The organism is Christiangramia sp. (genome assembly GCF_029937855.1).
GTDB lineage: Bacteria > Bacteroidota > Bacteroidia > Flavobacteriales > Flavobacteriaceae > Christiangramia.
The window spans coordinates 23462-77942 of sequence record NZ_JAPYPC010000019.1; the positions used below are offsets into that span (position 1 = coordinate 23462).

Here is a 54481-nt window from a genome sequence, read left to right on the forward strand (position 1 = left end):
TGAGAAGTGAGAAGTGAGAAGTGAGAAGTGAGAAGTGAGAAGTGAGAAGTGAGAAAAATAAAAAGTTCCCAATTCAGAAAAAAATACTTTTGGCTCTTTATAGAATAATTTCGAACAGTTTGTGGTAATTAAGTAAGTGAAAATATTCTCCACTGCCTACTGCCAACTGAGAACCGCCAACTGAAACTCCCTCGTCATTTCGAAGAAGCAAAACGAATGAAATAATATTTTTTTAACGAATTACCAACGTCTACCATCTATTGTTAATAATAGTGTTGAAATTAATAAGAGATCTCTCCCTTTGGTCGAGATGACCTCAAAGCTGAGTGTCATTTTGAAGAAAAAAAGCAACTGAGAAATCTCCTGCCCTCCTTCACCAACCGCTGCTTCCTGCTAACAGTTTATTTATAATTGACAACTGCCAACTAAATCACTGTCCCCTAAAGAAAATAACCGTACTCAGGGTTTTTAACATAATATTCAGATCAAGAAAAATCCCCCGATGTTTTATATAATAGAGATCGTACTGAAGTTTTTCCAGACTGTCATCATAACAATCACCATAATTAGCCATTACCTGGGCCCAACCGGTTAGGCCAGGTTTTACAATATGCCGTGTTTCATAAAAGGGTATAAGTTTAGAAAGTTCTTTAACAAAAACAGGTCTTTCCGGTCTGGGTCCAATTAAACTCATCTCTCCTTTGAATACGTTATAAAACTGCGGAATTTCGTCTATTCGGGAACGTCTAAGAAATCTTCCAAATTTCGTAACCCTATAATCGTTCTTTTGAGCATATTGTGGGCCAAGAATTTCGGCATCTTTTGTCATTGTTCTTAGTTTTATAATACTGAAGACCTTACCATGCTTTCCTACCCTGTCCTGTTTATAAAACAACTTTCCCCGATTTCCGAAGATATTACCAATGATTATAAAAGGACTTATTACTATTCCAAAAAATATTCCTAACAGAGAAATTAGAATATCAAAAAATCGGAAAATGAATTTATAGAACTTATTCTGATTGCTTCGGCTAAATGGAAAATACCTGTAAAAATCCTTATCTACATTCTGTACGGGAATTCTTCGGGTCACCTCCTCATACACTTGTGTATAATCTCTAATTGGGAAACCTTGTTTCAAAAGTTCACTAAGCTCATTATACAAAGAAAACATTAAACCTTTCTGATAGGCGCTGGCCACGACCACTTCATTAATATGATTTTCTTTTATTGCTTTTTGTAAATCCCTAACTTCAAAACGAAGAAGGTCTTCTCTCTTAAAATCTGCCCTAAATCTTTGATCTGTATTGATGTAACCAACCACAAAATAATTAGGATCTGAAGTCTGAAGTGATTCCGCAATAAGTTTGATGTCAAAGGAATCCCCAACCACTAAAACCCTTTTATAAAATCTTGGAGATGAAATAAGGCTGATATACAGACTACGCCAAACCAGTAAAGCTCCGGCTACCGATAAATAGAAAAATAGAATTTGCAATCGGTTTTCAGGAAGACTTGGCGTGAGAAATGGGGTAAGCATATAAAAAAGTACGGTTAAACTGGTAGTTAACAGTACATTTTTCAGCACACTATCGAATCTATCAGCCTTTTGAAGATCATAGAGTTCAAAGACACTGGCGAAAAAATTCAAATACACCAGAAATAATAGGGTCCAACTCCAATTATCTGAATCGATATGAAAGTAATCGAATTTAAAAATGATACCTACAACCGCCAGGCTTAGTAGAACCACCATCATATCAATAAGTCGTAAAAGGACTTTACGCTCTGAGATTTCAAAATGAAAAAGGGGCTTCTGAGGCATGACCGCTTAAGTTTCTGCTCGGGTTAAATATATAATTTTTAACCTAGCAATTCTAGCCATTTATATTTAACCTTATTCCAGTCAAATTTGTCAGCTTCTTTTCTGGCATAAAGACTTATAGTTTCGGCAAGCTGGGGATCTTTTAAAAGTCTGTCAATTTCAGAAAACATTTGGTTTGCATTATTTGATCCTACCAAAATCCCATTTTCTCCATCTGAAATTAGATAAGGGATTCCACCAACATTCGTTGAAACTACGGGCAAGCCAAGCGCCATTGCTTCAATCACACTTACGGGAGTATTATCAATGGAGGTTGTATTTAGAAAAATATCATAATTTTTAGACAATTCAATCCATTCCCTTTTTGCAAGCTTTCCCTTAAAAATTACCGGAAGTTTTTTTCTCTCGACCAATACCTCGAGTTTTTTTAGGCTTCCATCTTTTTCGGGACCCACCATACATAATTCGGCATTGGGATAAATTTGCAGCAATTTTTCGAGCACCAAAATTGCCATTTCGGGATTATAGACTTTATGAAATGCACGCACCCATAATAATTTAGGAATTAACTCCTTCCTTTTTTTAAAATTATATCTCGAAAGTTCTATGGAATTTGGAATGATCTTAATATGCTGAAAATGAAAATCTACCAGCTTATCTTTTAAAAAGGCTGATGGAACCACATTTAACCTTGAATCCCTGAAAATTTGAAGAATCCTTTCCGAAGAATTCTTAAACTTTGCATCCAGATTTCCTCCGTGAAGAATAAAAATATAAGGTACCGAGAAAGCCCTGCATAACCAACCACAGAGAACCGCATACCAGAAGTTTCTCGTGCTATAAGTATCTATTAAAACTAAATCTTTACGGTTGGAATTTTTGATGGTAGCCCAAAGCATGTGAAACAACCTTAAAGCTTTTATTTTTGCAGAAGATACGGTCTTAAAAACGAATGGTTCATCACTTAATAATTTGGGCAAAGTATCTATACTCGTTGGGGTCGCGCCATGCTTTTCAAGTTTATTTCCTATATAAAGAATATGCTTCATTAATTGAGAACTCTATTCCATTTTTCTTTAACCAGATCCCAGTCAAATTGATCAGCTTTAGCTTTCGCATTGAGACAGATCTTTTCTCCTTTTTCCGGGTTTTTCATTATGCGTATGATCTCTTCTGCCATAGCTTTTTCATCTTCTTCCGGAACCAGTATCCCGTCATGCCTATTCCTGATCAAAGCAGGCATCCCTCCTACATCTGTGCTCACAATCGCCAGTCCCAGACTCATGGCTTCTATTACACTTATAGGAGTATTATCTACAGAAGTGGTATTGATAAAAAAATCATAATTTGCCGAGAGTGCTGCCCAGTGTTTCTTTTTGAGCTTTCCGGTAAATCTGACATCCAGATCATATTTTTTCGCAAACTTCTTAGAGGAAGCCATTGTACCATCCTTCTCGGGACCAACCATACACAAACTGGCATTTGGATAACTTTGTTGCAAAATCTGAAGCACTTTTAAAGCCATTAAGGGATTATAACGCTTCTGAAAGCGTCTTACCCATAATAACTTCGGACGGAATTCGGTTCTTTTCCTAAAAGGGTATTTATCCGTTCTTATGGCATTGGGTATGATTTGGGTATTTTTAAAACCATGCTCCTGAAAGATATCATATAAGAATTTGGATGGTGCTATATTTACCCTGGAATTACCAAATAAAGTCTGACTAAGTTTTTTAGAGTTCTCCAACCTCTCAGGGAGATTTCCTCCATGTAGGATAGGTATATACTCCAGACCAAAAAGCTCGCAGGTTTTTCCCACCAGGTAAGCGTAATAAAAGTTCATAGCCCCATAAGTATCGATCAGGACGATATCGGTAGTGCTTTTGTGCTTAGCGATAAGCCCCAACATTTCCGCCAGTCTTAAGGCCTTATTGTTTCTGGTAGAAGCTGTTTTTACCTTATAGCCTTCTTTCCGTAACATTTTACTGAAAAAAGAAATATAGGTAACAGTAAAACTATTCACCTGCAAGTCGTTTCCTATGTACAGGATTCTTTTTTTCATCTACTATATATAATAAAGCAAGTCCATATACAAATGCTGGCAAGGCAATACGCATGGCAGAATGGTTAATGGTCATAAACCAGAAAGCAACAAAAGCCAGAAAATAGTAATTATTCTTGAATTTAAACCAAAATGTAATTGGTACAAATATAAGAATACAAAGAGCAAAAACACCTAAAATTCCATGTTCAGCTAACAATCGGCTTAGTTCATTATGACTGGCAATTCCAATCCCCAACTGTTCTTCTCTATACTCCTTTCCTTTCCCCACACCTATCCCTGTAATTGGATGATGATAAAATGCGGATAATTCTGTTTCTATAAGTTCTACTCTTCCGGTAGTAATATCATCTTCCATCTGCCCCATGGCATTTCTGTTAGTATACCTATTACCAATTAATCCTCCTGTTTCTAAAGAACTAAAAATCCAAACAGAAATAAATATTACTAGAACCCCTATAATTTTTAAGTTTAACTTTTTTATTGTTTTATCATTCTGTTTAAAATAAAATAAAATTAAAAATGCAATTACACATAAGATAGCTGTGACAATACCACCACGAGAAAAGCTAACCACTCCTCTATAGCCTACCATTATTAACAAAAGAGCATCTATAATATTTATTTTAAAATTTTTAATAGTGAACAAACGGGTGCTTAATAAAAATACTGCCAATCCCATGATAGTGGAAATTTGATTAGGACCAAATCCTCCGGTAGAGGCATAATTCCCCGAAAAACTAATCATTACGTCATCCAGACTTGGAGTATAAAATAGAAGGTACACCGCCTGAGCGATTACAGGCATTAATAGCATTACTAAAACGCGCTGAAAATCTTCCTTTTTAATTTTTTTATAATAACAGTAGAGCGCAGAAACTCCAAGGCAAACAGGACCGGCTAGGTTAAAAGCCACTTGTTTCCTGAATTCAAATTCATAGCTCATCGTAAAAGTAACCATTACCACCCCTGGAAACAGGATTAGTAAATAGATCCAGAAAGGTACTGTCTTGGAACTAGCGCCTTTAAAGAACATTCCAATAATTAAAAATATAATAACCGCATATTTTCCGGTTTCATAAAAAATTACTGCACTGGTCTGCCTAAAAAAAACTTCCCCTCCTGCTATATATGCCGCAGCCATCAAAGCCTCATTACCCCTGTTTTTTCTATCAATAATTATAAAAAGGAAAGAAGCAATGATACCCGCCAGAATAATCTTGGCTAAAGATGGAAATACATAAATCAGAAAACCATATCCCAAATGTAATAGTAACATTTTGAGATAAAATTGGTTATTAACAGTATCATTTCTAATCATAAATTTTTACAAAATTGTAAATAATCTGGTATCACCGACTGAGCTGAAAATTTCTCTAAAACCCTTTCCCGGAATTCTCTTGAATCCTTCTCTGCTCTGTCTGAATCTATCAGATATTCTTTAATAGCAGCCGCCATTCCCTTTACATCTCCCACAGAAACAATACTGGCATTTTCTCCTACTATATTTCTGCAGGCTCCAACATCTGTAGAAACTACAGGTATTCCTGCAATACCATATTCCAAAATAACCATAGGCATTCCCTCAGAGTTTGAACTTAGAACTCCAACCTGCATTTTATTTAAAATCGGACCTGGGTCTAATACCCCCCCATGGTACTTAACATAAGACCTTTTATTAAATTCCCTATTCAATTCGTTTGAATAATCATCTCCAAACTCCTGTCCAATCAAATGAAGGTTAATTTTAATTTCATTCGACACAAGGTCGCATGCATCTAAAAGAAGTTTATGATTCTTAACCGGTTTTAGGTTAGCTATACATATTACATTCAAACCGGTATTATTTTTTATTCTTCTGTCATCCTTTCCTAAAACAAAATTAACAAGACATATAGATTTTCTTGCCTTCAGTTGATCATTAGCCCATTCTTTTAGTTCCTGATTAACTGAAATTATTCCATCGAAAAACCAGGAAAAAAGAATTAAGAGTTTCTTTCTATATAAGGACATTTCCTTACTAGCACCATAATGATTATGCCAAATGAGCTTAAATTTGCTTCCGGTAAGTTTACACAGTACTGCATAGAACCACGAGGTCCCATGCGCATGAACAATATCTATATCGTGGTACTGTAGGAGTTTTTTAAATTTCAATATGCTTTTTTTGTCAAAGACCTTTTCTCTCCTTAAAAAATAATATTTTACCTCCTTATTTAAAAGCTTTATAAAATCACCTTCTTCCCTGGTAGTGATCAAAAATGATTCCTGTCCAAAATCAATTAGAGAATTCGCATAATTAACCGCCATTCGCTCTGCCCCACCTGGATTTAAAGTATCTATCAACTGCAGGATCTTCATAGTAATTTTTTGATTTCAGCTTTGAATTTTTCCAGAGTATAAACCTGGGACCATTGCTGGGCTTTTACTGAAATTCTATTAAGTTTCATCTCATCAGATAGAAGACCTTTAATTTTTTGAACGGCCAAATTGACTTCCGGTTCAATTATAATGCCTCTCTTACCAAACCCTAACATCCAGAAAACACAGGAAACAGAGGTAGCTACAGGAATACAACCAAAGAACATTCCTTCTGCCAGTGCTTTGGGCCAGCCTTCGCTTTTTGATGGTAAAATGGAAAAATGCGAATTTTTATAAGCGTTCATAATCACCTGAGCATTTTGATTTCCATGTAATATAATATTACTTCCCAGACCATGATCTTCAACATATTTACAGATACTTTCTTCCATTTTACCCGATCCATAAATATCCAAAAAAACTTTACATCCATCTTGTAGGAGTTTATGAATTATCTGAACCGCTAATAGCGGCCTTTTACCTTCAGAAAGTGTCCCCACAAAAATAAATTTTAGTGGAAGTGAAAAATCTTTCAAATAATTGTCACGCTTAGATTCTGAATAACTTGCGGTAAAAAAGGGAATTATATTATTAGACTGGCTAGGCCACTCTCCATATACCAGAACATTCGCTTTTTGGGTTAAGAATTCATTCCTTAGAATCCATTTCTGAAATCGATAAGTCCAGGGTTGTTTACTTTTAGGATCCCAATTGCCTGCATACTTGATAGTTTTAGACTTTCCTGGAAAAAGTATCTGAACCAATGCCGCTAATAATCCTATATTACCGGGACATCTAATGTGTATATGATCTGTTTTATGCATTGCCCTGTAAATTTCTAAAACAATAACAGGCATTCGAAAAAAAGAAACTACAGAGGTTTGAAATGAAGTGAAACTAATTGACTTAATAGGCACAAATTCCACATTCTTTCTATCATAGCTGCTATCAATAGCAGCTTTTTTGTTTTTCAAAGGAGCAATAATTGTAACTTCATTTACAAAATCAAACCATATATTCATTTCCCGTATATATGGGGAATAGGAAAAATAAGTGTTTTTTCCCTCAAAATGTTCGGCATGTGTAAATACGGTAAAATGCATTAATTTTATTTAAGTCTCATAAGCATGGTTAAATGCATACATTTAAACATATGCTTATCATTTAGCTTAGATAATTCCCAGTCAGTTAGATGCCACTTTTTGCTAATTCTTTCTTTTTTGTGTTTTTCAAGTGGTAAAAGATTGATCAAAAACAACCATTTTGTTTTACCTAAAATAGCACGCCTATCCAATATTTTAAATTCCTGAGAATATTTATAATATACTTTTTTAGAAAAAGGCCATTCCCACTCCTTATCGGTTTGAAAAGGCCTGTACAATGCTCTTAGGAGCTGAACCGGCTTACTCGTGGTAAGAGGGTCATAACTTATTATTCTCCCCCCAGGTTTTAGTTTTTGCTTCAGCTTACTAATTAATTCCTCGGTATTTCTAAAATGATGCAGTACACCATAAGCATATATAAGATCAAAATCTTTTTCTTTAAAGTCGGGAGAAAGAAAATCCATAGAATATACCTCAACATTAGGTAATTGACTGAAGCGTTTGCCGAGTATCTTTATAGCCTTTTCGCTTAAATCTATACCTACATATTTTTTTGCATTTTTTGCCATATGAAAAGACAAAGAATTTCCCTCATAACAACCCAGGTCTAAGACTTTCATTTCATTTAGATTTCCAAGCCAATCTAAATGCAGATCATATATCTCCTTTTCTAGACCTATATTTTTCCTGAAAGCATTTAAAGTACTATTTCTAAAGTAATACCAAATTTTGGTGACAAAATTTTTTTCTTTTTTGTCATAGAAAGCTTTTTGCTTACTTATCATATCCTTCATTTCTTCCATGCGAATAGCTTTCGGTTAAATTTATCTGAATATAAAGTTATAAAGGTCGTACAGATTATATTTAATGGATGATTTCCAGGTTAGATTTTTTTTGCCGGTTTTTACTTCATCACCATCATAGACCACATAATGCTCGTCATTAATTTTATTCATATTCAGATGGTGCATCCCTCGACCAAACCATTTAATCGAATCAGATTTATATAATTGGTTGGAAAGAACTTTTTCGAATTTCTTCTCCCTTAATTTATATAAGGAAACACCAGTACCATATCCCTCTTTGTTATTCTGAAAAGGTATAAACCATTCACCATTAACTTCAAAAAAGTTTCCCGCTGGTCTAATTTCATTTCCCTTTTTAATTTTGAACGATGCATCTTTATCCCATTTTCCAAATAGTGAATCAGATCTAAAAATTTGCTGGTTCCAGTTTTCATCGATCCCGGTGATAAGATTTATAGTATCCGACATCAGGATCGCAGGATCCTTTAATTTAATATTTTTTATTAAGGTATCAGTAATCTTCCATTCCAGTGGAAAATTAACTGCTTTATATAAAATAACCTGATTAATTGCCGCCGATTCAGGCAGGATATAGTAGTCTTGTTTATATTTAAATATCTGCGGAAAAGATAAATGAAAAGATTCTTCTATTACGTTCCCTTTATAACTATAATTCAACCCATCCGGTGATTGAAACAAAGCAATCTTTGCCGGCCCCTCTTCTTCCTGATGCTCAAAAAAAAGATAATAAATGCCATCCTCATAAAACAGAAAAGGATCAGCGAGAAATCTGGTTGAAGAACTAGTTATTCTGTTAAGGGAATCATGGCTAATTATATTTCTTTCAGAAGGGAATATTTTTTGAAGTGGAGTATCGATCGTTCTGAAACCGATAGACCACCCATTACTCTCTGCTGACACAAATGGATATCTATAGTTAAAAACAACCAGCACCACGAGAAAGAACGCTAGTAAAAATAGAATTGATTTGATCCACTTTCTCATTCTAATATTTATCGTGGTTTATTAAAAATCAAACTTAGCCACCCAGTGAATCTTCCGAGAGAATCATTTAGTGATTTTCCTTTTTCATCCTTATTAAGAATATTGCTGAGTCTTATCAAAATCAATAAGAGGGTAATTGCGTTCCATTTTAAAACATTTTTAAAATCCGGATCGGGATTTTTAATTTTCCACACATAAAAACCATTACGTACTACCATTTTACCATATTTAAAATAATCTGGTCTACCTGCTTCTTCATGTAAATGATATACCTGAGCGCCTGTATTTACATACATCTCTCCTATTCGTGAGGCTCTAAGGCAAAAATCCATATCTTCATATAAGCCGTAACCTTCAAAATATTTTGAAAAACTTATTTTTTCAAATATTTCCTTTTTATAGGATGATACACCTCCCATAAAAAATTCAACAGGATAAATTTCACCTGTAGGTGGTAGAAAACTAATGGATAGACCATGAGAAAATGTCGGCATAAAACCGGGTGGTTCATCTGATAGTAAATTCAGTTTCTTACGGACATGATTTCTAAGTCCTAGTTTTCTTACAAAGCCATCTTTTAAAAATTCATCAAATCTAACCTCCTGGTTATTTTCCATTTTAGACCAATTGGTTTCATTTAATATCGCACCTCCCACGGCAATTGCATTAGGAAAGAGTTTATAAGTATTTATTAGATTATTAAAGTAATACCTGTCCAGAACTATATCATCATCGAGAAAACAAACGATTTCAGAATTGGAGGCCAGTTTACTAATTCCGTAATTTCTTTGCCTGGTCAAGCCTCTATCATTTTCTTCGACTCTATAATAATCAAGATTTCTATACTTTTTTGCCTGAATTAGTTTTTCTGTTTTATCATCTAAAGAAGCATCCACAATTAAAATCTCGTTGGGGTAAAGACTTTGTTCTACTACGGAATCCATTAATCTTTCCAGCGAAGCAGACCTCTGATAAGTGCATACTACCAGGCTGAAATTAAATAATTTAATAAGTTCCATCATTTGAAGATTCAAATTAATTGCGCGAAGCCTTAAGGTAATTTATTGCTTAACTTCTCACTTAAAGCCCATCTGCTTCTCATCATTTGGATATATTCAATTGGGTTCCTTATCTTTTGTTTTTTATAGTATTTTAAAAATAGGCTCACCTTATATCCTCTTATCATCTCAATAGAATAATATTTTTTTACCAGCCACATCATGGTAGGTGAAGGCTTAGGCTCCAATTTGGAATTATCCCATCTTTCTTTAAGAGTATACCGGAACCCACCTCTCTCTGCCTTCAAATGTGTAATCTTCACCTCAGGATGATAAACAATATCACAACCATGCGATCTTAATTGTAATCCAAAATCAATGTCTTCACCAAAGCCAAATTCGAGAGCCTCTGAAAACCTACATTTCAAAGCATAAGAAGATCTTACTATAGAAGTACCTGAACCAAAAGCTGCCCATTGCTTGATCTTTTCAAAAAAAGTATTTTCACCCGGCTGTATACAATTTAAATTGAGGGCACAAATATCCAGGCGATGTAACTCTTCTAAAGACTTTTTTAAAATGTTTTCAAAAAGCCGTATATCATCATCGGCAAAAAACACCCAGTCACCAGTTATTGCTCTCATGGCAAGGTTTCTAGCATTACAGGCTCCTATGGTATGAATAAAATGATGAACTATTTCAAATGGCCATACTTCATTATCTATAAAATCCAATTGCGATTTGGAATTGAGATCTGGGTTTTGTTCAACAATTATCACTTTTGAAGGAAGATGTGTCTGTGCTTTTAGATCAAGTAATACCTTTCTTAAATATTCAGGCCTTCCTATTGTTGGGATTATTACATCTATGGTATCTCCTAAATCCTTGGTTCTTTTCAAAATTACTTTAAAATCTGAAAGATCAATTTCCCTATGAAACCAGGATCTTTTAAAATAACTTTTTATAAATGACCACAGCGGCAATTGTTTCTCATATTTAATATAGCAGAAGAAAAGAACAACTAACCATTCCTTTTTATAATGTTGCGCTACAAAATTAAATAGTTGAGATATTGAGGCCTGGCTCTGGTAAAAATTTTTGGAGTTTGCTTTTACTAAATCAGGTTCGTTATAACAAAAAAGAGAATTCTGCTGACCCAACTTAGCAATAGAATTAATGAGGTAACCAAAATCTTCAATACTCTGAAATATCGACTTAAACTTAAGAGCTGTTTTAGCTTTGATACCCCCAACATCCGTACTCATTCTCCAGGTGGGATATTTTACCCTAAATTCGGGATTTACGAAAGGAAATTGATCTACATAACCAATAGAATCGGGAAGAAAAAATGAGTTCAAAGGATAAGAAGCCATGATAAGATCATGTTTAAAAATATGGTGCAAGTCATCGCTTAGCTCCAAATCTACTTCTACATCTATCCAAATGACTAATTCTTCAGGGAATCTCTCGCAAATTTCCCAAAAACAAAATATTAATTCTGAATTCAGAACCTGAATTTGCTCCCCATCTTTTAAAACAGAGCTTACAGTTTTAGTATTAATATGTTTTAAATAGATCAATTATTCGTGGTTATATTTAAAACTGAATTATAATAATCAATATTTTTATCTGCTATCAAAGCAGATGAAAAATCATTCATAACCTTAATCCTGGCATTCTTTCCCATTTCTTTATATAAGTCGGAATCCTTAAGAAGTTCAATGATCTTTGCAGCATACAGCTGGTGATTCTCAGGTGATACCGTAAAACCGGTCTTTCCATCTATCATTACTTCCTTTGCCCATCCAATATCTGAAGTCACCAATGCTTTTTCCATGGCCATAGCCTCCAGCCAGGTCATAGGCAAAGCCTCTGCAAAACTTGGTAGTACTACCACTTTAGCACTCATAATATGTGATTTAATCTCATCATAAGAAACGGCTCCCAGATATTTCACCTTTGGTTCTGCAATCTCCGTCAGTTTTTCCCGGAAAATCTCCAAAGTCGATCTTTTTTCAAAAATATCAGGTACATCTTTTCCTATCAAAATTAATTCAGCATCTGGAAGAACAGCATTTACCCGGTTAAAAATATATGCCAGTTCTATAACACCTTTTTTTCTAATTAAAGAGCCAAAATATAATATACGATTAGGAGCAGGTTCGTCTACTGAGGGTTCAAATTTTTCAATTCTTATACTATTCGGAATAATTTCAATATGCCGTTTCAGTCCAAGAATATCTTTGGTCTTCCTTGCAGTAAATGCACTAACCGCTACCAGGGAATCAGCAGCTTTTAAAGCTTTATTCTCAAAAAAGCGATTCTTCATTTTTTGTTGCCTTCCATCAAGATCGCAAAAATAAGCATCACTGCCATTCATACGTATTATCAGTGGGCAATCAAGATTCATAAATGCCGTAATCCCCGTCCAGTCTGGGGCCTCAAGTATCTGGATATTTTTGTCGCTAATAAGTTTATTTATAAACCTTTGTATATGTTTTCTATAAAAGAACCAGCCTCCCCAAAAATAGTTTCTCTGTTTTACAAGGTAAAAATGAATTCCGCTTTCTTCAAAATTCGACTCCTCCTTTTGCCCGTATATTATCAAACTCACCTCTTCTCCTTTTCTTATCAGAGCTTCGGCCAGATTCTTAATACTTGTTCCAAGACCTCCTGAGGGATTACAAAGAGAATGTGGATATTCGGGAGTTAGAAAGGCTACATGCATATTATAATAAGCTATCTAATTGATTGACTATATGTTTTGAGGCATTCATTTCAGAATTAGTCTTATTAATTTTAAAAAACCAGTCTTGAGCATTAGCCACAACAGAACGTGGATCCTTCAGTGCGCTTTCTACAATTAAAGAAATATCAGACTTTTTATTTATCCAGTAAACGGAATTTTTATCTGGCATAGACTTAAAATGAGTGTATGAATAAACTTCCCTGATATCTTTTTCCAGGTTTGTTACAGTAGGTAAATAATTTAGATAGGCACAGGGTTTTCCTTTAGCCGCATAGTCGAAGACCATAGAGGAACCTACATTTATCACCATAAAGCTGTACTCTATAATGTTTGTTTGTAAATGAAGATCAGCTTTTGTGGGTATAGCATGATTCCAATAATCACCTCCTCCAACCCACGCAGGATCAATAGCTACTATTAGATGATTATAATCCTGTAATATCTTGTCATAGCGATCTGAAAAGTCTACTGGACATCTTCTAAAAATTATCCCCAGCTTATGTCCTGTCTGATTTAGTTTTTCCACCTCCTCGGCTACATCTCTTAAAAAATACTCATCATGAGGAGAAGTGGTAATGTCATCTCCTGAAAAACACAGGTATTTTTTTTCCTTATCTAATCCATTATTATCAAAAAATTCATCTTTTTTTATAACAACCGATCTGTCATTATGGATTTCGAATTGTGGAGTACCTGTAATTTTAATTCGATTAGGTTTTATATCTGGATAATATTGAAGCAATTCTTTCTTCATATATGCACTCCAGACAAAATAATAATCAGTGTCAAGTACCTTAGTTGCCTTGGGAAGATTATCCCAGGAAAAAATAAAACAGGAAGTAGATATACCAAGATCCTGAGCGGCAGTGATTGGTGATATTGCATTTACAGGCCTTTGATTCGTACAAAATAACACATCTGGATTCTCTCGTTTTAATATTTCTAAACAGGTGTCATAATAGCCGGTTTTTCTTTCAGCATCCTTCATCTTCCGCCTTAATTTCACCAAACCACTTTCTGAATTATATCTCCTTATCAGGATGCTAAGAATAAAGTTCTTCACCTTATTTTTAAAGCCTTTACTAGAGCCTGGAAATTTATACTTTTCATAAACCGGATCATCAAATTTACTTTTAAAAAGGTCCAGTTCTATGCGAATCTTAGCACGTTTTAAAAGATCTGTCCAGGCTGAAGGCTTAGGATCTAATTTCATCTCGCTATACCCCATCCCTTTTAGATCAAAATGGGTCATATTTAAAAAAAGCAATTCCCATCCTGCTTTTTTCGCTTCCTCCGGAAATTTGGTATAAACAAAATTCCTTAAGCCAACGCCATCAGGGATTATCACTAAAAGTTTTTTTGATCTCAATTCAGATTAAGTTTATGGAACTCTTCAAATATAGAAAACTAAGTAGTTTCCTGAATACCCGAAGCTATAAGACTTGTATTTATCCATTGCCAGAGGAAAAAACTATTAGGTTTTGGACCTTTTTGATATAGAGCCCATTCTTTCCGGATTAGATCATGATCAAACCAAGATTGAAAAGCGGAGTCTTCTAAATTGGCTAAATTTTCAGTTACAAAAGTCCTCAGTTCTTCACCTAACCACTCTCTTTGGGGCGTTTGTAAGGCTCTTTTGGGAGCCTCTGAAATTTTATTCGTAACAAATCCTTTTATAATCTCGCGTAATAAATATTTATGAGTTCCTCCACTGATCTTCATGGCATCGGGAAGGGAAAATGCGAGTTCCACCAACCTGTAATCAAGGAAAGGTTCTCTTAGCTCAGTACTAAAAGCCATCGAGATACGATCGTTAAATCTCAATGCCCGCGGGAGTTTGGTATAAAAGAGATCACGGTATTGCAAATTCTGAATTCGGGAGTCGAAAGGTGTCGGATACTCTGGTTTTTTGGCCAGCTTTCTAAAATAGCTGTTTAGGACATTTGGTTTAAAAGAGCTGGAATTTCCGGTACCTTGCACTACAGAACTGTTTTGAGCTGTATAATAATCATATCCTGCCCATTGCTCATCCATTCCCTGACCATCCATCAAAACCTTAATCCCTGATTGATTCGCCTTTTCAAAAATTTTGGAATAGGCTATGGTAGGTATCCCCCCAAAAGGTTCTTCCTGAACATCACTCAATAATTTTGCATATTCGGGTACTTCCTCACGGGTAAGTCTTACCTTTTCAAGGGGATTCCCGGTTTGCCTTATCATTCTTTCTACCCACGGCAGTTCATCATATCTTTCATCACCAGTATAAAATGTAAAAGCTCTTATTCTTTTACTACTGCTGTAATCATTAACCAGTGCAAGTAATAAGGAACTGTCTATACCTCCACTAATATTGAATCCAACCTCGACATCGGCCCGAAACCTTAACCTAATAGAATCAATAAGCAACTCCAGATATTTCTCTTTAATCTCGTCTTCTGAAAGATTATTTGAAATATTTCTGATCTTCTCAGGGAAATCATACCATTTTTCAATGGAGAGATTGGCGTTTTTATATTCAATGAAATGTCCTGCTGGTAATTGATCTATATCCTTATAAAAAGTTTCTGAATAAGATCCGTAAGAACCATAACAAAAATAATTAGCCCATATTTTTTCATTAGGCCCCGCAGGTTTAACCCGGCGGATAGCTTTTATTTCGCTGGCAAAAAGAAATTCATTATTGGAGTAATTATAATAAAAAGGTTTAACCCCGAATCTGTCCCGGGCCGCAAAAAGCTTTTTCTCCTTACTGTCCCAGATGGCGAAAGCAAACATTCCATTCAGTTTTCCCAGGCAACTTTTCCCCCAAAGAATATAGGCAGCCAGTAAAACTTCGGTGTCTGAACTGGTTCTGAATTCATATCTCTGGCCTATTTCAGTCCTTAATTCCTGGTAATTGTAAATCTCCCCATTAAAACTTAGGTGATAACGGCCGCTAGGATCATTAAAAGGCTGATCTGCTTCATGCGAAAGATCAATAATAGAAAGGCGATTGTGCCCTAAAACAGCAAATCCTTTGTCTTCATAAATACCCCTGGCATCTGGACCCCGATGAGCTATGAAGATAAGCATTTTTTCAATATCAGTCTTTTGAATTCTATTTCCTATAATTCCGGCGATACCACACATTAACTTCTTTTTTTCAGAATTTCTTCGGCTTTCTTCCAGTCCTCCATGTTATCAAGGTTCACATAATCCTCATCTGTGGTATCTATAAAGCCAATCTTTTTGCCAAGAATGGAATTAGAATCTAAAATAACCTCAGTCTTTGTAAGATAAATTGCTCCATCCCTGTGGTATGCCTTCGGCAGCTCCTGCCTGCGAGAAATGATTTCCTTCTCTCCGGTAGCAATTTCCAGTTTCCCTTTTTTTTCTTCAAATACCCAATGAGGATTATATTCGTGGGGAACTTCGCGAACGCTTACCAGGGAATCATAGCTTCCTGATTCAAATTTTTTTATTGCATCATCTATAAGGCCTTCTCTCCGGAAAGGAGTTGTGGGCTGCAGAATACAGACAGCATCAAAATGTATATTTTCTTTGATAAAAAAATATAAAGCTTGTTTCAATACTTTAATGGAAGCAGAATCATCTTTGGCAAATTTTGCGGGACGCACAAATGGGACTTGTATCCCTAATTTCTTTCCCACCTCAATAATTTCTTCGGAATCTGAGCTTAGAATACTTCTGTTAAGCAATTTCGATTTCAAAGTGGCTTCGGTGGTATATGCTAAAAGTGGCTTCTCCCCTAAATACTTGATGTTCTTTCCCGGTATTCCCTTACTTCCACCCCTTGCCGGTATGATTCCAAGAATTCTCATTAATAACTAATCGTTTTACTAAAGCTTAGTTCTGTTTTCGCCAGTAGGTTAGCAATTTTATTTCCTGCATCTCCATCTCCGTAAATATTTAATGAAGGATATTTTTCTGAATGAATCGCCGCTCTAATTGCCTTTAATATTTCATCCCTATCATGGGTCACATCCACCACATTATTTCCTCGCAATCTTCGGTTTTGTCGGTTTCCTACATTTATTACTGGAGTCCCCAAATATGAACATTCCCTGATCCCCACGCTGGAATTTCCTATAAGTGCCTTAGAATGCTTCAATAATCTAAGAAAATCGAGTGGATCCATATTCTTAAAGAAATGAATATTTTGAGGTTTTTTCATTTCTCTAAATGTTCTAATTCCATTAGACGTCCCGTCAGAACCTGCATCAACATTCGGCCAGAACCAGAAAACGGGATAATCTAACTTATTTATAGCCTCAAGTGTTTCAGTAATATGCTCTCTGGCCTTTTTATATTCAGTAGTAACCGGGTGCTGCATCACAACTGCATATCCACCTTTCCAATTCAGATTTTCGCCAACTCCTCCATATTTTTTAATTGGATCGAAGGTCAACTGTTCTTCAAAACAAATCTCCTTGACCAGGTCAATTGAAGGACAACCGGTATTAATAACCTTTTCCGGGTCTTCACCTAATTTGATCACTCTTTCCCTGGCATCGTTACTGGATACCAAGTGTAGATCAGCCAGTTTCGTATTGGCATGTCTAACCTTTTCATCTATACTCCCGGTCACCTCTCCTCCCTGAATATGCACCAGGGGGATATTCTGATAGGCCGCGGCAATTGAGGTGGCGATCGTCTCAAACCTGTCGGCTATGGTTACCACTGCATCAGGTTGAAGATTATAGAACACGTTCGTAAGTTCCATTACTCCAATCCCCGTGGTTTTAGCCATAGTAGTAGGATTTTCTCCCTCCAGGACCATAAAGACTTTTGCAACAGCTTTAAAACCGTCTTTTTCAATAAAATCTGCAGCATTTCCATATCTGTCCAGCAAAGCCGAACCGGCTATTACCAGCTGAAGTTCCAATGATGGGTGATCCTTGATGGCAGTAAGTGCTGACTTAATACGACTATAAGACGGTCGGGCAGTTACTACTACACAGATTTTTCTTCGCTTTTTCATCTTAAAAATTTTCTAATTTGGAAATGAAATTTTGAAGTTAATTTCAATTTAAACCATTCTAAAAAATGAGTAAAGTGAGGATTCGTAAAAATCACTTTAATACCTCCCTGGTAATGCTCTTTAGCTCGGTTTGAGTAAGAACTATTCTTCTTGCTGGTTATCAAATGTACAGACTTCGAACTGGGAAAAAGATTCTGACAAATTTCTGTTTGCTCCTTTCTGTCCCCTTCTACCAAAATAATACAATGATCATTTATGAAATGTTTTATGGATTTCAAATTAGATTCTTTACCATCAATTATTATCAAGTCGAATTCTATATCTCCTGGCAAATCCTTAATAGAAGGGAACAATTTTAGAAAGGTATAATCCTTACCGAGGTTTTCAGGTAATTTAGATAGACAAAATTTGTTATTTTCGGTACCGTAAACCTTAGGTCCGTATTCATTTTTATAAGCTTTAATTATAGAGCCAGAAATAGTACCTATGCCAACACCCACTTCTAGAATATTCTCTGGTTTAAATTTATTTATAAAATTTAGAATTTCGCCTAATGCATACTCACTAGCAATGAACTGGCTCCCCTCAGCTCTTGAAAATTTATTGTATTGCTCTTTTATGAAATCCTTTTTATTCATTCAAAATATCTTCCTCCTTTAAAAAATCCCATCTATTAAGAATAGTCTTAAGGTTCTTACCTATTACTTCTCTAAATTTTTTGGCATCTATCCCTCTATCTTTTGGCTTTTTAGCTTCCATATCTTCAAATTTAAGTATATGCCCTTTCCTTAGGTTCTTATTTACTGCCAAAGATTTCTCAAAAATAGATTTTAATTTTTCATATTCCCTATTATCCGATTTATCTACCGGATTCTTTAAGGCTTTTGAAATATTTCTTACTGAGCAAACCAATTCTGTAATCTCATCAATTTCTAAAGAGGAAGTTGCATCAGGTCCAAAACTTTTTCTGCTGAATACGGCATGAAATTCAAGAATTTCAGCGCCAAGAGTTGTAGCAGCTATACAGGTCTCTTTTTTTGCGGAATGATCTGAATAACCTACCTCAACTTTATATCGCTCCCTTAGTTCTGGTATCACATTCAATCCATATTGCTCGGGCTGTGTAGGGTATGCGGTAGTGCATTGCAAGATACTGTAAGGAACCTTCCTTTCCTTTAAGAATTCGACAGTCGAATCCAGTTCAGAATAAGAACTCATCCCTGAGGACAAAATTAGAGGCTTTCCTGTTTTAGCTATTTTTTCTAAAAGCAAAAAATTAGAAACCTCCCCAGAACCAATCTTGTACCTTTTAACTCCAAGTTCTTCAAGGAGATCCACGGCTTTATTACTAAAAGGAGAAGCAAGAAACTCCACTCTTTTCACATCACATCTTAGTTTCAGTATCTTCCATTCTTCAGAGGTAAATTCCATTCGTTTCCAGTAATCGAATCTTGTTTTATCCTGCTCAGAAAACTTGATCCTGAAAGGCTCATAAATGCTACTCTCTGCTTCTGCAATATGTACTTGGAATTTCACAGCGTCCACCCCAGTTTCTGCGAGCGCATCAATATAAGAAAGAGCCATTCCAAGACTTCCCTCATGAGCCTGACCTACTTCAGCGATTATAAACATACATTATACTTTTAAAATAATATTAATTGCCCCAGCCATTAATTCCTCATCTGTGAAATTCCTATAATCCTGGTGCAGCTCTAGCGCTTTAAATTTCCTGTAATATTCTGAATTTTCATCGGGCACCTCATAACTAACATGAACAATCTCTAAATTCAATTTATTAAAGATTTTTAAATATTGAGGCAACCGTAATCTATTATGATAATCAAATCTTGTGTGCTTCTTTTTCCACTCATGTTCTGAATACTTTAAAAAATCCTGAAGCGATAGATTTTTATCTACATATGCCCGGTGGTCTCCTGGAGAAATAAGATGTACGATATGAGCTCCCGGCCTTGATTCGTTTTTAATTTTAAGGTGCATTGACTTAATGGTTTCCGGCTTCATATGCTCCAATACAAAACGTGAAAACACCAGATCACAATTTGTAAGCTTTTGGTCTAAAATATTCGTATTAGGATAATATTTAATATCTTCGGGAAGTGAGTAGGCTGACTCTTTATCCTTATCCTTGCTGATCTCTACTTCATATTCTTTCGAAAAAGCATCATTCAACTTTTCAATATTTTTTTTTTGGTAATGCCTGTTAAGATCGAAAGTTTCTACTTTTTTGGCTCTTCCTATATAACGAAAAAAGTAAGGCATTAGCGGCAACCACCCAGACCCTATTTCTATAACAACCCGATCTTTAATCTCTATTCCATTTTCCCAAGTTATTGTTTGAAAAGTCCTGAAACTGTTATGAGAAGATCTAATTTTAAAATCCAGGTCCTCTTTACTGAATAAATCCTGAACTTTATAATAAACCTGATCCCCCAGCCTATTAGGTAGGATCTCTAAAAACCTGAAAAGAAAACTCTTGAACCTTAATTTTAAAGACATGAACTAAGAAAATTTTACAGTAACCTCTATTTTGCCTTTGTCATTATTGATCTTTACAGCATAGGGCTTGTTTCGATAGAATGAAATAAGATGCAACAATACCTTATCGTTTACCTCTCTTAAAGTATAATATTCCGGAACTTTCTTACCTAAAAATCGTTTGACCTTGAACTTCAGAGTCTTCTCAAAGGGATCTGTAACAAACCTGATCTTTATTATTGTCTTACTAAAACCAGGTAACTGCCCGAATAAGATATCTTCTACCTGTCGTTTCTCATTGGTAACTTCCATAAATAATTCGGCCTCTTCCAGTTTATCAAATTCCTCTTTGCTTAGATTCTCTCCCCAACGCTCATTATTGACCCTGGTTACTCCATTATTCATAGCATATTTAAGATGCTGGTGATTTAGGGGAAGTATTCCTGAAAGCTTAAGTTCGGAAGTTGATCCTGTTCTCTCGCGGTTTTGGTAAGAAGGATGCCATTGATGTAATAATAAGAGTTCTTCATCATAAAATTTAACCCCGTAACCCGCATTTTTCAATCTTATGTGCATATCGGTATCTTCAGCTCCCCAGAAATGATAAAATTCGTCAAACCCATTTAATTCCTTTAACTGAGCAACAGAAAAAAGACTTAAGCCAGTTGCTTCATTCGTACTTAACCTGTAATCTGAATATTCACTAAATGCTTTGGTCTTCCGGCTTTCTGATGAACTTAAATAACCTACCTGAAAATAAGTGGTCTGTCCTGTTTTCGTCAAATTATAAGCCGTTTCCAAAAATTCAGGATGAAAAATAACATCCACATCTGCAACAAAACAAAAGTCCGTTTTTAAATTTTTGATCACCGAATTGAGAGCCCTGCTTTTATTCCAGGGCTGGTATTGAGTGGGATAAAACTGGTAGCTAATAAAAGGGTAATTTTGACACAATTTTTTTATATCTGCTGCAATATCGGGGGTAGATCCATAATCAATAAAAAAAACTTCAAAGTTGTTATTGGTTTGGTTTGAGAGAGAATCGAACGATCTTTTTAACCTTCTTGAATCTCTGTTACGATATGGATATAAGATTGAAAGCATTATGAGTTAAAGATCCTTTTTAATTTTAATTTTTGACGATATAATATATTCTTTATCATGTAAAAATAGATCTCGGAATCCATTTGGTTCATCTCTTTTATTACTCTTATTAACTCTCGGTCCAGCGTCAGCTTTTTCTTTTTTGATAATAACCAACCAATATACTTCTTCTTGTTTTTTCTAAATTTATCAAGGTCGAATACTTTTTCATAAAATTCAAGTTTCCCTAGTAATTCTAATGTTAGCATTGTTCTCTGACATTTATAGCATTCAGAACAGTTTATTTCATCTCTCCCTTCTATATACGGATGAGTGCACACATCAAGATGTTCGTATGTTTGAGGGAATTCGGAAATCAATTCAGTTCTGTCTATTCTCGAATATTTAAGGGCACTCACAAAAACAGAGGTTGATTCAGTAGATAAATTCGGAATGACTAGCATATCTAGATCTGCTATTTCCTTATTATTAAAAGCAAAATGATCGAAACGGGTACCAGAGGAATAGTAATAATTCTTAAATAATTTCTGCAAAAGAAGTGCACAGGAAATCGTTCTAAGGTTATAGGTTTCCTGAAATTTCATTTTTAAAATTTCACTAAGATTAGAATCTACTGTAATAACTTCCCGGTTCACCTTTTCGGCAAACTGAGATACATTATTAAACCTTTCGTTGAAAATTTTTCTGGCCTTATCTCCTCCATTATCACCATGGGAACCTACATTAAAGAAGGTGAAATATTCAATCAGGTATGGGCTTACTTCATTTTTATGCTCAAAATAGGTGGCAAAAGAATCGATTCCGCAGGACAAGCCGGTGCCTGCTGTATTCGCTACATTAAAATCTGAAGTACTTAAGGATGATGGAATAATTTTTATCCTTTTATAATCAGGATTAACTAAACAGAAGGCATCAATCAAATAATGGTTCAAACTATAAAAAAGCCTGGCCGATATAGGAGCATTTAATTTGATATTATGACCTGTCTTCAGACCTAAAAACAATAATCCAACAACAAAGGCATCAAGCTGTTCAACAATTAGATATTCTTCATATTTATTTGAAAAAGAATACCATAATTTTCTCCTATCAGCTTCAATTTCAAAGTCAACGGATAATATAACCTTATCATTTCTTTTTTCTAATTGGGGCTTATCAATGATTATCATATTAACCTATCAGCTGTTTTTCTATAGACCTATACTGTTTTTGCACTTCATATTTAATATAACCCCTTTCTAAAAAGGGTTTAATTCGCTCGGTATTATGTCTAATAGCCTTTTTCATAAACACCGGGTCATTAATTGCTCTTGATATTAATTCTCCAATTTCGTTATAATCTTCAGGGTCATTAATCAAAAATCCATTTTTCTCATGACCAATTAATTCGGAGGTGGCCCCACCCGGATCTGATTGAATAGGAAACGAATTCATGATTATTGCCTCAAGTAGCGTATTAGGCAGACCATCTGAAATGCTATTCCCAATTGAAATTCTTGCATTGCCCATCAGTTTTAAAACTTCTGTCTGAGTAAGGTTATACTTTATTTCAAAATTATCCCACTCCAGCAATCCATTTTTTCTGGCAAATTCAAAAACTTCTTTATTTGCACCATAAATCGTGATCCTGTATTCTTTTAATTCAGATTTAATTTTAATTAAGCCTTCGAGTACCCTATTACACCGGCCCAATTTACCTTGATATCCTTTTATGATTATGCCTTGCTTTTCTTTAAAGCTAGAGATAAACCTATCATATTCCTCTAGATTATATCCACCACCTGTAGGATAAGTGCCTAAATATTTACCTTTAAATCCAAAATCCTTAGCCAATAAATAATCTCGAGAACAATCAGCAAACATATAATCAATTTCGAGTAAAGTTTCTTTTATATTCTTTAAATCCCTATCGAAGTTTTGTCTGTAAAACAAATCATTTCCCCATGCCGAATAGACCCATTTTATTTCTGGGAAATTTCGCATTACTGGCAAAATAGAAAATGTAGCAGACTGTAGGACAAAAGAATGAACAATGTCTGGTTTTATCTCCCTGATTTTTTTTTCCAGAATAGATTTCAGATCCCTATGATTAAATTTATTTAGAAATTTATATAGAACAGGAGCCTTAGATTTTAACAAATACCTTCCCGGATAATTCCATCTATTACGCCATCCTACTGTTTGTTCTATAAAATCTATACTTTTTACATAGGTATTAGAATCAAATACGTCTATCCAATAGATCTCATGATCGCTATCTCTTAATTGTTCTGCCCATCTAAAAAAATGAATAGAAAACATAGATACCATTAGTATTTTCATAGACTAAATTCGAAAATCAAATAAGTACAAGGTCTTTTATCTCCAAAAAGGCCATAGTTCGAGTATTAAAGGCTAAAATAAATTAAAATGTTAGCTTTGGTTAAAATAAGAAAATAAATGATCAACATATATAAAATTGGCCATTTACCCTATACTCCCTTTGATCAGAATTTTTCTAAGGACGATCTTTTATATTTGAATAAAAAAGGAATAAAAATAATTAGCAATAAGAATAAAGCAGATATTTTTGTTGCAGGAAACCACAGAAGTCTCAAAAAGTTTATTTTAAAAAATCCCAAAAGAAAAAATTATCTTATTTGGGCTCAGGAACCCAGGTTTTCTACCACCAGTTCTTCTACTTTTTACCCTTTTTTTGTTTTTCCTAAAGTACTCGTAATGAATACCTATACCGGCGATGTTTTTGTAAACAATGTAACTTATCAGGAAAAGAGATTTCTTAATAAACCTAAACTTGATCTTCTAAATAAAGACTTTGAACTTTCACATAGAAGAGTAGCAGCATTAATGTCTTATTATAATGGAGGAAAAACAAGTAAATTGATAGTCGACGGAAGTAATATAGATCTTATTAAAAAAAGGTCCGATATTGCTCACCACTTATTATCTGAAAATATGGTAGATATTTATGGTCAGGGCTGGCCTAAAGGTATATCTATAGAAGATTCAAGGTTTACTGACAGGCATACTAGAAAGAAGGATATTTTAAAGAACTATAACTTTAATCTCTGCTTTGAAAATACGGTTTATCCTAAATATATCACAGAAAAAATTTGGGAAAGCATTGAAAACTACTGTCTTCCTATCTATTATGGCGGATCAAAAAGCTCGATCTATGAGATTTTCCCCAGGAAAAGTTTTATAGATTATTCAGAAATTGAAAATCCAGAGAAATTACTCGATTTTATTAAAAATATGAGTACTGAAGATTTCATTAGTAGATTAAATAAGTGTATAAATGTTTACAATTCCTTTATAGAAAAACCTGAAAAATTTTGGAAAGAAACTCATAAGAAAATGCTCGATAACATCGTTAAAAAATGTAATTACATAATAAATAGCTGAAATTTATCCTTTGATAAACAACTCAGAATGGAAAGTGGAGCAAATTATAAATTTTTTTGAATGTAATCGTACTTTTCCAAAACCTCTTCTCGAATATATTCCCTTTGAAGTTTATGCTTAACATTTTTCTTATTATAAGCAATGCCATTTCTTAACATTTCAGGATTTTGAATCGCCTTTTTAATTAAAGATTCCAATTCGCTAATAGATTCGGGATTTTGAATTAAAAACCCATTCAGATTATGATGTATAATTTCAGCAGTGGCATCGCCGGGATTAGATTGTATTGGAAATACTTCCATAATTAAAGCTTCTAAAAGCGTATTTGGCATCCCGTCGGAGATACTGTTCCCAATATAAATAAGCGATTCACCCATAAATTTCAAAACATTACCTCTTCCCAGATTTCCATAAACCTCTAAATTTCCCCAGTACTGTAATTCAGAATTTGCAATATATTCGTAAACTGGTTCATTTGCACCAAATATCACGATGTTGAATTTATTTAGATCATCTTTAAGAGGAATTAAAGCTTTTAATATGTTAAGGCACCTCCCAAATTATGTTCATAGCCTTTGATAAGAATAGTTTTTTTTTCATTAAAATCTAGAACCATAGGATTTGTATATGCTAGGTCATACCCACCACCTCCAGGAAAAGTCCCTAGGTAATAACCATTAAAACCTAAATCACTTGCGATTTTATAATCTCGAGAACAATCAGCGAACATATAATCCAAGCGCTTAAGTACTCTCTTGATGTTTTTTAACTTATTTGCTTCATTTTTATAGTAAAAAAGATCATTCCCCCAGGCCGAATAAATCCATTTTAAATCTTTTCGCTTTTCCATAAAATCAATAATGGATGAACAGCCAGAATGCAGCTCAAAGCTTTGTATAACATCAGGTTGAAACTTCTCAACTACTTTATTAAAAACATCAAAAAAATTTCTCTCATTGAACCTATTAATATGACTATTTAAAGAAGGAAAATGCTTCTTTACAGTTTGTCGGCCTGGATAATCCCATTTATATTTCCACTTCACTTTCTGGCCAACAAAATCTATTTTGTGCACATAAGTATTCGAATCGAAAACATCAATCCAATAAATTTCGTGTTTGGTATTTTTTAATTGTAGTATCCAATTAAAAAAATGTTGAGAAAAAATTGACACCACTAAGATTTTCATTTTTTTTCAAGTATTGAATCTAAAATTTCTTTAAGGCGGTTTTCAGATAAATAATAATCTAAATCTGATCTATTTAGTACGCATAAATCATTCTCCTTCCAGTCGGTATATAAGCTTACAATAATATAAAATACTTTCTCTATATTATCAATCTCAGACCAGCAAGGATAATCATCACCCAGTAATCTTCTACATTCACTTTTAGAAGGGCCAAGTAACAATATAGGTCTATTGGCACTTATACAATGTGGAAATTTCCCAGGAAGAAATGGACTAACCTCAGCCTTTGCTTCAAGTATTATATTTACAGAAGCCTGTTTTTGCAATGTATTCACCTGTTCAAAAGCAATATAATCTTCACTTATTTCTATCTCCTTAGTATTTGAAGAAACCTTTTTAAGGTACTCGGAATAGTGATTTTTACCGCCAATAAAGATCAATCGTGCATGAGTTTTAGCTTCAGGATAAATTTTTAGAAATTTTTGAAAACCTTGAATTAAACCCTTCGGATCTCTTCCCCACAACAAATTTCCAGCATGAATTAAATTGAAATTTGATGGCTGAAAGAAGGAAGGATAGTCAATTGGTTTGTTAGTAGATTTATTTAACTGGTGTGGAATAACCACAGCCTTTTCCATATCGAAATGATAATGATCATGCATCCACTCCATTAACAACTTACTTGGAAAAGCAAAATATTTCGCCCGTTGAAACACAGCCTTTACAAATTCTATTTTGGACTTCCAACCGGGCTCGCTATAGGTATATGGCGGAGGGAATACATGCATTGGATAAGGATCATGTATGTATGCCATCCATTTTTCATGAAATTCTGGCATTTTAAGAAGAGCATGATGGGGTCTAAAACTTCCTCCCTGACTAAGGCTAAGAACCAGATCAGCATTATAGTTATCCCTTCTTAATTCCGAAACAATACTATTACGATCATTGAAAAGAGTAAATGAAAAACCGAATTTATTTTCAATATATTTATTTGAATTTAAACCTAAATATTTACGAGTATACCTTTCTATTCTGCTGATCAAAAAGGTTAAGTTTCTTCTGCGCTCTTTGATACTAATGCATTTAATTTTGTCTAATTGAATTTCTTTCCTGGAATAATGATAAACTTTTATGTCATAACCCGCATTATGTAAATTTCGGATCAATGCAACATTAGCCTTAGACCCACTACTATTTTCCACATCTATGGATTCTACAACGATTAAAATTTTGGCCGGTTTTTTATTTTTCATTCATCATAATTAAAAACTCAGCTATTCTTGCAGAGGCATGTCCGTCACCATATGGATTTTCATCAAGTCCCGTCCAGTCATTATTCAATAAATTAAAAACTTTTTCTGTTATTTTATTTTCTGATGCTCCAGTTAAAAATGCAATTCCAGCATCTACACCTTCCATACGTTCTGAAACTTCACGAGTAACAATTATTGGTTTATTAAAACTTGGTGCTTCCTCCTGGATACCGCCAGAATCGGAAATAACCAGATCAGAAATACTCAATAACCATAATAATACTGGATATTCTACAGGATCTATTAAATGAATATCATCCAGTTCTGCGAGATTTTTTAATACTGCATTTTGAACATTTGGGTTCAAATGAACGGGGAAAACTATTTGTATTTTTTGTGTTGAAACTATTTTTTTTAAGGCAATACATATCTCCTGGAAGCCATCACCAAAATTTTCTCTTCTATGACCAGTTACCAGAACAGTCTTTTTATCAGGATCTAATTTTTTCCTGATTTCCTGTGCCACACTATTTTTAGAAATACTATCTAATCTAGACCTTCCAAAATTTAAGGCGTCAACAATAGTATTCCCGGTTAAAACTATTCTATCTTCCGGAACTCCTTCCTTTAATAAATTTTGCTTTGATCTTATGGTAGGAGCAAAATGAAAATCGGCCAATCTACCAATTAACTGGCGATTAGCCTCTTCGGGATAAGGAGCCTGCAAATTATAAGTTCTCAATCCAGCTTCAATATGCCCTATGAGAATACCACTATGAAAAGATGCTATAGAAGCCATTAATGCTGTTGTGGTATCACCCTGAACCAGGGTAACCTGAGGCTTTTCTTTCTGAAGTATTGTATTGAACTCTTTTAAAACTGCAGCGCTAAGAAGATTTAGATTCTGATTTTTAGTCATCAAATCTAGATCATAATCTGGCATAATTTCAAAAAAACTGAGCACGCCATCCAGCATTTCGCGATGCTGGGCTGTTACACATACGACTGGCTTAAGACCATGCTTTGTCAGCTCATGTATCACTGGAGCCATCTTAATTGCCTCTGGACGTGTACCAAAACAAATCAAAATTTTCAAGCGTCGATTATTTTACCTTTTATAACAAAAAGAGGTCTAATTAACGGATAAAAATAGAATCCTGCCCTATACAATTGCTTGCGTGTAAGAGAATAATTAGATTTCTTTAAAATCAGTTTTATCAATCGCGGTGACCTAAAATAAAAACTCATCTGTAAAAAATGTTTTAAAAGATTTTGAGTTATTAAGTCTTTAGTCACTAGATTTTTGAATACTAAAATATAAGCTTCTATATGAGACTGAATCCTTATTTGATTTCCACCCATATATTCTCCCGTATTAGAATTAGCATGCTTACGCCCATACATTAGTGTTTTATTTATTGAGACTCCCTTAAAGTTATCAGATAAGATCCTGGAGTAAAGTTCCCATTCTTCCGCGTACATTAAATCTTCCTTGAATCGCTTATTTTCAAAACACCTTCTATTCCATAAAATCTGGCATGAATTAAAAGGAATTTCATTAAGAACTACTTTTTCGATCTTCTCTACACCTAAATATTCCCGCGTTATGTTTGTATCATTATCGAAGTTGTAAAAAAACTCTCCCTGAAAAGTTTCTCTTTGAAATCTACAAAAATCAAACTTCCCGTTTGATAATTCTGAATGTGAAATTGCTAACAAATCTGGATGAGCGATATCGTCATCATCAAAAAACAAAATAAAATCCCCGGCGGCTTTATCTAAGCCGTAATTCCGGCATCCGGGTAAACCTTTAGTATACTTTTCGGGACGTTGAAGATATTTAAAGCGTGAATCAGTATTAAGAATTGGTTCAATCACCTCAAAAGTGTTATCACTCCCGCCATCATCTATGATTAAACAATCCCAATTTTGAAAATTTTGATTCTGGATAGATTTTAAAGTTTCAAGAATAAAATGAGCCCGGTTATAGGTAGCCATTATAATGCTGACTTCTGGAATATTTATAATCATATCAGGATAAGAATCTTTTTTTCAAATATCTAAAAGGCTTTAATATTAAGTCACCTAAGATATATTCTTTTGAATCTTTCAGTTTTAAAAACTGGTTTCGTTCCTTTCTTAATGTCTTAGTATAGTTTTCTATTAATTTATCATAACTGGCAAGATACAGATGACGATTTTTTTTAAAGATATATTCCCAGATTTCAAATTGAATCTGATTTGCTTCCCTTCGCATTGAAATATTCTTCTGCCTATAATTAAATAATGGTTCTTTAATGACATGTGCATATCCTCCTAACTCTAAAAGACGAATATAAAATTCCCAATCTTCGAAACCCTGCGTCATCTCCTCATCATAACCCTCAATTTTTAAAAATTCATCTTTTCTAAATAATGCGTTTCCAATCGCTGAATTTTGAAATAAAAAATTTCGGAGGCTCCCTCCTACCGGAGTGAAAATATCTATAGTTCCTGCCTGACTAAATCTTCTTGCCTCACAAGTTACAATTTTACAGTCTTCATTTGATCTTATAATATTGATTGCTTTTTCAGCAAAGGAAGAGTCAAAATAATCATCGCTATCCTGTACTATGATATATTTTCCATTAGCTTCTTGAATCCCCTTATTTCTTGCTGCACTTAATCCTTTATTTTCCTGTGTTATTATTAAGTCAATTTTTGATTTAAAACTTTTTATAATTTCCTTAGTTTCAACATCTGAACCGTCATCTACGACAATAACCTCTTTATTTCCATAGGATTGAGAAATGGCAGAATCTATACTTTCTTCAATGAACAAAGGATCATTATAACACGGGATTACTATAGATAGTTTTTCTATCATTAAGAGTTCTTCTACTTATTTTAAATGCGTACCCAGTCTGGAGGTAATAAATCTAATGATTTTTGTTCCTGATCCATATCAGCAAACCATTTTTTTGGAGCTACAACTTTCTTTTCTGGATTTTTGTTAAGCCAGGCTGCCCACCAGCTAAATGAACTATTAGCAATTATATTATGATCACATAAGCTCATTAAATACATATCTTTCCAACTGTTCTCGTATAGATTGCCGGTCACAAATTTTTTTTCATACGGCAAATCTTTAAATTGGTTTTGAACCCATTCAATATCATCTGAAAAAAATACCAGGTTGAAATCTTTTATTGTTGCTGATAAATATTCAACTGCCTTCTTATAATATTCGACAGAGCAATTACCGTGAAAATCCTGGGTTTTTCTATTCTCTACATAATCTCCCCGCCTAATATGAACAGAAACAGAAGTTTTAGTTATAATTCTACTTTTAATTTCTTCATTTCTACTATCTAGTTTTTCAACAGGAAATTCATACAATTGCCTTATTTTACTTTCTGTCCCAGCAAAGTATTTGTAACTCTGAAAATATCCTTTTAAAAATATTGGCGCTTTCATGGTAAGCAGTTCTGGATCGAAGTTAAAGGATTTCTCCTTAAAGACTTTTGGATAATTCAGTCCCAATTTTCTATTTAACCTGTTTTTTAATGAAGGATGTTTAAAAAAAATTTTTTCTTTTTCAGTTGCCAATTTAAATTGCAGGTCAAAAATCCCAACAGAAAAATACCTTGGAAAATTCTTTAAGTTTTGAGATGTTTCTTTATAAAAGTTAGTGTCAATAAATAATTCTGAGTCATTTTTTTCAGCTAAAATTTTTGCGAGTGCAAATTGAAACATTTGATTCCCTATACCTCCCAGAATTTCAATTATTACAGGTTTTTTTTTGCTCATAAATTTAAATTCAATAACTAGGAGAATTTTTATTTAATATACTTCTAATAAGCCTGATTGGCTTTAAGATTACCATCCCTAATCGATTAGATAATGAGTTTTCTATTCTAATTTTTTCCTTTTCGATTTTTTCCATCTGAGAAAAAAGATTCTGGATATTTTCACTATAGTTATTTACGAAAGTATCTTGATGTTTTAAATTAATATAGGTAAGCAAATCATATTTATGAGAAAAATTTGCAAAAGTATTTCTTGATTTCTTCTTCAATCGATAATTAAAAAGAAATTCATCGATCACATAAACCTGCCAGCCTTTTTGGGTAATTGAGATATTAAAATCCCAATCTTCATAACCCTGGACCATTTTTTCATCATATCCCGAAACATCCTCCCATACTTTCTTTCTGAATAAAGAATTAGCCAGCACTCCATTCCTTATCAACATATCTTTTGCCTGCCCTCCCACAGATATAATTTCTCCAGTTATATTATCGTCCTTAATTATATGAGCATGACAGGTTACTAAACCTACTCTCGAATCTTTTTCTAAAATATTTACACTTTTTTCAATAAAGTCTGGTTCAAAATAATCATCGGAGTCCAGAGGAAGAATGAATTTTCCTTTTGCATAAGAAATACCTATATTTCTAGCTGCACTTGTACCTTGATTCTCCTGGGTTATCAATAAGTCTATTTTTTGATCAAGATCCTTAAGAATATTTTTGGTTTCATTATTGGATCCGTCGTCTATGACTATAATCTCCCTATTAGAATAAGTTTGATCTAAAATTGATTGAATAGCCTGCTCAATATATCGTCCATCATTATAACAGGGAATTATTATAGACACCAATCCTTTCATACCATTATCAATTAAAAAAGAGTTTCCCAAGGGACTTAATTTTGGGTGAATTAGAACAGTTGGAAATATAAGTCTTCTTTATTGAGGTAGAAAGTTCGTGGTAAACTTCATCGTTTAATTGCATTAGATTTTTTGCCACTTCCACCATTTCCTCAAAGTCGTTCACAATTAAATCTGTATGTTTTCCTAATCGTTCTTTCATAGCGCCTACATCAACAGATAGAACCGGAACTCCGGCAGCCATTGCTTCCAATCCGGTTAAAGGTCCTGTCTCGAATTTTGATGTAATTAGAAAAAATGAGATATTCTTATAAAATAAATGAGTATTGGATGGAGAAATACTTCTTTTTAGTAATGTTATATTATTCCCTAAGCTATATTCTTCTATTAATTTCTCTAATTCTAGAACATAGTTATTATCCCCTTCTCCCTGAATAATCAAATTAGGATTAAAACCACTTAACGTTAAATTATATATGAGTAGAATTGCTTGTTCTATCCTTTTCTCTCTAGAAAACCTGGATAATAAACCAAAAGTAAAAGACCTGTTTGATTTAGATTGCAATAGACGTTCTTCATTGGCTATTATAATATCCTGTACAACTATATTATTACTATCAAGCATAGTATTGAAAAGATCCTTATGCCTGTAGCTCATAACAATATTCCATTTAATGGCTTTTAAATACTCTTTTTTCATCACCTTAAAATCCTGTTCCTCTATCATTGTATATTTAACCAAACATTTTTTAAGATCAAAATTTCGAAATATTGGGAAATAATATTTTTGAGAGGGTGAGGTAAGAACGTAGACATAGTCAAATCGTTTTAAGAATTGCAGCTTCCAATACATATCCTCAATGAAAGAATACTTTATATTAAAAACTCGCCTTAAAAAGGTGTTGATTTTTTTTATAAGTGGCTTTTTAAAAAAATCAGGATAGGTAATAAATTTTATATTTTGAGCTACAATTAGATCCTGAAAATTCTGTAACTCTGGTTTGTAAGGAGAAAATATCTCAATTTTTTGAAACTGTCCTGAGCCTGCCAGTTCTTGTGCAGTAATAAGCGTTTCTATTTCTGTTCCGCCAACGCTTACTAAAAATGGGGTGGTTATTAATAATTTCATTATCTTATTTCAGACACTTAATCCAAATTTTGGAATATATTTTTCTGCAAGAAAAGATTATCCTAAATAAATTTAAAGCATCATAGGCCATAAGTCTGATTTAAAATTTCTTTAATAATCCCAGTCTTACTAATAAATTTATTTTTCGTGATTTTTTTAGGTTTTCCACTAGAAACTTAAGATCGTTTAATTCTTCAACCTCCTTTAAAAACGCCTTAAAATGATCTTGAATTACTTTTTCTCTTTCCGCAAGAATCAATGATTCATTTTCAGATAAAGCACTTATCCCTTCTGAATTGACAATGCTTAGTTGAAGATCAACTTTTTTACAAGTACAGTTCTCCTTAAACAGTGATATAATCAAAAATTTCCAATCAGATACAATTTTCAAAGTTTCGTCATACTTACCTGCCTTATGAAATAATTCCTTTCTTATAAAAACCGATTGATGACATAAAGTTCCATATAGCAAATCTGAAAATCGTAATTGCTGTGGATATTCTATTAATTTAAGTTGATCCTTTTCCTCTACAAGCACATTAAAATAAATTATCTCTTCATGTGCTAAATGTCCATAACTTTCTTCAAGAATATCATTTGTATTCAAGAGATCACCACTATTTAAGAATAATAAATATCGGCCAGTGGACATTTCAATCCCTTTGTTCATGGCATTATAAATTCCACTATCGGGTTCACTAACCCAACGATCTATCTTCTCATTATGACTTTCAATTAGCTTTTTACTCCCATCTGAAGAGGCACCATCAATAACTATAAATTCAAATTCCTGCCAGGTTTGTTCAAAAACACTTTTCAACGTTCTCTCCAAACCTTTTACATCATTGAGGTTTACCGTAATAATAGATATTAATGGTCTGCCAGGCATCTAACTTAGAAATTTTTCGCGATACACTTTCTTTATCCCCTCTTGCAGTTTAATCCTGTATTTCCAGCCCAGATCTTCTATTAAAGAAACATCGAGTAATTTTCTTGGAGTGCCATCAGGTTTATCTATGTTCCAAACAAGCTTCCCCTCAAAACCGGTGATCTCTTTAACAAGTTCAGCAAGCTCTTTAATGGAGATATCTTTGCCTGTACCTACATTAACACTAATATTACCTTCAAAAGTTAACATTAAATGATAGCAGGCTTCCGCCAGATCGTCTACATGTAGAAACTCCCTTCTGGGATTTCCACTACCCCACAGTTCGACAGTTTCTAATTTGCCCGTTGAATCCATTTTTTGTTTAGCCTCATGAAATTTACGCAATAAGGCAGGAAGCACATGAGATTCTTGTAGATCGTAGTTATCGTTAGGACCATACAAATTGGTAGGCATAACCGAAATAAACTTGCAGCCATACTGCCGGTTATAGTTTTCACACATTTTAACCCCTGCTATTTTAGCAATCGCGTAAGGCTCGTTAGTAGGTTCCAGCTTCCCACTAAGCAGATATTCCTCCTTTATTGGCTGTGGAGCTAATTTTGGATAGATACAGGAAGAAGCTAGGAATAAAAGTTTTTTTACTCCATGAACATAACTCTGATGGATCACATTATTTTGTATCATCAGGTTTTCGTAAAGAAATTGTGCCCGGTAAGTATTATTAGCTTCTATCCCTCCCACTTTGGCTGCAGCCAGGAAAACATATTCAGGTTTTTCCTGTTCAAAGAAAGAGACAACCTCTTTCTGATCGATCAGATCCAGCTCCTTTGAAGTCTTTAAAACCAGATTGGTAAAACCTTCTGCTTCCAGCTTTCTAACCAATGCTGAGCCCACCATTCCGCGATGTCCCGCAACATATATTTTCGAATCTTTATTCAAACTATTCGTTTTCTGTTCAATTCTTTCTCTTCACTCCTCACCCTTCACTCTTCACTCTTCACCCTTATTTTTAACTCCCCCTTTGGGGGCTAGGGGGCCTATTCGTTATAATCCAGCGTCTCATGACCTCCATCCCTTAAGTACTTTTCTTTTTGAAAGAGTTTCAAATCAGACTTTATCATTTCTCTTACTAGGTCCTCCAAGCTATATACAGGTGACCAGCCCAGTTTTTCCCTGCATTTAGATGCATCCCCAATTAACAGGTCCACTTCGGTTGGTCGGTGATAATCCGGGTCTATTTTAAGCACACAATTTCCTTCCGCAAGCTGAAATTCAGGATTGGAGCATGAGGTCACTTTTGCAATTTCCTCAATTCCCTGTCCTTCAAACTTAAGTTCAATTCCAAGTTCAGAAAATGCCATCTTTACGAAATCTCTTACCGAAGTAGTTACTCCTGTGGCAATCACGTAATCATCTGGCTCTTCCTGTTGCAGCATTAACCACATGGCTCTTATATAGTCCCTAGCATGACCCCAATCCCGGCGGGCATCAAGATTCCCTAAATACAGGGTGTCCTGCATCCCTAAAGCAATTCGGGCCGCTGCTCGCGTGATCTTTCTGGTAACAAATGTTTCTCCTCTTAATGGAGACTCATGATTGAATAAAATTCCGTTACAGGCATACATATTATAAGCCTCCCTGTAATTAACTGTCATCCAATAAGCATATAGTTTTGCGACACCATAGGGACTACGGGGATAAAATGGAGTTTTTTCATTTTGAGGCACCTCCTGTACTTTTCCGAAAAGCTCTGAGGTGGAGGCCTGGTAGATTTTGGTTTTCTGAGTTAGTCCAAGTAAGCGTACGGCCTCAAGTATTCGCAAGGTTCCAAGCCCATCAACATTTCCGGTATACTCGGGGGTTTCGAAGCTTACTTTTACATGGGACATCGCTCCAAGGTTATAGATCTCGTCAGGTTGTACTTCCTGAATGATACGGGTAAGATTCATAGAATCACTTAGATCACCATAATGAAGTTTAAATCTAATATTTTTTTCGTGAGGATCCTGATAGAGATGGTCAACTCTATCCGTATTAAAAGAGGAACTCCTTCTTTTAATACCATGAACTTCATATCCTTTGTCCAGTAGAAATTCTGCCAGGTATGCTCCATCCTGACCTGTAATTCCGGTTATCAGTGCTTTTTTAATTTTACGAATATCATTCATATTTAAACCTTTGATAAAGTTTCATATACTTTATTAATTTTTAACCCTGCATTATTAAATCTTAATTTTTCTGCCTGAATTTTTATTCTACTTAAATTTAATTCCCTGTATTGATCATCACTCCAGATTAGGTTTATTTTTTGAGCCATGTCCTCCACATCCTGCGGGTCAAAAGTGAACCTATCATCCTCGATAGTTTCAGGTAACGAAGTTACATTAGAACAAATCACTGGCACGTTTAATAAAATACTTTCCATAAGCGGAAAGCTTCCGGCTTCATATAAAGTTGGAACAATAACGGCACGACAAGTCTTATATAATTTCAATAACTCTTCATCTGAAACTATACCCAAAAATCTTACCTGGTTCGAAAGATTATTTTTCTCAATCACAGGTAAAATGTCATTATGGAAATGATCAGTTAAATTACCTGTGCAGATTAGTTGGATTTCAGGAGCATTCAGATATTTCAGAGCTTCTATTAATTTTAAATGATTTTTATGCTCCCATGATGATGCGGGGTATAAAATAAAGTTCGTGGGAAGCTCGTACTTCTCATTAAGTTTAACTAGGTCGATATTTTCTATTTTTTCAAACCACAATTTTTGCATGTCTAGCAATATTGTATGCACCTTTTCTTCATGCTTATTAAAATATTTAATAATATCCTTTTTTACATGATTATAACTTACTATTACGGCATCTGCCTCGTCAATCGATTTTTTGTAATTGACGGCACGCTGGGCTCTTTGTGCCGAAGTAAAAAATTCAGGAAAATGTAGTTCCTGAACATCGTGTAAGGTGGTAATACTTTTTACACCATCCTTTTTTATATTGACCTGATAAGGGCTATGAATAATATCAATATTCAAATTTTTAACCAGCCAATCATACATGTCTTCTCTATAAAACCTCTTTTTTATTTTAACTCGCTTATACAGTTTATTTAAAAAGGTATGAAAAAAGGTCTCTGCGCGGACGTATAAAAGATTGGGTGGTTTTGGATGATGAAAATTAGGGTATTTATCAATTATTTCAATAATGGCTGGATCGGGATTATGGCAAAAAATGAAAAAATCATGAGATAAATTACTATCTGCTAGGATTTTTATCAAAGCGATAGAATATTGATAAACCCCCCCATATGCTTTATTTATTTGTGGAATGTTTATTAATATATTACTCATTTATTGTTTTCGGTTTGTTATGAATTTTTTGAACGGGGTTGCCAACATATATCCCTGGTTCTTCTATAGAGTTTATTACAACAGAATTAGAACCAACGGTAACTCCATCACAAATAGAAATCTGATCATTTATAACTGCTCCAGCTCCTATAAAACAACCATTCCCAATCTTTACCCTACCGCATATGATAGAGCCTACAGAAATATGATTATGGGAGCCAATTTGTACTTCATGTTCCAGAATGGCTCCTGTATTTATTATATTATTATCCCCTATTTCTGCATTAGCATTTATCAGTACATTTCCAAATATTAAATTGGATGCACCTATTATTGAAGAACTTTCAAGAAAACACCGGGAGTGAAATATATTACCGGAATAGATCTGTTTCGAAAAATTATTAAATAATTCCTTTCTTATCATATTATCTCCAACAGCAAGAACTACCTTATAACTACCAATATAATCTTGAATCTTACCAACCAGTTTTACTGAATTTATTACCTCATTCTCCTCTTCTTTATAAGAATCATCATAAATCCCGTCCACTTCAAAACCCTGATCTTTCAAAAGAGCTATTACAGATCTACTATGCCCTCCGGAACCAATAACAGAAAATTTATTATCCATTTTTTAAATTTTGATAAGAAAACATATAACCTACTATCTCTTGAATATCTGTCTTTTTAAGACCTGGATAGCTAGGAAGATTTATCCCTCTTCGAGCCAAGGCTTCAGCTGCCTTATGCTTCTCATATTTTTGTGCATAAATCGGCATAGTATGTACAGGATAAAACATGGGTCGGGTTTCAATTCCGTTATTTAGTAAGTATTCTTTCAATTCACGCCTGTCAACATCCATCGGCAGCAAAATTGTACACATCCAGTAAGAGTGAACAACATTTTTGGTTTCAATATGAAATTCAAAATTACTTTCTTTGAATTCCTCTCGGTACCATTTAGCAATTTCTATTTTTTTCTCAATTATAGAGTTTATACGTTCTAACTGGGCAAGGCCAATGGCGGCACATATATTCGTCATCCGGTAATTATAACCAATAGCATCATGCCAGTATTCTCTATATTTTGCAAGCCCCTGACCTTTTAAATGAATGATTCGCTCATAAAGAGTTTCATCATTTGTCGTTACCATACCTCCTTCTCCGGTGGTAATGGTTTTATTTCCGTAAAAGCTGAACGTAGCAACATCACCAAAGACCCCAACGTGCTTCCCATCATATTGTGAACCTATGGCCTCTGCGCAATCTTCTACCAGAAATAGACCATGCTTTTCGCATATTTCAACCAGACTTTTCATTTCACATGGATGGCCATATAAATGAACACAAATAATTGCTTTAGTTTTTGAAGTGATTTTCTCCTTAACGTCCTCAGGATCTATTTGCCAGGTGCTTTCCAGAGAATCAACAAAAACAGGTTTGGCGCCGGTGTAGGTTATAGCATTTACTGAAGCTACGTAAGTAAGCGTAGGCACAATTACTTCATCCCCCTCTCCTATACCCAATGCTTCAAGAGCCAGATGTAAGGCTACTGTGCCATTGCAAACACCAGCTGCATGATTAGAACCTATATATTTTGCGAAATCCTTTTCAAATTTATCAATAAACTTACCTTTACCCGAGATCCATGTAGAATCTAAACATTCATTCACATATTTCTTTTCATTACCATTTAAGCTGGGCTGGTAAACTGGATATTTTAATTCTCCCATTATATTTTTTCTATTTGGTTAGTATCTGTATTATAAATGGGCATATCCTTTATCACCTCAATTCTGTCTCCTTCTCTTTTATAATTTAAATTCCCGTTTTCATCCCTGGACTCCCGAAATTTCGATTCTACATAACCAGTTTCAGAATTCAAAATTTTCAAATCTTTACAATAGCCTTTTTTTACAAAATATGCATTGTTCCCGGCACTATTGCAACCAATAAAACTATATCCCTTTTTTTCAGCCAAATCACATAATGCCTTTAGAGAAGCTCCAGCATATAAACCACTATAATGAGCTTTAAATCTATAAAAATCATCTGAATAAGGTATAGTTATGGCTCTTTTGCTTCCAAATATGCTATTATACTCAACAATCATTATAATGGGATCTACAACTTCTAAAGCTTTCCAGATCCAGTAATCATTCCCATCAATATCGATATGTAATAATCCAACCTCACCTTCAATGCCTTCTTCATTTATTAATTCATTAATATTCTCAGCCGTTATAAACGCGCTTTTCGCTCTTAAATCATATTTCCAGAATATTTCGTCTTTCTTTATTTTCAAGATATTTTCTGGACTCCCATCCAGAACGAGACCAGACCAGTTATCATTAACTAACAAAAATCTGGTATTAGCTTCCTGATAATCTTCTACTCCAAATTCTATAAATGATTTATTTGCAATTGAAAGATGATTGATAAGATACTGAATGATTCCATCATCTCCCCATTGAGAAAAAACCTTAAACTCAGCATCGCTTAAGTTTTCTATCTTTCTTTCTTTTAATTGTGAAGACCAAATTTTACCATTCTGGATTAATATCTTATTATTTAAGTTCCCATTATTAGCTAAACCTAGAGTAATATCCCTTAAACTCTGAGATATATATTTCCGGATCTCTCTTTTTATTTTTTCAATCATTACTCTTAAAGTAGATTTAGAACATGAAGTGTGTAATTTATTCTAATTAATAATCCATAAATTTTGCACCAACAGTTATTCTTTAAATTGAAAGTAATTACTTTACCATTACTCTTCAAATAAATAGTCTCTCAAATTTATTCTGTTTTTATCCCATTTTGATTAAGCTATTTATAAAAATATAGATATGTTCTATTGATACCATTATTTGAGTCCAACTCGCTTTTTTTACAATTTAAAAATTTATTTTCCATGAATTTTTGAATTGATTCAATAGAATAATCTTTTGGGGTCTTTTTATTCCATGTCTTTACATGTATATCTGAGGGATCAACAAATTCCAAAATAATACCATCCATGGCATATTTCTTACAAGTCTCACAAAATAAATAAACCGGAACTTCCTGAGATAAACAAATATGATGAATTAAGCCCAACGCTAGAACAATGTTAGATTTAAAACGATAAAATGAATCCCGCCAAAATAAACCAGGACCTAAACTAGGAGTAGGAAACTTTAAATCCATAAAAGCAGGAGTTATCTTATTATTTGAATCATTCACAAGAGCTAAATGATTCACAATTTCCTCCTCGTAATCAAAAGCCATTACAGAGGCACCTAAGTATGAAGCCATTTCTGCATAATATCCTTTATTTGAAGCTAAATCAAGAACTTTTTCAGGTTTCTGCTCAGATAGAATATTATAAACAAATTTTTGCTTTATAGTCTCTGGATTTTTAAAGTCCAAATTATGCGTATCATAATAATTAGACCAATATTCCGGTTCTTTTGAAATAGGTTTATGCTTTTCAACCCAATCAATTAACTTAGTTAATAATTTCTGAGGTTCATCCTGATATTTAACCAGAGACGTGAAATTTCTAAAGATTATTTTTTTTATATACTTAGACTTAAAAATTTTCAACCCAAAGCCATTAGTATGTTCCTTCCTGTATTCTTTTGAAAAAGGATAAGTCTTTTTTGAATAACTTGCTAACCAAATTGGCACTATAAAGTAGCTGTAGAATTCTTCAAACCAATCCTTGGAAATAGAATTGGACTTCTTAATAGATGTAAAATCATAGAAAACAGGTGATTCCCCATCAAAACTAACATTCCAGGGATGGGCATCATGTAATAAAAAACCATTCTCAGAAAGATTCAAATTTAACCTTAAAATCATAGAAGCCGCTCTCCAGAACATTTCATTAGAATATTCGCAGGGATGTAATATAAAAGGGATTTTTTTATGTTGTAAAATCAATTCCCCATCGTTCTCTTTTTGTATTTCAGTGTATACTAACCCACTAGAGAACCAACCTTCTACATAATCAGAATTTAAAATTTCTTTATATTCTCTTATTTTGGTGTCATTTTCGACAATGCGTAAAACAGTATCTTCCGTAATACATACTCTTCCTGCCCGATCATATAAATATGGTAAGTCTTTTAATTTCGACACGTCATCTATCATAAATCACTTTAATTACATGGGTTTCAAACTCCAATTATGTTTATATAAAATTTTTGCGAGATTTATATTATCTAAAGTTCTACTACCACCTAGATAGTTATCATTAACGACATTGAACATTATTTTATCGGCAATATAATCTTCCATTTCACCATTATTAAATAAAGCAATGTTAACGGAATACTTACCCGGCATGATATTTAAATGGTCCTCCATAATACATGATATCTCACCTTTTATATGATCGGAATCTATAGTTAAATTTGCGTTTGCATCACTATCAAATCTTAATATACCTTCTTCTCTCTCATTATAAACTCCTACGATCACTCTCAATTTGTTGGTTGCTATATTATTATCAACGATAAAATTAAAATGAAACCCAATTTTTTCTCCCAGCTTAAAAACTCTCGTTTCAGTAAGTGGATTCCCCAATAGTACCTTAGTAAATCTTAAATTCCCCAATCCAGATCTTTCCTTAATTTTGGATAAATCAGAAATAGATTCTTTACTGGTAGAAAGATATTTTGAAATAGTTTCTTCTGTGGTACCGGTATAAGTTATTAAACCATGTTCTAATAAAATACATCTATTACAAAGACTCTGGATACTTCCCATATTATGACTCACAAATAACACCGTTCTGCCTTCACCGGTAGAAAGGTCCTGCATTTTCCCAATAGCTTTTTTCTGAAACTCGGCATCACCTACGGCAAGCACCTCATCCACGACCAGTATCTCTGGTTCCAGGTGTGCAGCAACGGCAAATCCCAGCCTTACAGTCATCCCGCTACTATATCGTTTAACCGGCGTATCTATATACTTTTCACAACCGGAGAAAGCGATGATCTCTTCCAGTTTATTTTTTATCTCCATCCTGGTCATTCCCAAAACGGCTCCATTCATAAATATATTCTCTCTACCGGTAAGCTCAGGATGAAATCCTGTTCCTATCTCCAAAAGTGAAGCAATACGGCCTTTGGTTCTTATAGTTCCCATAGTGGGTGAGGTGACCCTGGAAAGGAGTTTAAGCAGGGTTGATTTACCGGCGCCATTTTTACCAATGATTCCCAGTACTTCTCCCTGTTTTACTTCAAAATTAATATCTCGTAATGCCCATACATAATCTTCATTCGCCAGGCTGTTGCGTTCATTAACCGCTCCTACCTTTAAAAAAGGATCTTCTTTTCCTCGTATACCATACCACCATCTCTTTAGATCATCCCCCAGTGTACCAGTACCAACGGTACCAAGGCGGTATTGCTTGGAAATGTTTTCAGCTTTTAAAATTATACTCATTGCAAAGGTTCTTTATAGACTATAAGCTGGCTCCTGGTAAGATAAGTATTTATTAGCAGGGGAATATTCTGTTCGGCTTTAAAAGCCCATCTACGGTATCTAATATTATGTTTACCCCTTGGAATAAGTCTGTTGAATCTCTCAAGAGTACCTACAGGTTTTATCTTAACAAATTTAAAGAATGCTGTACCCACATTTTTAAAGTGTAAAGAACTAAAACTTCTATCGGGATGAGGATCATTCTCTTTCCATTCTGTAAACTTCTTCCTGTTCAATTTTGAAGGTCTTCCCTTTACAGGGATCATCCACCTAATTTCATCCAGAATCCTACTATTTACCGCCGGTTCAAAAAAGCGTGCTTCTCCCTCAGGTTTTAATAGACGCGCAGTTTCTCTTAAAAATTCTTTTTCCTCTGGTAGAGTTAAATGATGTAAAAATGCTTTTCCCACTACAAAATCAAACTTTCCGGCTTCAAGGTTATTTTTGAGAAAATCGCCTTTCACAAATTTTATGGGATACTTAAATTCCCAGGCCTGGTTTAATTTTTTGATGATCTCCCCACTAGCCTCGGCAATATCATTGGCATAAACTTCTGCACCCAGTCCCGCCATCATTGCGGCATTTACACAATCTCCACATCCCATTTCCATTACTTTCTTATCCTCAAGTCTATCCTTAAAGCCATCCTGATAAAGAGCATGCCAGCTGGTTTCTGTAGCACAGGCACCATCAAGGAAACTATCCAAATCTTTTAACCAGATCAAAATATTCCTAATAGAATAATCGGCATATAATTTATTATAATGCTGCCGGTTCTTTTCCTTATTATCTCTTGAAACCTTATCCATTAGCTGTTAATATTACTATTCCTGAACGGGCAATTATTAATAAGGCCGTTTCTTAGTTCTTTAATCCGGTCTGGATCTGGCAAAACCTGATCTTTCTTAAAACAATCTAATAAATCGTCTATCTTCATTCCATCCCGATATCTTTGAATTTTATAATTGTAAATATCTACCGACTTAAAATAATCCTTGTATTTAATGTTGTCTCCAAAAACTTTATCGGAGAACTGCATCCATATAGCCGGGATTCCATAAGTATGTGGTACGATAACCCCATGCAGGGAAGAGGAGATGATCTTTTCACAGGCCAGGATCTCATCTGTAGTTTTTTCAATGTCCAGCGTCATCATATCTATTATCTTAACTCTCTCCACGTTTTGATATTCGGCTGAGATCTTTTTAAAATCTACGTAATGAGGAATAATCCCCAATTCATATTTCTTTTCAATTTTGGGTGCATAGAAATCGGGCAATAAAACTGCCGGATCTCCATATACCTCGGGGCAGTCTAATCCCTGTTCTATTAAATATTTTCTGGTTTCTGGTCCTCTAACCGCATAAAACTTTGAATTTGCAATTTTAAGCTTTCGGTCTACAATACCACTACCCCATACTATACTATCGCTGGTAGCCTGAGCTAGAATACTTCCTGCAGCAAGATAATGTGTTTTGTTTAGGTTATACCAGGCCTGCTTTTTAGGATGTACCCATTTTGCTTCTTTTCCCGCAACTTTTTCAACAATATATTTAGAAAGAAGATCACCGTAATTTTCCTTCTTCTTTCCCATCAGTCGGATCTCACTCCACCAGAAAAGAGGTATTTTTTTAGTTCCGGGCATTCTGTTGTCGGTTATCGGTTGTCGGTTATCGGTTGTCGGTTGTCGGTTGTCGGTTGTCTAAAAGTAAATTACAGAACATACTTCTGACGCTTCACTCTTCACTCTTCACTCTTAAACAGTATCAATAAAATTCTTCTCCGTCCTGTTAAAAATAATTAAACCGAAAAGAAATAGAACTATAGAAATTACAAGTGTATAAAAGAACCCTGACCAGGTAAAAATACCGGTATCAAGGATCATATACCTAAAGCCTTCAATGATCTGGGTTAAGGGATTATATTTAACCACCCAGTCCCAGTCCGGCATTTTCTCCGAAACTTCACTAAGCGGATAGGGTACTGCTGAAAAATAGACCAGTAAAGAAGTGGCAAATCCCACCAAAACATTTAAGTCCCTATACTTAGTTGTAAAGGCAGAAATGATCATTCCCAACCCCAGTCCTAAAAGAGCCATCATCAAAACATATACAGGAAATAATAGCAGGTTTGAATTTGGGCTTATCTCTTTTCCGCTCCATATCACATATAAATAAACAATGATAAGTACTCCAATTTGTATCCCAAATTTAAAAAGATTGGTGATCACATTAGATAATGGCATGATAACCCTTGGAAAATAGACCTTCCCAAAAATACCGGCATTTGCCCGAAAGGTATCAGAGGTTCCTGTGAAACACTGGCTAAAATAATTCCAGGCCGTAATACCTGCCAGGTTAAAAAGAAATGGTGGCACATTCCCTGTGGGAATATTAGCGATATTATTAAAAACAAGGGTAAAGGTGATCGCTGTAAACATAGGTTGAATAAAATACCATAAAGGTCCCAGTATTGTTTGCTTATAAACCGTTACTATATTTCGCTTTACAAAAAGAATCAGTAAATCCCTGTATCTCCATATCTCCCTGAAATTAAGGTCAATCAGTTTACGCTTAGGGGTGATTTCGTATAGCCAGTTATCTGAATTCGCTTCGCTCATTCTTTCTAGTGAATCGTGATTAGTGATTAGTGATTAGATTTTTTATTAATATAATTTCTAAAACCTATACTCAATTTGCGAACTTCTGTTATTTGCTTAAAAATGGATTCTGCAGTAGAAATAAATTTAAGGCGTAAAGCAATTTCCACTTGAGTTTCAACTTCTGCAAGTGAACCTAAAGCTACATTCAGAAAATACAATAATTCTTTATCACTATTACGACCAGCTCCTTCTGCGATATTGGACGATACAGATACCGAAGCACGTCTTATTTGATTTGTTAATCCATAAATCTCAGAAGCTGGAAATTCAGCAGAAATCTTGTAGATAGTTTCAACCAAATCAATACTCTTCTTCCAAACATCCAGGTCTTTATGATTCATTCTTTTCTTAATTAATTCTCTTCACGCTTCACTCCTCACACCTCACTATTCACTATTCACTATTCGAAGTTCCTCATAAACTTTTTCCAGGACGCTTTTAACTGGGAAAGTTTTGTTGGTGCTGCTCCGTAATAACCTTTAGCATAACGATTATAACCGTAGCCATAACCATAGCCATAGCCATAACCATAGCCATAGCCATATTTGGCGCTATGGACAAAGTGATTCAATACAAAACTTATATTCTTTATCTCTCCCTTGTCGTATTTTTGGTTGATGGTCTCCAGCATCCCTCTTTTGGTATAATCCTGTCTAATCATATATAAAGTCGCATCTGCATGCTTGACCAGGTTAAGAGCATCGGCAACCATTCCTATGGGCGGCGTATCCAGAATTATATAATCATAATCTTGTTTAAGATCTTCAATTAATTTATCCATTTTCTCTGTTAAGAGTAATTCAGAAGGATTTGGAGGTACAGGACCTGAAGTAATTACATCCAAATAGGGAATTTTACTTTGCTGAATAATCTCATCAGGTGAAGCCTGATCAATTAGATAGTTTACAATTCCAAGGTCATTGTTTAATTCGAAGTCATCAAATATCTTTGGTTTTCTAAGGTCTACTCCAACCAGCACCGTCTTCTTTTCACTTAAAGCAAATACCGTGGCCAGGTTCATAGCACAAAACGTTTTTCCTTCACCCGATACTGAAGAGGTGATCATTACCGTTTTAGATCCCTTAACTCCCTGCCGTTTATACATGAATTGTAAACTCGATCTGAGCCCCCGGAAACTCTCTGCTATCGAGGATTTTGGCGATTGGAAAACAGCCAGATTTCCGTCCATCTTATTTTTCCCAATTAATCCTAATATTGGTATAGGGGACAATCTGGAAATTTCCTGGGCATTATGAACATTGGTATTTAGAAACACTAATAGGAAAACGAAAGTCAAAGGTATTAATCCTCCAACCATAACGGCCATTACATAATTTAACTGTGTATCTGGCCCAATTCTGCCTCCCCCGGTATCTTTCGCTTTATCTATCACTAAAACATCGCTTACATTGGCTGCTTTAATTAATCCAGCTTCACTACGTTTTTCCAGGAACATATTATAGGTACGCTCATTAATAGCATACTTTCTTTGAATTTTTAATAAATCCTGTTCTTCCTGTGGCAACTTTTTTACTTCCTCTTCAAATCTCCTAATCTGCCCATTAATATCATTTAATTCTGATCTTATTAAGCCTTTAGAAGAATTGATATTTTCTAAAAGAATAGATTTAACCGTATTAATTTGGCGATCTATATCATCAAATACCGGTGAATTTTCCTTTAAGGTATATTGATAATTACTTCTCTCTTCAGCCAGCTGGATAATTTTACTTACTCCGGAAGAAATACTACTTTCAGAAATACCTGCTACAGAAGGAGCTGGCACATTAGAATAATCATCTCTGGTTTGCAGATACTCTTCTAAATTATTGTAATATGCTAATTGTCGTCTTATAGTTTCCTTACGTGCATCCAGGTTTGACAATTTTCCGGTTAACTCTGAACTTTCAGCGGAAATATCTAAAATGGTATTGCTATTTCGAAAAGAATTAAGCTCGTCCTGAACTTCCTTTAATTGTTCAGCCTGAACAGCCAGGCTACTATCAATGAATCTAATAGTTTTTGTCGCAAAAAGATTTTTGCGCTCCAGCATATTCTTACTAAGTACGGCAACTGAACCATTAAGATAATCTACAAGCCTTGCTTTATTTAAGCCCACTTGGCTAAGATTTAACACCGAGGACCCATTAGACTGAGGTTGAATATTAACCCCGCGATATCTACCTACAGCACCATCGAAATTTAAAAAGCTTACATAAAATACTTTTCCGGGCTGCAGAGAATTTTCAGTTCGTTCAATATACCCGGAGAAAAACGGAAGCCTAATATGTTCCCCTATTTTAAAGTTTCTATCAAATTCCCTGGCTTCAACTGTTCGGTTATCAGTTTCCTGTGTCCTATAATTAGTCCTGGCAAGGTTAGCGGGTATCTTCGCTTTAAGATTATAGCTTAGATCATCCAGCATCCTTATTTCAAGGCCAACATTATTAGCCTGAAAGGCTGCAGAATCGGCGATTATTTTAAAAGGTGTTTTTCCATAGGAGTCCACTCGCTGATATTCCCCATCTTCTAAATAGTTAATATAAAATTGTAATTCTTCAACAACTGCCTCGTTATGAGACCTGGATCTTAGGATCGTCATTGCAGTATTTACCTTGTCTGAAGTCCCACCCCAGTTAAAAGTTAGACTCGTATTTGATGTGAAAAATGGATTTTGATCATCTTTAATAGAAATAGTATTACCCAATTGATAAACCGGTAGTTTTCTAACATTGTTATAATAGGCTACCGCTAAACTAATTCCTACGGAAAGCAAGATTAGCTTCCAGTAACTGATTACTTTTAGAATAAAACCCTTAAAATCAAAGGTGGATCCTACATCTGATATGTGATCATCTTCATGCGCCATTACCTGGTAGTTAAGAAATAAATTGAAGTTGCCAGCGTCACCAGACTTACTACGGTTCTAAATACCTCTATCCCTGTAGTTCCCAGTCCCAATGCTTTTCTAGGCAAAGGATTTACCACGATCATATCGTTTGGCTGAATATAATAATAAGGACTACTCAGGGCATCAATATCTGTAACATCAATAGTATGGACCTCCTCTCCCTGCGGATATTGCCTGATGATCTGAACATTTTCCCGGTCTCCATAATCTGTGATCCCTCCAGCATTGGCAATAGCTTCCATTATAGTTACATGATCTTTATAAACAACCTGACTACCCTGACTTATTTCCCCTAAAGTTGTGTATCGAATCCCGGCAAGTTTGACGGTCACGAATATATTTGCTTCTTCTTTAAAGTACTCTTCCAGTAACTTTTTTTCGATTTTTTCCCTAACCTCCTTTTCGGTGTGCCCCAACACATTGATCTCTCCCATCGTAGGCACCCGAATATTCCCGTGATCATCCACGGTAAAGCCATCAAAATAAACTGCTTCTTCGGTAGTGGCATTTGGATTTTCACTGCCAATCGGATTAAACATCCCTACAATATCCTGATCAAGTGCTTTAACTCTGATGCTTAATAAATCACCTGTTTGAATACGGTAAGGTTTGCGCAATCGCTGAACCTGAATGATGCTGTCCACCTCTTCTTCATATTCCTGAAGGTAGGACATCTGCTTGGTAGATACGCATGAGGTTAAGGCTAGTATTACAGCGAATAAAAACAAAAAGGATTTAAATCGCATAGAGGGCTTCACATTGTTTTAACAAATATAGTTTTTACCAACAAATATCAAAACTTTAGGATGGAATTAAGTTGTTGACTATTATCTAAAACAAGTTTATCTAGATTTCATAAATCGTAATTCAATTTTATATTGTCATTTCGAACGCAGCGAAGCGAAGTGAGAAATCTTGTCGTCATGCTGAACTTGATTCAATAAAAATCTGAATAAATCTTTAATGATAATTGATAAAGGCTCATTGGGTTTGCTCATACTTCGACAGGCTCAGTATGGCAAATAATAAATTTGTCATTTGGAAGAAACGCAGCGAAGTGAGAAATCTCATCCTCATTTCTTAATTACTAAATAGGTAAACCTCACAAAAGATCTAATTTACACCATTTGAAAACAGACTTTAATAAAAACCTTTAATTCCATTGAATAAGAGACTCTTCGTTTCACTCAGAGTGACAATTAACAGCAAATCCAAACCCAGAACCTAAACGCATGACAGACAACTGAGAACTGAGAACACATAACCCAGAACTGCAAATTGATCATTGTTTATTGATTATTGCTCATTGATTAATCTTACTTCGTATTTTTGCGATCAATCTACAGACTACTGTCTATAGTCTAAAGTCTTAAAAACACATGAACTACCTCTCAGTAGAAAATATAGCGAAATCCTACGGCGAACGCGGGCTTTTTGAAAATATAAGCTTCGGAATAAACAAAGACCAGAAAGTTGGTTTTGTCGCTAAAAATGGAACCGGGAAGACCAGCCTTTTAAATATCCTGGCAGGAACCGATTCCCCCGATGAAGGGCAGGTGATCTACCGTAATGATATTCGCGTGGCTTTTCTTTCCCAGGAACCGGATTTAGATCCTGAACTTACTATAGAACAAAGTATTTTTACCAGTGAAAATCCTACGCTTAAGGTTGTTGAACAATACGAAAAGGCTTTATTAAATCCTGAAGATGGAGATACACTTCAAAAGGCTATGGATTCCATGGAAGCAAATAATGCCTGGGATTTTGAAACTGAATTCAAGCAAATCCTTTTTAAACTAAACCTGGAAGATTTGCAGGCAGTGGTGAAGAATCTTTCCGGAGGACAAAAGAAAAGACTGGCCCTGGCCAGAATGCTCCTTAAAAAACCGGATTTTATAATCCTGGATGAGCCTACCAACCACCTGGATCTGGATATGATCGAATGGCTGGAGGAATACTTCAAAAAACAGGATTTCACCATCTTTATGGTGACTCACGACAGATACTTTCTGGAACGGGTTTGTAATGAGATCATCGAACTTGAGGATGGGAAACTTTATACGTACAAGGGAAATTACTCCTATTACCTGGATAAAAAAGAGGAAAGACACCAGCTGGAAGCGACCAATACAGATAAAGCCCAGCAATTATATAAAAAAGAACTGGACTGGATGCGACGCCAACCCAAAGCGCGTACGACAAAATCCAAGTCCCGTATCGAAGATTTTCACGAGATCAAGCATCGAGCGAGTCAGCGCCGGCAGGACCATAAAGTCCAGCTGGAATTGAATATGGAACGGTTGGGAAGTAAGATCGTGGAAATTCACAATATTTCTAAAGAGCTAGGCGGAAAACAGTTAATGAAAAACTTCAGTTATACTTTTCAAAAAGGGGAACGACTTGGTATTATTGGTAAGAACGGAACAGGAAAGTCCACTTTTCTGAATATGCTTACCGGGAATATGAAACCGGACACCGGTAAAATAGTGATCGGAGAAACGGTAAAATTTGGATACTATACACAAAAGGGCATTAAAATTAAACCCGGACAAAAAGTTGTTGAAGTTATTAAAGAGTTCGGTGATTATATTCCGCTAAAAAAAGGCAGACAGATTTCTGCCGAACAGCTTCTCGAACGATTCCTTTTCAGCAGAAAGAAGCAATACGATTTTGTGGAAAAGCTCAGTGGTGGTGAAAAAAAACGGCTTTACCTGTGTACGGTTTTAATTCAGAATCCAAACTTCCTTATTCTGGATGAGCCCACCAACGATCTTGACGTACTTACCCTGAACGTACTGGAAAACTTCCTAATGGACTTCCCCGGTTGTATCATCGTGGTATCCCACGACAGGTATTTTATGGATAAAATTACCGATCACCTTTTCGTTTTCGAAGGAAATGCTGAAGTTACCGACTTCCCCGGTAATTATACCGATTATAGAGAATATGAGGCTTCTAAACCTAAGACAGAAAAGTCATCTTCAGAAAATTCTGAATCCAAAAAAGAACAGAAAGAATACAAATCCAGCAGTTCTGGTCCTTCCCTAAGTTATAACGAAAAGAAGGAATATAGTAAGCTGGAAAAAGAAATTGCAAAACTGGAAAAAAAGAAAGAAGAGATTCAGCAAAAATTTTTAGAAGAATTGGATGGTGATGAGATTGCTGAAAATTCAATGAAACTGAAAGAAATTGAGAATGAAATTGAATCTAAAACTGAACGTTGGTTTGAGTTGATGGAAAAACTTGAGAATTAGTAGGCAGTTTTCAGTTTCAGTTGGTAGTATTTTGGAATAAAAAATTAGAACTCCGTCATTTGTTCGAATGTCGCGTAGCAAAATGAGAAATCTCTGATAAGATAAATTTTTAATTTAAAGAGATCTCTCCTTTCGGTCGAGATGACATTCTTCTTTTCGAATTAGAATTGTCATTTCGAATGTAGCGTAGCGTAATGAGAAATCTCTTTCTGAATACAGAATTTAAATGAAGTTGATAAAAAAATTATTAAATAAGAGAAACATCTAGTCGGCCTAGCACTATCTAAGGCTTGATCCCTGAATTCATTACTAAAAAATGCTTTTTAAAATTAAATCCTACCTAAACTTCCTCTTAAGAAGCCAAAACCAACACGGGCTCCACTCCCCTTTTGTTTATGACCTGGTGACTAATTGTTTTTACGATAAAAGTAACCACCAGGATTATGGGCTTATTAAAAATTACCGTAACGATCTTCTAAGAAATAAAAATCTTATAGAAGTAACAGATTTTGGAGCCGGAAGCAGAGTTTTTAAATCACACAAAAGACCTGTGTTTTCCATTGCCAAAAATGCCGGTATTACGCTCCATAGAGCAAAATTATTATATCGTCTTACTAATTATCTAAAGCTAAGAAACGTACTGGAGCTTGGAACCTCACTGGGAATTGCTGCTTCTGCTATTGCTGCCAATAAGAGAACAAATTTAACCACTATTGAAGCTTGTCCTGAAACATCAAAAATTGCTAAGCAGCAGTTCAAAAAATATGATCTAAATAATATTCGGTTGATCAATGCTCAATTTGAATCCGCTATTTCTAATCTAACTTCCAATCTCAACCCCAAACCTCAAACTCCAAACTCTAAACTCGGAAATTCCCAAAAATTCGATCTTATTTATTTCGACGGAAATCATCAAAAGGAAGCAACTTTAAACTATTTTGAAACACTCCTGCCCGCGGCTCATAATGATTCAGTCTTTATATTTGATGACATCCATTGGTCACCTGAGATGGAAGAGGCCTGGGAAGAAATTAAAATTCATCCCGAAGTTCGGGTAACTATAGATACTTTTCAATGGGGACTGGTTTTTTTCAGAAAAGAACAGCAAAAACAGGATTTTACAATCAGAGTATAATTTAATTTTACTCTTATTATAAAAATCAATCAAAATAATTTAATTCTTTCCAAATACATTCTTTTCAGGTTTATCTTTTTTGCAAGTGTAGTGCTTCCATGCCGTTAAAAATTTTCGAAACCTTGGAGAAAATTTAGGCGTGGAAGTATGGTTTCAATTTGCGGTAGCAAAATTGAAAACACCTACAAAAAAGTGTCCTTTTTTTGGTTCGTTTTTTTGGACAGGCAAAAAAATGAACATTATATAATTGAATTGAAACCGTTTGTTTCCCCTGAGGTTGGACAAGGGGTTCTCCAATGAAAAAAATAAACTCAAACATCGTAATCATCAAATTTTTGTAACAAAAAACCTAAATTCACGTCATACCATTGAAAATTTATTCTGAATGAGCAAAGTAATCGAGATTCGTACCATCACGAGAGATTTCCCTCTGGGACAGGAAGTAGTTAAAGTTTTAAAAGGAATAGACCTGGATATAGATCGTGGCGAGTATGTAGCCTTTATGGGTCCTTCCGGTTCAGGAAAATCTACTTTGATGAACCTGCTTGGTTGCCTGGATACTCCAACTTCCGGTTCTTATATTCTCAATGGAAAAGACGTTAGCCAGATGAGTGATGATGAGCTTGCTGAAATTAGAAATAAAGAAATAGGTTTTGTGTTTCAAACTTTTAACCTTTTACCAAGAACTACAGCCTTAGACAATGTAGCCTTGCCTATGATCTATGCAGGCGCTTCGAAAGCTGAAAGAATAGCACGTGCAGAGGATGTTCTAAGAAGTGTTGGCCTTGGAGATAGAATGGATCATAAACCAAATCAGCTTTCCGGTGGACAAAGACAAAGGGTTGCTGTGGGAAGAGCTTTAGTGAACAGTCCGTCTATTATTCTTGCCGATGAGCCTACGGGTAACCTGGACTCCAAAACTTCGGTGGAAATCATGAAACTATTTGATCAAATCCACGCAGATGGAAATACAGTGATCCTGGTAACCCATGAAGAAGAGATCGCCGAACATGCACACAGGATCATTCGACTTAAGGATGGAATGGTGGAAAAAGATGAAAGGAAAACAGTTTTCAGTGAAAAGTGAGTAGTGAGTAGTGAGTAGTGAGTAGTGAGTAGTGAGTAGTGAGTAGAATTTAAAAAAATTATAAACTCTTTGTCTTTTTTTGGACTATTAACCATTAACTCAGAACTACTTACTTTGATCTTCAAAAATATTTTTTATCTTGTATCTACCAAGACCTTTACAATGATCGATTTAGACCAGGAAACCTGGATTTATCTTGCCATAATAGCTGTTTTTTTAGCATATTTCCTATGGAATTCCCGCCGCACGAAAAAGCTTAAAAAGGAACGAAGAAATAGAACCTTTAGAAGGAGATATTTAGAAAGAAAACGCGAAAGCGACAGCCATTAATTAGCCACACTGATCCCTGAGCCTGACGAAGGGTCGAAAGGCAAAATATTATTCTTCTTAATTTAAAGATCCTTTTTTCTTATCATTTCGATACGCAGCGCAGCGAAGTAAGAAATCTCCTTATTATTTCCAAACCATACATACTCTATCAATCCACACCTCATACTATGTAAATCGACCTTTAGTGTCATTTCGATACGTAGCGCACCGAAGTGAGAAATCTCATTTTAACAGCCAAATAGTGATCAATTGAAAAATCAAAA

50 protein-coding genes are annotated in these 54481 nt (G+C 34.7%); 5 read left to right on the top strand and 45 right to left on the bottom strand.

Annotated elements, in window-relative coordinates; translation table 11 throughout:
• Window positions 1–430: 430 nt before the first annotated feature.
• The 21 genes from Q1K34_RS10940 to Q1K34_RS11040 are packed head-to-tail and all read right to left on the bottom strand — an operon-like array spanning window position 431 to window position 23812.
• The gene (locus Q1K34_RS10940) at window positions 431–1825 is read right to left on the bottom strand and encodes a sugar transferase (protein WP_300438487.1); all 1395 of its coding nucleotides are present in this window, start codon (window positions 1823–1825) and stop codon (window positions 431–433) included.
• Between the two features lie 38 nt (window positions 1826–1863).
• Window positions 1864–2874 (bottom strand): glycosyltransferase family 4 protein, encoded by a 1011-nt coding sequence (locus Q1K34_RS10945; protein WP_300438489.1) that lies wholly within the window; start codon window positions 2872–2874, stop codon window positions 1864–1866.
• Window positions 2874–3887 (bottom strand): glycosyltransferase family 4 protein, encoded by a 1014-nt coding sequence (locus Q1K34_RS10950; RefSeq protein WP_300438491.1) that lies wholly within the window; start codon window positions 3885–3887, stop codon window positions 2874–2876. The genes Q1K34_RS10945 and Q1K34_RS10950 overlap by 1 nt, the downstream gene beginning before the upstream one ends.
• Window positions 3841–5166 (bottom strand): O-antigen ligase family protein, encoded by a 1326-nt coding sequence (locus tag Q1K34_RS10955; protein ID WP_300438493.1) that lies wholly within the window; start codon window positions 5164–5166, stop codon window positions 3841–3843. The genes Q1K34_RS10950 and Q1K34_RS10955 overlap by 47 nt, the downstream gene beginning before the upstream one ends.
• Window positions 5167–5204: 38 nt before the next feature.
• Complete coding sequence (locus tag Q1K34_RS10960) at window positions 5205–6248, bottom strand: glycosyltransferase (RefSeq protein ID WP_300438495.1); 1044 nt, start codon at window positions 6246–6248, stop codon at window positions 5205–5207.
• Window positions 6245–7351 (bottom strand): glycosyltransferase, encoded by a 1107-nt coding sequence (locus Q1K34_RS10965; RefSeq protein WP_300438498.1) that lies wholly within the window; start codon window positions 7349–7351, stop codon window positions 6245–6247. The genes Q1K34_RS10960 and Q1K34_RS10965 overlap by 4 nt, the downstream gene beginning before the upstream one ends.
• A gap of 5 nt (window positions 7352–7356) precedes the next feature.
• Complete coding sequence (locus Q1K34_RS10970; RefSeq protein WP_300438500.1) at window positions 7357–8154, bottom strand: class I SAM-dependent methyltransferase; 798 nt, start codon at window positions 8152–8154, stop codon at window positions 7357–7359.
• A gap of 21 nt (window positions 8155–8175) precedes the next feature.
• Complete coding sequence (locus tag Q1K34_RS10975) at window positions 8176–9162, bottom strand: hypothetical protein (RefSeq protein ID WP_300438501.1); 987 nt, start codon at window positions 9160–9162, stop codon at window positions 8176–8178.
• Window positions 9163–9170: 8 nt separating this feature from the next.
• The gene (locus Q1K34_RS10980; RefSeq protein ID WP_300438504.1) at window positions 9171–10184 is read right to left on the bottom strand and encodes a glycosyltransferase family 2 protein; all 1014 of its coding nucleotides are present in this window, start codon (window positions 10182–10184) and stop codon (window positions 9171–9173) included.
• 29 nt (window positions 10185–10213) lie between these two features.
• Window positions 10214–11740 carry a glycosyltransferase family A protein gene (locus Q1K34_RS10985; RefSeq protein WP_300438506.1) on the bottom strand — a complete coding sequence of 509 codons (1527 nt, stop codon included), beginning with the start codon at window positions 11738–11740 and terminating at the stop codon, window positions 10214–10216.
• Window positions 11737–12888: a glycosyltransferase family 4 protein gene (locus tag Q1K34_RS10990; RefSeq protein WP_300438509.1), complete on the bottom strand. Its 1152-nt coding sequence runs from the start codon at window positions 12886–12888 to the stop codon at window positions 11737–11739. Before Q1K34_RS10990 ends, Q1K34_RS10985 begins: the two co-directional genes overlap by 4 nt.
• Before the next feature lies 1 nt (window position 12889).
• Window positions 12890–14278, bottom strand: coding sequence for a UDP-glycosyltransferase (locus Q1K34_RS10995; RefSeq protein WP_300438511.1), 1389 nt, complete (start codon window positions 14276–14278; stop codon window positions 12890–12892).
• A gap of 38 nt (window positions 14279–14316) precedes the next feature.
• Window positions 14317–16038: an asparagine synthase (glutamine-hydrolyzing) gene (gene asnB / locus Q1K34_RS11000; RefSeq protein ID WP_300438514.1), complete on the bottom strand. Its 1722-nt coding sequence runs from the start codon at window positions 16036–16038 to the stop codon at window positions 14317–14319.
• On the bottom strand, window positions 16038–16730 hold the full coding sequence (locus Q1K34_RS11005) for an acylneuraminate cytidylyltransferase family protein (protein WP_300438517.1): 693 nt from the start codon (window positions 16728–16730) through the stop codon (window positions 16038–16040). The genes asnB and Q1K34_RS11005 overlap by 1 nt, the downstream gene beginning before the upstream one ends.
• Window positions 16730–17890, bottom strand: coding sequence for a UDP-N-acetylglucosamine 2-epimerase (neuC, locus tag Q1K34_RS11010; RefSeq protein ID WP_300438519.1), 1161 nt, complete (start codon window positions 17888–17890; stop codon window positions 16730–16732). Before neuC ends, Q1K34_RS11005 begins: the two co-directional genes overlap by 1 nt.
• Complete coding sequence (locus tag Q1K34_RS11015) at window positions 17887–18528, bottom strand: hypothetical protein (protein ID WP_300438521.1); 642 nt, start codon at window positions 18526–18528, stop codon at window positions 17887–17889. The genes neuC and Q1K34_RS11015 overlap by 4 nt, the downstream gene beginning before the upstream one ends.
• Window positions 18521–19522: an N-acetylneuraminate synthase family protein gene (locus Q1K34_RS11020; protein ID WP_300438524.1), complete on the bottom strand. Its 1002-nt coding sequence runs from the start codon at window positions 19520–19522 to the stop codon at window positions 18521–18523. Before Q1K34_RS11020 ends, Q1K34_RS11015 begins: the two co-directional genes overlap by 8 nt.
• Before the next feature lie 3 nt (window positions 19523–19525).
• On the bottom strand, window positions 19526–20407 hold the full coding sequence (locus tag Q1K34_RS11025; protein WP_300438527.1) for a hypothetical protein: 882 nt from the start codon (window positions 20405–20407) through the stop codon (window positions 19526–19528).
• Between the two features lie 3 nt (window positions 20408–20410).
• Complete coding sequence (locus tag Q1K34_RS11030; RefSeq protein ID WP_300438529.1) at window positions 20411–21490, bottom strand: glycosyltransferase family A protein; 1080 nt, start codon at window positions 21488–21490, stop codon at window positions 20411–20413.
• Window positions 21490–22659 carry a hypothetical protein gene (locus Q1K34_RS11035; RefSeq protein ID WP_300438531.1) on the bottom strand — a complete coding sequence of 390 codons (1170 nt, stop codon included), beginning with the start codon at window positions 22657–22659 and terminating at the stop codon, window positions 21490–21492. Before Q1K34_RS11035 ends, Q1K34_RS11030 begins: the two co-directional genes overlap by 1 nt.
• A gap of 1 nt (window position 22660) precedes the next feature.
• Window positions 22661–23812 carry a glycosyltransferase gene (locus Q1K34_RS11040; RefSeq protein WP_300438534.1) on the bottom strand — a complete coding sequence of 384 codons (1152 nt, stop codon included), beginning with the start codon at window positions 23810–23812 and terminating at the stop codon, window positions 22661–22663.
• A gap of 117 nt (window positions 23813–23929) precedes the next feature.
• On the opposite strand from Q1K34_RS11040, the gene Q1K34_RS11045 reads away from it, so the two are divergent.
• Complete coding sequence (locus tag Q1K34_RS11045) at window positions 23930–24895, top strand: glycosyltransferase family 10 (RefSeq protein WP_300438536.1); 966 nt, start codon at window positions 23930–23932, stop codon at window positions 24893–24895.
• 44 nt (window positions 24896–24939) lie between these two features.
• On the opposite strand, the gene Q1K34_RS11050 is transcribed toward Q1K34_RS11045, so the two are convergent.
• The 24 genes from Q1K34_RS11050 to Q1K34_RS11165 all read right to left on the bottom strand — a co-directional run bounded on the left by Q1K34_RS11050 (window position 24940) and on the right by Q1K34_RS11165 (window position 49158).
• The gene (locus Q1K34_RS11050; protein WP_300438538.1) at window positions 24940–25386 is read right to left on the bottom strand and encodes a glycosyltransferase; all 447 of its coding nucleotides are present in this window, start codon (window positions 25384–25386) and stop codon (window positions 24940–24942) included.
• 44 nt (window positions 25387–25430) lie between these two features.
• The gene (locus Q1K34_RS11055) at window positions 25431–26084 is read right to left on the bottom strand and encodes a hypothetical protein (RefSeq protein WP_300438540.1); all 654 of its coding nucleotides are present in this window, start codon (window positions 26082–26084) and stop codon (window positions 25431–25433) included.
• Entirely contained in the window at window positions 26081–27340 is a 1260-nt protein-coding gene (locus tag Q1K34_RS11060; protein WP_300438542.1) for a UDP-glycosyltransferase, read from the bottom strand. Before Q1K34_RS11060 ends, Q1K34_RS11055 begins: the two co-directional genes overlap by 4 nt.
• Window positions 27330–28436: a non-hydrolyzing UDP-N-acetylglucosamine 2-epimerase gene (wecB, locus tag Q1K34_RS11065; RefSeq protein WP_300438545.1), complete on the bottom strand. Its 1107-nt coding sequence runs from the start codon at window positions 28434–28436 to the stop codon at window positions 27330–27332. The genes Q1K34_RS11060 and wecB overlap by 11 nt, the downstream gene beginning before the upstream one ends.
• Window positions 28433–29371 carry a glycosyltransferase family 2 protein gene (locus Q1K34_RS11070; protein ID WP_300438548.1) on the bottom strand — a complete coding sequence of 313 codons (939 nt, stop codon included), beginning with the start codon at window positions 29369–29371 and terminating at the stop codon, window positions 28433–28435. Before Q1K34_RS11070 ends, wecB begins: the two co-directional genes overlap by 4 nt.
• Window position 29372: 1 nt before the next feature.
• Entirely contained in the window at window positions 29373–30206 is an 834-nt protein-coding gene (locus Q1K34_RS11075; protein WP_300438551.1) for a glycosyltransferase, read from the bottom strand.
• A gap of 20 nt (window positions 30207–30226) precedes the next feature.
• Window positions 30227–31129 carry an alpha-1,2-fucosyltransferase gene (locus Q1K34_RS11080; RefSeq protein ID WP_300438554.1) on the bottom strand — a complete coding sequence of 301 codons (903 nt, stop codon included), beginning with the start codon at window positions 31127–31129 and terminating at the stop codon, window positions 30227–30229.
• Between the two features lie 10 nt (window positions 31130–31139).
• Window positions 31140–32021 (bottom strand): glycosyltransferase family A protein, encoded by an 882-nt coding sequence (locus tag Q1K34_RS11085; protein ID WP_300438556.1) that lies wholly within the window; start codon window positions 32019–32021, stop codon window positions 31140–31142.
• Window positions 31999–33120, bottom strand: a complete 1122-nt coding sequence (locus Q1K34_RS11090) for a glycosyltransferase (protein WP_300438558.1) — start codon at window positions 33118–33120, stop codon at window positions 31999–32001. The genes Q1K34_RS11085 and Q1K34_RS11090 overlap by 23 nt, the downstream gene beginning before the upstream one ends.
• A 100-nt stretch (window positions 33121–33220) precedes the next feature.
• On the bottom strand, window positions 33221–34009 hold the full coding sequence (locus tag Q1K34_RS11095) for a glycosyltransferase family 2 protein (RefSeq protein WP_300438561.1): 789 nt from the start codon (window positions 34007–34009) through the stop codon (window positions 33221–33223).
• Entirely contained in the window at window positions 34010–34948 is a 939-nt protein-coding gene (locus tag Q1K34_RS11100; protein WP_300438564.1) for a GDP-L-fucose synthase, read from the bottom strand.
• 98 nt (window positions 34949–35046) lie between these two features.
• Window positions 35047–36177 (bottom strand): GDP-mannose 4,6-dehydratase, encoded by a 1131-nt coding sequence (gmd, locus tag Q1K34_RS11105; RefSeq protein ID WP_300438566.1) that lies wholly within the window; start codon window positions 36175–36177, stop codon window positions 35047–35049.
• Between the two features lie 2 nt (window positions 36178–36179).
• Window positions 36180–37364 (bottom strand): glycosyltransferase family 1 protein, encoded by a 1185-nt coding sequence (locus tag Q1K34_RS11110; RefSeq protein ID WP_300438569.1) that lies wholly within the window; start codon window positions 37362–37364, stop codon window positions 36180–36182.
• The gene (locus Q1K34_RS11115) at window positions 37357–37995 is read right to left on the bottom strand and encodes an acetyltransferase (RefSeq protein WP_089665272.1); all 639 of its coding nucleotides are present in this window, start codon (window positions 37993–37995) and stop codon (window positions 37357–37359) included. Before Q1K34_RS11115 ends, Q1K34_RS11110 begins: the two co-directional genes overlap by 8 nt.
• Entirely contained in the window at window positions 37988–39097 is a 1110-nt protein-coding gene (locus tag Q1K34_RS11120; protein WP_300438573.1) for a DegT/DnrJ/EryC1/StrS family aminotransferase, read from the bottom strand. Before Q1K34_RS11120 ends, Q1K34_RS11115 begins: the two co-directional genes overlap by 8 nt.
• Window positions 39097–40026 (bottom strand): hypothetical protein, encoded by a 930-nt coding sequence (locus tag Q1K34_RS11125; protein ID WP_300438576.1) that lies wholly within the window; start codon window positions 40024–40026, stop codon window positions 39097–39099. Before Q1K34_RS11125 ends, Q1K34_RS11120 begins: the two co-directional genes overlap by 1 nt.
• Before the next feature lie 167 nt (window positions 40027–40193).
• The gene (locus Q1K34_RS11130) at window positions 40194–41501 is read right to left on the bottom strand and encodes a hypothetical protein (RefSeq protein WP_300438579.1); all 1308 of its coding nucleotides are present in this window, start codon (window positions 41499–41501) and stop codon (window positions 40194–40196) included.
• A gap of 12 nt (window positions 41502–41513) precedes the next feature.
• Complete coding sequence (locus Q1K34_RS11135) at window positions 41514–42800, bottom strand: ABC transporter ATP-binding protein (RefSeq protein ID WP_300438582.1); 1287 nt, start codon at window positions 42798–42800, stop codon at window positions 41514–41516.
• Window positions 42797–43648 carry a class I SAM-dependent methyltransferase gene (locus Q1K34_RS11140; protein WP_300438585.1) on the bottom strand — a complete coding sequence of 284 codons (852 nt, stop codon included), beginning with the start codon at window positions 43646–43648 and terminating at the stop codon, window positions 42797–42799. The genes Q1K34_RS11135 and Q1K34_RS11140 overlap by 4 nt, the downstream gene beginning before the upstream one ends.
• Window positions 43648–44484: a polysaccharide pyruvyl transferase family protein gene (locus Q1K34_RS11145; RefSeq protein ID WP_300438587.1), complete on the bottom strand. Its 837-nt coding sequence runs from the start codon at window positions 44482–44484 to the stop codon at window positions 43648–43650. The genes Q1K34_RS11140 and Q1K34_RS11145 overlap by 1 nt, the downstream gene beginning before the upstream one ends.
• Window positions 44485–44595: 111 nt before the next feature.
• Complete coding sequence (locus Q1K34_RS11150; protein ID WP_300438589.1) at window positions 44596–45459, bottom strand: ABC transporter permease; 864 nt, start codon at window positions 45457–45459, stop codon at window positions 44596–44598.
• Between the two features lie 26 nt (window positions 45460–45485).
• Window positions 45486–45842 (bottom strand): four helix bundle protein, encoded by a 357-nt coding sequence (locus Q1K34_RS11155; RefSeq protein ID WP_300438592.1) that lies wholly within the window; start codon window positions 45840–45842, stop codon window positions 45486–45488.
• A 59-nt stretch (window positions 45843–45901) separates the two neighbouring features.
• Entirely contained in the window at window positions 45902–48370 is a 2469-nt protein-coding gene (locus Q1K34_RS11160; RefSeq protein ID WP_300438595.1) for a polysaccharide biosynthesis tyrosine autokinase, read from the bottom strand.
• A complete protein-coding gene (locus Q1K34_RS11165; protein WP_300438597.1) occupies window positions 48370–49158 on the bottom strand; it encodes a polysaccharide biosynthesis/export family protein in 789 nt (262 codons plus the stop codon). The genes Q1K34_RS11160 and Q1K34_RS11165 overlap by 1 nt, the downstream gene beginning before the upstream one ends.
• A gap of 633 nt (window positions 49159–49791) precedes the next feature.
• On the opposite strand from Q1K34_RS11165, the gene Q1K34_RS11170 reads away from it, so the two are divergent.
• The 4 genes from Q1K34_RS11170 (at window position 49792) to Q1K34_RS11185 (ending at window position 54218) form a co-directional block, all read left to right on the top strand.
• A complete protein-coding gene (locus Q1K34_RS11170; protein WP_300438601.1) occupies window positions 49792–51666 on the top strand; it encodes an ABC-F family ATP-binding cassette domain-containing protein in 1875 nt (624 codons plus the stop codon).
• Between the two features lie 316 nt (window positions 51667–51982).
• Complete coding sequence (locus Q1K34_RS11175; protein WP_300438604.1) at window positions 51983–52801, top strand: O-methyltransferase; 819 nt, start codon at window positions 51983–51985, stop codon at window positions 52799–52801.
• 385 nt (window positions 52802–53186) lie between these two features.
• On the top strand, window positions 53187–53888 hold the full coding sequence (locus tag Q1K34_RS11180; RefSeq protein WP_300438607.1) for an ABC transporter ATP-binding protein: 702 nt from the start codon (window positions 53187–53189) through the stop codon (window positions 53886–53888).
• Window positions 53889–54050: 162 nt separating this feature from the next.
• Window positions 54051–54218 (top strand): hypothetical protein, encoded by a 168-nt coding sequence (locus tag Q1K34_RS11185; RefSeq protein ID WP_300438611.1) that lies wholly within the window; start codon window positions 54051–54053, stop codon window positions 54216–54218.
• The last annotated feature ends 263 nt before the right edge of the window (window positions 54219–54481 follow it).

What these genes read in the sequence shown, in the direction of transcription:
- Q1K34_RS11165 (WP_300438597.1), bottom strand. Translation starts at nt 49,158, where the DNA reads ATGCGATTTAAATCCTTTTTGTTTTTATTCGCTGTAATACTAGCCTTA.
- Q1K34_RS11185 (WP_300438611.1), top strand. Translation starts at nt 54,051, where the DNA reads ATGATCGATTTAGACCAGGAAACCTGGATTTATCTTGCCATAATAGCT.
- Q1K34_RS11040 (WP_300438534.1), bottom strand. Translation starts at nt 23,812, where the DNA reads ATGAAAATACTAATGGTATCTATGTTTTCTATTCATTTTTTTAGATGG.
- Q1K34_RS11125 (WP_300438576.1), bottom strand. Translation starts at nt 40,026, where the DNA reads ATGATTGAAAAAATAAAAAGAGAGATCCGGAAATATATATCTCAGAGT.
- Q1K34_RS10970 (WP_300438500.1), bottom strand. Translation starts at nt 8,154, where the DNA reads ATGGAAGAAATGAAGGATATGATAAGTAAGCAAAAAGCTTTCTATGAC.
- Q1K34_RS10955 (WP_300438493.1), bottom strand. Translation starts at nt 5,166, where the DNA reads ATGTTACTATTACATTTGGGATATGGTTTTCTGATTTATGTATTTCCA.
- Q1K34_RS11095 (WP_300438561.1), bottom strand. Translation starts at nt 34,009, where the DNA reads ATGCCTGGCAGACCATTAATATCTATTATTACGGTAAACCTCAATGAT.
- neuC (WP_300438519.1), bottom strand. Translation starts at nt 17,890, where the DNA reads ATGAAAAAGCGAAGAAAAATCTGTGTAGTAGTAACTGCCCGACCGTCT.
- Q1K34_RS11180 (WP_300438607.1), top strand. Translation starts at nt 53,187, where the DNA reads ATGAGCAAAGTAATCGAGATTCGTACCATCACGAGAGATTTCCCTCTG.
- Q1K34_RS11160 (WP_300438595.1), bottom strand. Translation starts at nt 48,370, where the DNA reads ATGGCGCATGAAGATGATCACATATCAGATGTAGGATCCACCTTTGAT.
- Q1K34_RS11030 (WP_300438529.1), bottom strand. Translation starts at nt 21,490, where the DNA reads ATGCTTTCAATCTTATATCCATATCGTAACAGAGATTCAAGAAGGTTA.
- Q1K34_RS11120 (WP_300438573.1), bottom strand. Translation starts at nt 39,097, where the DNA reads ATGGGAGAATTAAAATATCCAGTTTACCAGCCCAGCTTAAATGGTAAT.
- Q1K34_RS10940 (WP_300438487.1), bottom strand. Translation starts at nt 1,825, where the DNA reads ATGCCTCAGAAGCCCCTTTTTCATTTTGAAATCTCAGAGCGTAAAGTC.
- Q1K34_RS10950 (WP_300438491.1), bottom strand. Translation starts at nt 3,887, where the DNA reads ATGAAAAAAAGAATCCTGTACATAGGAAACGACTTGCAGGTGAATAGT.
- Q1K34_RS11060 (WP_300438542.1), bottom strand. Translation starts at nt 27,340, where the DNA reads ATGAAAAATAAAAAACCGGCCAAAATTTTAATCGTTGTAGAATCCATA.
- asnB (WP_300438514.1), bottom strand. Translation starts at nt 16,038, where the DNA reads ATGTGTGGTATCGCCGGAATTATAGGAAATAGAATTCAAAAGACTGAT.
- Q1K34_RS11150 (WP_300438589.1), bottom strand. Translation starts at nt 45,459, where the DNA reads ATGAGCGAAGCGAATTCAGATAACTGGCTATACGAAATCACCCCTAAG.
- Q1K34_RS11035 (WP_300438531.1), bottom strand. Translation starts at nt 22,659, where the DNA reads ATGATAATCATTGATAAGCCCCAATTAGAAAAAAGAAATGATAAGGTT.
- Q1K34_RS11135 (WP_300438582.1), bottom strand. Translation starts at nt 42,800, where the DNA reads ATGAGTATAATTTTAAAAGCTGAAAACATTTCCAAGCAATACCGCCTT.
- Q1K34_RS11045 (WP_300438536.1), top strand. Translation starts at nt 23,930, where the DNA reads ATGATCAACATATATAAAATTGGCCATTTACCCTATACTCCCTTTGAT.
- Q1K34_RS11055 (WP_300438540.1), bottom strand. Translation starts at nt 26,084, where the DNA reads ATGAAAATCTTAGTGGTGTCAATTTTTTCTCAACATTTTTTTAATTGG.
- Q1K34_RS11115 (WP_089665272.1), bottom strand. Translation starts at nt 37,995, where the DNA reads ATGGATAATAAATTTTCTGTTATTGGTTCCGGAGGGCATAGTAGATCT.
- Q1K34_RS10960 (WP_300438495.1), bottom strand. Translation starts at nt 6,248, where the DNA reads ATGAAGATCCTGCAGTTGATAGATACTTTAAATCCAGGTGGGGCAGAG.
- Q1K34_RS11005 (WP_300438517.1), bottom strand. Translation starts at nt 16,730, where the DNA reads ATGAGAATTCTTGGAATCATACCGGCAAGGGGTGGAAGTAAGGGAATA.
- Q1K34_RS11170 (WP_300438601.1), top strand. Translation starts at nt 49,792, where the DNA reads ATGAACTACCTCTCAGTAGAAAATATAGCGAAATCCTACGGCGAACGC.
- Q1K34_RS10980 (WP_300438504.1), bottom strand. Translation starts at nt 10,184, where the DNA reads ATGATGGAACTTATTAAATTATTTAATTTCAGCCTGGTAGTATGCACT.
- Q1K34_RS11070 (WP_300438548.1), bottom strand. Translation starts at nt 29,371, where the DNA reads ATGATTATAAATATTCCAGAAGTCAGCATTATAATGGCTACCTATAAC.
- Q1K34_RS11090 (WP_300438558.1), bottom strand. Translation starts at nt 33,120, where the DNA reads ATGAAATTATTAATAACCACCCCATTTTTAGTAAGCGTTGGCGGAACA.
- Q1K34_RS11175 (WP_300438604.1), top strand. Translation starts at nt 51,983, where the DNA reads ATGCTTTTTAAAATTAAATCCTACCTAAACTTCCTCTTAAGAAGCCAA.
- Q1K34_RS11155 (WP_300438592.1), bottom strand. Translation starts at nt 45,842, where the DNA reads ATGAATCATAAAGACCTGGATGTTTGGAAGAAGAGTATTGATTTGGTT.
- Q1K34_RS10990 (WP_300438509.1), bottom strand. Translation starts at nt 12,888, where the DNA reads ATGCATGTAGCCTTTCTAACTCCCGAATATCCACATTCTCTTTGTAAT.
- Q1K34_RS11080 (WP_300438554.1), bottom strand. Translation starts at nt 31,129, where the DNA reads ATGAGCAAAAAAAAACCTGTAATAATTGAAATTCTGGGAGGTATAGGG.
- Q1K34_RS11140 (WP_300438585.1), bottom strand. Translation starts at nt 43,648, where the DNA reads ATGGATAAGGTTTCAAGAGATAATAAGGAAAAGAACCGGCAGCATTAT.
- Q1K34_RS10975 (WP_300438501.1), bottom strand. Translation starts at nt 9,162, where the DNA reads ATGAGAAAGTGGATCAAATCAATTCTATTTTTACTAGCGTTCTTTCTC.
- Q1K34_RS11015 (WP_300438521.1), bottom strand. Translation starts at nt 18,528, where the DNA reads ATGAATAAAAAGGATTTCATAAAAGAGCAATACAATAAATTTTCAAGA.
- Q1K34_RS11020 (WP_300438524.1), bottom strand. Translation starts at nt 19,522, where the DNA reads ATGTTTATAATCGCTGAAGTAGGTCAGGCTCATGAGGGAAGTCTTGGA.
- Q1K34_RS10945 (WP_300438489.1), bottom strand. Translation starts at nt 2,874, where the DNA reads ATGAAGCATATTCTTTATATAGGAAATAAACTTGAAAAGCATGGCGCG.
- gmd (WP_300438566.1), bottom strand. Translation starts at nt 36,177, where the DNA reads ATGAATGATATTCGTAAAATTAAAAAAGCACTGATAACCGGAATTACA.
- Q1K34_RS11130 (WP_300438579.1), bottom strand. Translation starts at nt 41,501, where the DNA reads ATGATAGATGACGTGTCGAAATTAAAAGACTTACCATATTTATATGAT.
- Q1K34_RS10965 (WP_300438498.1), bottom strand. Translation starts at nt 7,351, where the DNA reads ATGCATTTTACCGTATTTACACATGCCGAACATTTTGAGGGAAAAAAC.
- Q1K34_RS11025 (WP_300438527.1), bottom strand. Translation starts at nt 20,407, where the DNA reads ATGTCTTTAAAATTAAGGTTCAAGAGTTTTCTTTTCAGGTTTTTAGAG.
- Q1K34_RS11110 (WP_300438569.1), bottom strand. Translation starts at nt 37,364, where the DNA reads ATGAGTAATATATTAATAAACATTCCACAAATAAATAAAGCATATGGG.
- Q1K34_RS11075 (WP_300438551.1), bottom strand. Translation starts at nt 30,206, where the DNA reads ATGATAGAAAAACTATCTATAGTAATCCCGTGTTATAATGATCCTTTG.
- Q1K34_RS11145 (WP_300438587.1), bottom strand. Translation starts at nt 44,484, where the DNA reads ATGCCCGGAACTAAAAAAATACCTCTTTTCTGGTGGAGTGAGATCCGA.